Raw genomic sequence first — 57,671 nt, 5'->3', positions numbered from 1 at the left:
ATCGCGCCAGCTCCTCGGCGTCCCGACCGACGGCCGTCGTGCGCGCGCTCCGGTGCGGCCGGCCCAGCGCCAGCGTGGCCGCCACGTCCGCGGCCCGCTTCTCCGGGTGTCGCCGCAGGTGGTCGCGGACTCGTCCGGCGTACTCCGGCAGCGCCTCGGCGTCGCGGGCGGACACGGGGACCAGTACGGGAAAGCCGGATGCGGCGGCGAGCCCGGACACGGGCCTCGCGGCCTCCGCGTACTCCTCCAGCACGACGTGCGCGTTGGTGCCGCCGACACCGAGCGCGCTGACTCCGGCCCGGCGCGGCACGCCGTCCGGGACCGTCCACGGCCGCAGCTCCGTGGCGAGGGTGAGCGGACCGCCCGCCAGCTCCAGCGCGGGGTTGGGACGGCTCAGGTGCAGCGTGGGCACCAGGGTGCGGTGTCGCAGCATGAGCACCGTCTTGATCAGCCCGGCCATGCCGGCGCAGCTGTCGAGGTGCCCGATGGCCGGCTTCACCGAGCCGACCGCGCAGAATCCCGTACGCCGGGTGGACTCGCCGAGGGCGCGGCCGAGCGCCCGCAGCTCCACGGGATCGCCGAGCCGGGTACCGGTGCCGTGCGCCTCGACGTACGAGATCGTCTCCGCGGGCACGTCCGCCCTGCGCAGGGCCTGACGCACCACCTCCGCCTGGCCCGAGACGCCGGGTGCGCTGAAACCGACCTTGTCCGCACCGTCGTTGTTGACGGCCGAGCCCAGGATCACGGCGTGCACGGTGTCGCCGTCGGCGAGAGCTCGGTCGAGCCGCTTGAGCAGGACGGCGGCCACGCCGTTGCCGCCCACCGTGCCGTCGGCCGCCGCGTCGAACGCCCGCAGGCGCCCGGTGGGCGACAGGATCGACCCCGGCTCGCTGACGTAGCCCGACTCCTGCGGCAGGTGGACGGCCGCGGCCCCGGCCAACGCCAGGTCCGTCTCACCGCTCAGCAGCGCCTGCACCGCCAGGTGCACGGCGACCAGCGAGGTGGAACAGGCGGTCTGCACGCCGATGGCGGGACCCGTCAGCCCGAGGCGGTACGCGACACGCGTGGCGAGGAAGTCCGGCTGCCGGCCGACAGCCCGCTGGATGGCGACCCCCGGCTCCTCCCCACCGCTTGGCCCGCGAGCCGGGTGCCCCGGCCCGTCCGCCGACTCCTGCTGGTGGTCGTAGAGGTTCATGCCGGAGCCCGCGAACACGCCGACGCGCGTGCCGGGGGCGGCGGACTCGTATCCGGCGCTCTCCAACGCCTGGTGGCAGCACTCCAGGAAGAGGCGGTGCGCCGGGTGGGTGAGCCCGGCTTCCTTGGGACTGATGCCGAAGAACTCCGCGTCGAACCCGTCGACACCGTCGAGGACCCCGCCCACGGGTACGTGCCCATGGGCGGCCGGGTCCTGCCCGACCGCCGCGGGCTCCGTGTCGCCGAAGACCCGGATGCTGTCCACGCCGTCGCGGAGATTCGCCCAGAACGTCTTCGGCGAGTCGGCGCCGGGGAACCGCAGCGACATCCCGACGACGGCGATCCGCCGCTCGGCGTCGTCCGGGGAACCGTCGGCGGGATCGCGGTCCGGCAGTACGTCGGCTGCCGCGGCCCCCTCCACCGGAGGGCCGGACTCCGCGAGGTGCGCGGCGAGCGCGGCGGCCGTCGGGTGCTCGAACAGCGCCGTCTGGGCGATGCCGACACCGAGCCGCTCGGCCAGCCGGGCGCGCAGCTGTGCGAGCCGCACCGAGGTCAGGCCCAGCTCGTAGAACGGGACCTCCACGTCCACCGTCGAACCTTCGAGCGCCGAGCCTTCGACCAGGGCACCCACTTCCTCCCGCACCACACGTGCCACCGTGTCGGCGAAAGCGGCGGGGGGCGGGGAAGCCGTGGCCCCCGTCCGCAGCTCGGGAGCGGCCGCCGCGTCGAAGGCACCTACGTCGAAGGCACCCGCGACGAGCCGGTCGCGCAGCTCCGCGCGGCGGATCTTCCCGGCGGGAGTCCGGGGGAACTCCCCGACCGGCACGGGCAGGACGTGGGCCGCGGTCAGCCGGAGCCGGGTGAACAGCGCGGCACGCACCTCGGCCGCGATCCGCACGTCCGCCCGGGCGCCGCGACTGACGAAGAGGACGGCCAGTTCGTCGGTGCCCCGTACGCGGTCCGGCACGCCGCAGGCGGCCACCTCGCCCTGGCGCACGCCGTCGACGGCAGCGGCGACCTCCTCCACCTCGTGGCAGTGGACGTTGTGCCCGTTGATGATGATGAGGTCCTTGCGCCGCCCGGTGATCACGACCTGTCCCTCGGCAAGGAACGCCAGGTCACCCGTCTCGAGCCACTCCCGGCCCGCCGGATAGGCCGCCGCGTCCGCCTCCGGGTTGTCGACGTAACCGGGTGTCAGACGCGCGGCCGAGTGCACCTGGAGCCGGCCGATCCTGCCGTCCGGCACGACGATGCCGTGGTCGTCGACGACACGCAGCGTCACGCCGTGCGCGGGCGCCCCCGCCGCGACGAAGGTGACACAGTCCTCCTCCGGCGTCTGCGGACCCGCCGCCACCGGGTCACCGCCCAGGCTGCTCTTCAGCAGACGGTGCACCGTGCCCGGCCGGTCGAGCCGCCCGTACGTGACCCCCGTGACCGTCTCCGCCATGCCCCACGCCGGAACGATGTGCCCCCTGCGCATCCCGTACGGCGCCGTCGCGTCGAGGAAGCGCTCCATCACGGGCAGGACGATCTGCTCGCCTCCGCACACCACCGTCTTCAGACCGCTCAGGTCCCACCGCCGCGCCGCCGGTTCCTCCGGCCTGCGGGCGAGCGCGTCCACGACGAGCTGGTAGGCGAACGTCGGAGCCCAGCCGTGCCGCGCGCCGTGCTCGTCCATGAGATCGAGCCAGCGCAGCGGATCCGCCAGCACGTACTCGGTCGGCGCGTGCACATTGGTGCAGCCCGCGAAGACCGCGAGCAGGTGGTACAGCAGGAACGCGCCACTGTGATCGACCGGCAGCCAGTTCACCATGGTGTCGTCCGGACTCACGTCCAGGACACGACGGCTGCTCGCCGCGAAGTCCGCGAGTCCGGCGTGCGTCAGCCGCGCGGCCTTGGGTACTCCCGTGCTGCCGGAGGAGAGCATGAGCAGGGCGGTGTCGGCCCCGTCCGGCTCGACATGACCCTCGGCGGGCACCGCGGACAACCCCTCCCGCACGAGCATCGTGCGGAGCGAGGGCGCGGCCTGCGCGAGTGCGCCGGCGCCGGCCTCGTCGGTGAGCACCAAGGGCCCGCGCAGCAGCCGGTGGGTTTGGAGGAGACGTTCCAGGGCCGGCGTGCCGCCCAGGGGCGGCTCCGCGAGGGCTGTGGGGAGCATGCCGCCGAGTTGGCACGCCCAGAACGCGGGGAAGAACTCGGCCAGCGGTAGCCCGCTCAGCAGGACGGTGTCGCCGCGACGTACCCCGTGCGCCCGCAGCGCGTTGAGCAACCGCCTTGCCCTGTGCAGGAGTTCGGCATAGGACTGGCCGGATGCCCGACCGTCGGGATCGAGCGTGACCACGGTCCCCGGGGCGTTCCGTGCGGCGCGGAGCAGCGCCTGCACGGCATCACGCGGATCGTCCTTCGTCCAGTCGAGCTCAGGTCCTCGACAGAGTGCTTGTCCCGGCAGGCGTTTCATGTGTTCCTCGATTGGCTTCGGGAGCGTGCTTGCGGCGTTCGTCGGTACGGGAAGTGCGACGCCGACGGTTCGAGACGTACAGCGACGTGAGCAGGGCCGAAGCACCGCACACCGCGACCCCGTGGAAGGCGCTCACGACGACGGCGGCAGGCAGCGTCTCCAGCGCCGCGGCGGCAGCGACGGTGCCCAGGGCGAATCCGGACTGCTCGACCGAGGCGGACAGGCCGAAGAGCCGGCTCCGCAACGGCTCGGCGGCGGCTTGCAGGCGTGAGGCGTAGACGATCTCGGTCCAGCCGTCCGCGAACCCCGCCGACGCGGCCGCCACCACCACGACGGCCGCTGGCAGCCCCCAGAACACCGCCGCGAACGACACCGCCATCGCACAGGTGCCCAGGGCGAACGCGCGCTCCCCCCAAGCCGCCTCGGTCTTCCTACGGCGCAGCACCAGGTGGGCGAGGAACGTCCCCACGGCCCAAGTGGCCCAGAAGCGCGTCATGAACAGCGCGGACTCCCCGGGATGCGCGTCGTGCGCGACCACCGGCAGAGCGACGTTGTGCGAGGAGGACGCGAAGGCGTCGATCCCTCTGAGCGCGATCATCATGACGAGCAGGCCGGACAGCGGGACACCCGCTCGGCGCCACCGGAAGCGCGGTTGACGCTTCGGGCTCTGCGGAGGTGTCGCGGCCACGGAATCCGCAACGTGCTCCTGCGCGTCCGCGCCCACGTCCTCGCCTTCAGGCACCCGCCGGAGTGCCAGGAGCGTGACCGCGGACAGGGCGAAGCCGACCGCATTGCAGGCGAAGGCGAGAGGGAAGCCGCCGAAGGCGATGACAGGGGCCGCCGAGGCGAAGCCCACCACCGTGGCCAGGGAACGCCCCATGACCAAGGAACCGTTGGCACGCGTACGGGCCTCCCCGCCGACCAGGGCGGGGATCCAGCTGCGCAGCGCGACCGTGGAGAACGTGTTGCCCGCGCCGAGGACGGCGACAGTCGAGACCAGCACCCACACCGGGGTACGCCCACCACCGAGAGCCAGCACGACCATCGCGACGCCCCGGGCGACATCCGCACCGATCATCACGGTCCGATGCGCGACCCGGCTCAGCACCCTGCTCGCGACGAAGCCGGCCATGAACCCGCACAAGAGCCGCAGCGCCATGACGGCGCCCACCCCGAAGGCCGTACCCGTCACGGAGTAGGAGAACAGTCCCATCGCAATCAGGCTCAGGTAGTTGCCGCACGCCGAGACGGCGTACGCACCGGCAAGGAGGCGGAACCGGAGGCCCAAGCCCGCCGGCCGCCGGGCGGGGGGCCCGTCTGCCGGGCGCGCGCGATGCGCACGTCCTGTGCCGTGCATGGCGGCTGCTCCGATCTGGTTTTGCCCTCGGGTTGCCACGCAGGCGGCGTGGACGTGGTGCCGGTTCTCTACGACGCTCCTCACCCCGCACCGTTCGTCCGGGCAGTCCCAGTCGCAGGGAGGCGAGCCGCACAGTGGACGACCGTCTTGTTCGCAAGAGCGAACGCCGGAGCCGCTGCCGGTTGATCATCTGATCGTTTGCTGACGTGTGTCAATGCATGATCACCGACAGATGATCTACACGCTGGTGTCCAAGTGCCAAACGGCGAAACGCAGATGGGTCTATTCGCCCGGTTCGCCTCAGGGACGGGGCATCCGCGACCTGCTACGGCATACGGGCGGCCTGGAGTGGATCTGCGAGCCCCTGCGGTCGGATCGAGCTCGACGTGGGTTCCGGCTTCTCAGCCTGCTCGTCGGAGCATGGCGAGGCGGCTGGCCGTGCGGTCCAGGTCGCGGGTGAGGGCCTGGCCCTCGGGGACGCCGACGAGCGGGTCGGATCCGATCAGGACGAGTCGGGTGTCGCGATCGCATGCGACGTCGACGAGGTTCGCGAACCGCTGTCGTCCGTCCGCGGCGGCATCCGGCAGCGGGGGGACGTTGTCCAGGACCAGAGTGGTGAACCGTTCGGCGAGGGCGAGGTGGTCAGGCACTCCGGTCGCCGTCTCGCACAGCGCCTCGAAGCCGAACCAGGCGAGGTCACCGGGCACCGCGCGGGCGGCAGTTCGCGCAGGCGGGCCGGGACAGTGGTGGCTTCCGCGGCCGTCGGCGCGGTGAGACCGAGCGCCTCCGGAGCGGCGCTGTCCCCCGGGCTCAGGCGCAGCCCGGTCGCGAACCGTCGCCCGCCGTCCGCGGCCGACGGCGCTGCGAGCCGGCGGAAGTCCACCGGCCCTGTGACGTCCAGGACGTCCCTCCGCTGCTCGATGAGCTTGATGGTCGGCTCGAACAGGTGATGGTGGAGCGGGTCGGGCATCAGTCCGGCGGGCGGGTGGTTGGAGGTGGTGGCCAGGGTGATCCGCCGGTCCAGCAGAGTACGGAAGAGGCGCGCGATCAGCATCGCGTCACCCGCGTCGTGCGCATGGAACTCGTCGAAGACCAGGACGCGGCTGTCCCCGAGCAGCTCGTCGAGAGCGCTGTCGACGGCGCTCCGCCCGTCATGGCGGGCCCGGCTCGGTCACCCCGTCGTGGAGCCGACGGAAGGAGTCATGGAAATGCAGGCGGCGTTTCCGCCGATCCGGCAGCCCTTCGTAGAAGGTGTCCACCAGCCGGCTCTTCCCCCGCCCCACCGGTCGGTCCCCAGACGTACAGGTCGCGGGGCGGCTTGGGAAACGTCCAGCCCGGCCGGGCGAGTTCGCCCGCCAGGCGGGCCAGTCGCTCGACGGCGGCCTCCCGGGCCGGCGCGAGGGAGAATCCACGCTGCGCCGCCGTCTCGTGGAAGTGGCGACGCATGGCCTGTTCGTGCTTGTCCGCCGGAGCGTCCATCCATCCATTCGTATGCTCGATTCCGTCAAGCAGTCGCCCGCCAGAAGGATCGGCCGACCTCGGGCCCCGCGGTCGCGGCCCCGTAGAACGGTGACGGCCCCCGGGGCCGTCACCCAGTTCTGCGTACGCCTTCGAGACGGCCTGCTCGAAGGCGAGAGCCGGAGTCCCCTCCTCGAAGAACACCCGTATCCGGACTGCCGTCCGCCACGGACATGTCCCTGAGCTCTGCATGAATGAGGCCGGCAGCCAAACACGCCACACCGGACCCGGTAACGCACTCCTGGTGCGCAGCGGTCGTGGCGTAAAGCCTGCGCGGAACCGGCAGCCCCCAGCGCGCGAGCCCGGACGGAGCCGCTCCCTTGACAGTCTCCGACGTCGCGGCAGCAGCCTCCGGCGACAACGCAAAGCCCACGCTCTGATCCCCCCACTCGACGCGCGAGAAAGGATCATGGTCGCATCGGGTGCCGCTGAGCGAACAGCCCTGTCCGCTGACGACGAACGGCAGGACATAGGCGGAACCGGGCTCATCGTGCCGACGACTTCCCCCCTGCTTGGTACGACGAGGGGCACCCGGAGTCGGCGACTGCCCCCAAGCGGGATGACCCGCCGCTGCATCATCTGGCGAAACGGGCACGCCACCTACAGGCAGAGTCTGACCTGCTCAGACGCTTCAGGCGTGTCACCCGACCGATGGGGGTTGAAGAAGCTCAGTTACTGCGTACCGCCGCCGTCGAGTCCAGCGATGACTCTGACGTCTGCTTCGGACGTGCCCAGAACCTGGGCGATCTCCTGAGTGAGAAGCGGCTCCGGGTTAAGAGGGCATCTGATCTGGGTAGTTGGTGTTTTGGGCTGGTCTTGTGACTGTAGGTTGTAGCGCTCGTTGGCCGGGGTGCGACTCCTCGACGCGCGTATCGCAGTGATGTCTCATATGCCCGCTGGGCGTTGATCGAGCCGGTGTTTGTCGCCTGGCGGGCCGCCCGGTCGGGGCCCGGGACCGCTGCACGGGTTCATGATCTGAGAGAGATCGTGAACGCGATCCTCTACGTCAACCACACCGGGATCCCATGGGAGTGCCTGCCGCACGACTTCCCGCCGTTCAAGACCGTCTACGGCTACTACGCCAAGTGGGAGACGGACGGAACCACCGAGCAGGTCCACGATCTGCTGCGGGACCAGACCCGCCGGGCGAACGCCCGAAGGGTGGAACCGTCCGCGGCCGTGGTGGACGCGCAGCGCGTGAAGACCTCCAGCGATGTCGCCGAAGACAGCCAGGGGATCGACGCCGGCAAGAAGATCAAAGGGCGCAAGCGCCACCTGGTCACCGACACCCTCGACCTCGTCCTGACCGCCCTGGTCGCGGCCGCCTCGGTCCACGACTCCGCCGGCGGCAAGCAAGCCCTGACCGAGCTGGCTGCAGCCCACCCGAGCGTCACCAAGGTCTGGGCCGACGGCGGCTACCAGACCAGCGTCATCCAGCACGGCGCCGGCCTCGGGATCGATGTGGAGGTGGTGCAGCGACCGAAAGAAGAAGGGCTTCCAGCCACTGCCCAATCGGTGGGTGATCGAGCGGACCTTCGGCTGACTGATGCAGCACCGCCGCCTGGCACGCGACTACGAAGCCCTGCCGCAGAGATCCCGAACGATGATCCACTGGGCGATGGCTAACAAAATGAGCCGTGAACTCACCGGAGAATCAGCACCAACCTGGCGAATTGAAACGGACATGCCACCCACACCGGCGTGAACGTTGATCAGATGCCCTCTTGGTGGGGCCAGGTCAGTCGGACCTGTTCCAGGCGCCTGCGGTGCTCGGCGATCCAGTCTTCCTGGGGTCGGGTTCCCAGGGCTGCCGTAAGGCGGTCCGGGTCGCTGACGTGGATCGACAGCCAGCCGTCTTCGTGCACGTGGATGCCGAGGCTCAGGCCGCGGTCTCCGCCGATGCTGACCGTCTGGCCTGGTACCAGGTTGGACAGCTCCTGCTCCCAGGAGTCCAGGTCACGCCGGAAGAGGTACAGGTCGAGCCGGGCGTCGACGAAACTCGCGGAGACGAGCACGTCCGCGTGCAGAATGTCGTGGTCGGTCAGCACACCCGGCTGGGACCATCCTGTGACGCGCACGATACAGCGGTTCCCATCCTGATCGGCGAGGTGGATCAGATCCATCGGAGCGGGTTCCGTCATGGAGTTACTCGCTTTCGTGCGCTGGCGTGGGCTACATCGTCTCCTATCGTCGGACGAGCGAAACGGTCAGGCCCAGGCCTGGGGAGTCACGTACCCAGGGGCCAAGCCGGTGCCGGCGAGACAGCCGTCAATCACGTCTGGCCGGCACCGGAGCTTCTTGAGCCGATGCTTGACCGCGCGGGTGACTTCACGAAGGCCGGCGGCGGCAAGGTTGCCGATGTCGCGCTTGACCAGGGAGCACACGCCCTCGGTTGGGTTGAGGTCGGGCGCGTGGCTGGGCAGCTGAACGACCGTGAGCCACTCGGCGTTCGCGTCGATGAACTCGCGCAGCGGCTTCGTCAGATGCAGTCGGACGCTGTCCCAGACCAGCACGATCGGCCCGCCCATCTGGATGCGGGCCCCAACGATCGGATCACGGAAATCGCGCCGGCCGAAGCCCTTCGGCTGGTCCTTGCGCCCGGTGTACTCCCGGACCGCATAGAACAGCCGGGACCGCTCACCACGCTTGTAGCAGGCCATGCCCACCGTCGACACTCGTCCGGAACCACGGCTGCGCACCCGCACCGCCGGCATGCAGCCCCGGCGGCCCCAGGTCCTGGCATGCGGCGGTGTCATCGACTGCCCGGCCTCGTCCTCAAAGAGGATCCAGGCTCCCCGCTCCGCCGCGATGCTTTACCCGCGGCCATGTCTCCTTCTTTCAGACTTCGACCGAGGTGTCGTGGATCAGCGGGCCGCGCTCCAACTCCCTTTCGAACCGGGCGATCTGCGTATCACTGAGCCTCGGTCGGACCGGGGATCCCTTCGACAGGGCGCCGGCCTTCCCACGCTCGCGCCACTGGCGACGCCACCGCTCCACGGATCGCTCGCTGACCCGCAGCACGGCAGCGATCTCCCGATTCCTCTGCTCGCCCTCGAAGCGTTCTACGGCCTGCAGTCGAAGCCGCGACCGGCAAGGTCATCGGCTCACTCCACCGCCGCCACCGCGCGGTGGAGTTCGAGAAGTTCCTGATCGAACTCGACAAGGAAGTCCCGCGGACCTCGACGTTCGCCGGCCGACGGAACCTCGGCCATCTCACATGTACTCGAAGTACCGGTCGTGCCAGTCCGACTCGCCCAACTCTTCGTCGGTGTCATCGGACTCGGCCAGGCCTGCGGCCACGAGTGCCGCCGCCAGCTCGAGGTCCCCTGCCGACAGCAGGACCGAAGGGCCGTCGTACGGCTCACGAAGCAGCTCGTCCGGGACGAAAGTGCAGCCCATCGCCGTACAGACGCCGTCGAGCCACGTCACGAACTCTTCGGGCGGGCGTGCCTCCCCTGCGGGGACACCCTCACCGACTCTCATGGATGCGGTGACGAAGTAGGTGCCGAAGTTGCTCATCGCGACGCCCAAGGGGAGGCCGAAGCCCGTCGCGTCCGCTGGGACATCGATGACACCGCAGAAACTGGCGTCCTGGCCCAGGCCACTTGAGCAGGACGGTCCGAAGCGTTCCTCAAGAGCGCTCACCAAGCGGGTGTAACAGTCCAGCGCAGTCTCCTTGTCGAAGTCCGCAGGGCGTTCCAGGTGGTCGGGGTCGTCGTGCTCCCTCAGGAGCGCCCGGATCTGGCCTGTCGGGAGCATGTGGCGTCCTTCTGTCAGTTCTGTGCTGGGACGAGTGGTGGGCCTGAGATCCGAGCCCACCAGCCTGATGAGGTCAGGAGCATGCACTCGTTCGTGGTGGACCGTGCTCTTGCAGGCGGGGCCGGCGTGGAGACGGGTGCGGCCACCGTTGGTCATCGTGAGTCGTGTGGACAAACGACGAGACGGTGGCCGCGGGCCGCAGCATAGATCCCGCACGTTGGTGAGGCGTTCGAAGCGCCAATGGCCGGATCGCGGGCCGATTCGCCCCGGGTCGAAACACCGTCCTGTCGGCGAGGAGGCGCTCGTCGGGCTGTGCCGCGTAGAACGGGGGAGGTGGTGGTACGAAGGAACTACCGTCCTGGGCGCGGGTGCTGACCCGTTGCAGGCGCCCTGGTCCGTTGCCTCCGTGCGCCGCCGCGGAGAGGATGGAGCGCATGCGGAGTACCGTGATCATCGACGCCCCCTCCAACCTCGGCCTGCGCCCGCCCGCCCCCGGCACCGTGCCCGGTTGCTACAAACTCGCCGGAGCGCTGCGCGAGAACGGCATCATGAGACGACTCGGGGCGCTGGAGGGCGGGGTGGTCGTGCCGCCCAGGTACGACCGGGGTGACTGGCAAGAGGGCGACGGTGTGTTCAACGCGGCCGCCCTCGCCGCGTACACGATCCGCCTCGCGGACCGGATCGAACGCCACGTGTCGGCCGGGGACTTCACGCTCGTCCTCGGCGGCGACTGCTCCATCCAGCTGGGTGCCGCGCTCGCTCTGCGCCGCCTCGGCCGCTACGGCCTCGCCTCCGTCGACGCCTCCCCGGACTTCCGCAACCTGGGCAACTCGGACCGCATCGGTGCGGCCGGCGGCGAGGAGCTGGCCCTGGCGACCGGCCGCGGCCAGAGCGATCTGACCGACCTGGAGGGTCTGAGCCCCTACCTGAGGGACGAGGACGTCCGTGTTCTCGGCACCCGGGACGCGTACGCGGACGACCCCGAGATCACCCAGCTGCGGGAGTTGAGGATCCCCGTCGTGACCGTCTCCGAACTACGCGCATGGGGCCCGGGCGAGCTGGGATCCGCGACTGCCATCAGCCTGGAGACCTCGGCCCTGGACGGCTTCTGGGTCCACCTGGACGCCGATGTCCTGGACCCCACGGTGATGCCGGCGGTCGACAGCCCAGACCCGGACGGACTGCTACCGCACGAGCTCACCGCACTGCTCCGCCCGCTCGTCCGCTCACCGCGCTGCATCGGCCTCAACGTCACCATCTACGACCCCGACCTCGACCCCGAGGGCACGGCCGGCGCCCTGCTCACCGACCTCGTCGTGGCGGCCCTCGCCGACGGCTGACGGGACCCCTCGCGCGACCGTCCGCAGCTCCCGAGGCTCCGTACTACGCGTGGTGGGAAGCCGACGAGCCCGGTCCGTCGCCGCCGACTGTGCCGTCGGGCTGCTGTGCCACCGAGACGGGCCCCTGCGGTGCGCCCCTGGTGGTCTCCGAGGTGCCTGCGCAGGCGATGCCCGCTACGGGACGGTGAGCAACGAGCGCGGGCGGGCAATGGCTCGTGTCGCAAGGCCCGCGAGGCGACATCGTCATCAACCCGGGCGACGTCCGCAACCTGGAGCTGCAGCACGCGTCCTCTGCTCCTGCTCCCGTATGCGTGGGGCTCGGCCCTCGGGGTGATGCGCAGTCAGGCAGGTTTGCGCGTGCATGGTGGCGTCCGCCCACGGCCTGGTGCCGAGGGCTGGTGTTTCGGGCTCGTGGGGGCCCGGTGTGGGTGAACTATCTTGGGTGGTAGCGAGAGGGGAAGGAGATGCTCCGTTGACATCCGGGCAGCAGGCGCGTGCACAGTCAGCCGCGATCACGCCGGGCAGGCGCTCGTCCGAGGTCGAGGCCGGGGCCGGGGTGGGCTCTCCCGCGGAGCGGGTGCGGGCGTTGTTCGGCGGGCATCGGCTGTCTCCCGGGCAGCGGCGAATCGCGCAGTTCCTGACCGATCACCTCACCGAGGCCGCGTTCCTGTCCATCACGGAGCTCGCGGAGCGCGTGGGGGTCAGCCAGCCGTCGGTGACCAGGTTCGCCTCCTCGCTGGGTTTCAGCGGTTACCCCGCGCTCCGGGAGGCGCTCCAGCCCATCGCGCTCAGCGCGGTCGCCGGTGCGGCGGCCGAGGGGGAGGAGCGGCATCGTAACGAGCTGCAGTCGGCGATCGACGCCGAGATCGAGAACCTGATGTCCCTGCGGCGCGCCCTCGCCGATCCCGACCGGATCGTCGGCATCGGCCGCGAGCTGGCCGGGTCCGTCCCCCTGACGGTCGTGGGCCTGCGCATCTCGGTCTCCCTCGCCGAGTACTTCGCGTACGCCGCGCGGCGCATCCACCCCGATGTCCGGGTGGTGACGCGGGGTGGCAGCGTCGCCTACGACGTGCTGCTCCAGGCACGCGAGGCGGGCGGTACGTGGGTACTGGCCTTCGCGATGCCGCGGCACGCCAAGGAGACCCTCTCCGTCGTGCGTGCCGCCCGCGGTGTCGGGCTGCGCGTCGCGCTGATCACGGACCTCGCGCTCGGGTCGCTGGTCGACGAGGTCGACGAGGTGTTCACCGCGGGCACGGGCTCGCGGCTCGTCTTCGACTCGTACGCGGCGCCGGGCGTGCTCTCGGCGGGCATCCTCCAGGCCATGGCGGACGCCGACCCGGAGCGTACGCAGGCGCGGCTCGAGAAGTACGAGCACGCGGCGGAGCAGCACGATTTCTTCCTGGGCGACTGACAGTCGACCGAGACCGACTGATACCGACCGAAGTCGACCGAGGCGGATGGGTCGGCTCCTGGTCCGCCACATGATCGTTCAGCATGAAAATTTTCATACCCTTGCGTACTCGACGGTATATATATTTACTACTAGAGCCCCCATCGGCCCGAACGGAACATCGATGGCCGCCCCCTCCTCCTCGGACGGCGCCGATGCTTCGACGGTCCGCGCCGCGTGATCGCGGATGCTCTGTGGCGGCTCCGATCAACCCCTGGGTCGTAGCCGCCACAGAGCCACACCCGGACGGTCAGCCCGTTCCCCGTCCGGTCGGGCGGAGTGGTCGGCGGCTCTCCGACGATGTCAGCATCTCTCCATCGATGAAGGAGAGCGATGACTGCCACAGGTACGGGCGTAGACCTCGGAGGCCGAGCCCCGGGTGACGTGGTGGAGTTCGCCGCCCACTCGCTCGAGGAGTACCGGCGCATCTGTCAGTCGTTGAGGAACCGGGACGACGGCAAGCAGGTCTTCTTCCGCGGCCAGGTTCACGGCTATGACCCCCAGTCCTCGGAGGAGCGGGAGCCGGCGGACGACGACGACCGGATTCGCCGGGACCACCTGAGGCACGCATGGGAAGTGACGGCGATCGCAGCCCTCGCCGGCTACGGTCACGGATCCCTGAGCGAGGCCGGAGTCATGGGCGTGCTGCAGCACTACGGATTCCGGAGTTGGTTCATCGACATCACCGATGACGAGATGATCGGACTCTGGTTCGCGCGCCACAGGTACGCGCCATCGACGGGGCTGGCGCCCCGTCCACTGGCTGAGGCCGACGAAGCGGCCCCTGGGCACGAACACGTTCATGTCGACCTCTCCGAACTGCTGATGTTCGACACGGTGCGCCACGAGCCTGTCGCGGTCGACGGCGACGGCAAGGTCGAACCCGGACTCGTGTTCGTCTTCGCCGTCGACCGCGACTCGCCGCACTTGCTGGACCTCAGGTCCAACGTTCCGGAAGTGGCGCTGAGAGTGCACAGGCAGAGAGGATCGGGCCTGCTTCCTGACAACGGGAGCTACGCGCCCTTCCTCGTGGCACGCATCGAGGTGGCGTTCCCGGCCCCGGCGGAGCTGGCCAGCGGATCCACCCTGCTCAGCACTGCCGAACTGTTCCCCGGTCCTGACGAGGACGAGTTCTACAAGCTGCTGCTGCGGACACCTCGATTCCCGTTCGACGTGGTGCAGCAGGCGGCGCCTGACCGGTCACCGGGAGAGGTCTCGGTCTCTGCCACGACGAAGCGGTACTTTGTCGACCCTCTCGACATCCCGCTGTACGAGTCGCCCGGGATGACGCGGCACATCCCACTGCTCTGGGGTCGCGCGGTGGAGGACTACACGACGGTGTGCCTGTCGTGTCTCGGTATGACGGAGGCGACCGTCGATCTGCCTTTCACTGCGCCCGGCGGCGCGCGAGGCAGTCGATTCACGCCTGAGATGATTCTCGGCAATGGGCAGACCGAAGCGGCAGACGAGCACGTCAGGCCCGACGAGTCCGCCGACTCCGGCGACGTGCCGCGTCCGACCTTGCCGCCCTTCGCACACTGGCCCGCTGAGTCCCGCCTGTTCCTGCGCCTTCCGGTGATGGGGAACCTCGCCGAGTTCGTACACAGCGAGAACCCCTTCCCGGTCCTGCGAGGCTTCATCATCCAAGGACATTCCGAGCACATCGAAGTCTGGTCGGTCTCGGAACTCGCTGACGGGGCTCATACGTCATGGCCGGCTCTCGCGGAGCCCGGACTGTCCTACGCGTGGCCGCTCGATCCGCGAGTCCTTACGGCCGACATGGGTGCGAAGGCCGGTCATGACCTGGACTTTGCCATATGCGGCGTCCGTATGGCCGGCTACTTCAACGCGCTTGAGCGCGGCGAGGCCGAGCTGTTTCGGACCCGCCCCCATCAGTTCGGCTTCTACTGGGTGAACCCGGGTGGGGTGGTGCCGATCGGTAGCCGGTGGGTGCCGGACAGCACCTGATGCCATAGGGCAGGCGCCCGCCGGGCCCTGCCATCGTCGGCCGGTCTGGAGGACCCTCCGTCGTGCCGGTTGCGGTGCGGCGGGTGATCCTGGGGGCATGGCCGGCACGTCCTTGCCACGGCCGTCGCCCGCCTACAGAGCGGCGGCGCGGAGGGCCCTGCGCGTCACGATCGCCGCCACGGCCGGGTTCTACGTGCTGCTCTACGGCTTCGACTCGGCGGTCGGGGCGACGTACGCGCTGTTCGGCGCGATCGCCATGGCCGGGCTGTCCCGTCTTCCAGGGTCCGGACGCCAGCGGGCCGGACTGCTGGCGGGCGTGGTGCCGGTGTGCTGGGTGCTGATCACGCTCGGCACCTACCTTTCCGTGCGGACGTGGAGTGCCGTCGTCGGCATGCTGGTCGTCGGTTTCGCGCTGGCTTTCATGGCCGTCGGAGGGCCACGGTTCGCCGGCGCGGCCACGGGGCTGCAGCTCATGTACATCCTGCCGTCGTTCCCGCCCTACGACCCCGGTTCGCTGGGCGAACGGCTGGTGGGCGCGACCGTCGGCCTCGTCCTGCTGATCATCGCGGAGGCGACGGTACTGCCCGAGCCGGCGGCCCTGCCCTACCGCGAGCGGGTCGCCCGGGCCGCCGACGGCGCGGCCCGCTGCGCGGACGGGCTGAGTTCCGCCCCGTACACGCTGCCGCAGGCCACGCTGCGCACCACCCGTGACCTGAGTACGGGTCTTCGTTCCTCCCAGGTCCCGGAGGCGGAACGGCCGGCCGGAGCGGGTGTACGGCCCAGGGCGCTGGCCCACGCGGGCCTGGCGACGCGCACCCTGATCGGCCGGCTGACGGTGCTGCCGCCACCTCGCCCGGGTGCTGCCCGGCCCCAGGAGGTCGGAGCCGGGGGCGGGGCGTCAGGGGGAGCGGAAGCCGGCGCGGCAGCGCCGGGCGTGGTCCGGGAAGACCGTACGGGAGCAGCCGACGCAGCGGAGGCCGGGAACCCGGAGCCGCTGCGGGCGGTTGCGGATGCGGCGCGGGACACCGCCGCCCGACTGCGGGGCCGAAGCGCCGACGGTCGGGCGCACGAGCGCCTGCGGCAGGTCCGCCAAGCCCTGACGGCTGCCGATGACGGCTCCCCTGCTGTACTGCGCCGCAACGCGGCGCTCCTGGAGGTGGCGGATGCCGCGCTCGCGATGTCCACCGCGGCCGACATCGCCGTACGGGGTCGAGCGGCCGGCGAACCGCCGCCGGGCCCGTTCTGGTACGCGCGGATGCGGGCGCCACGGCTGTGGTGGCGGCGCCTGTCGGGCCATGTCGGCGGCCGTTCGGTGTTCTTCCAGAACGCCGTACGGATCAGCCTGGCCCTGGCGGCGGCCCGGCTGATCGCGGGCATCGACACGCTCCCGCACGGCTTCTGGGTACTGCTGGCCACCCTGACACTGACACGCACGACGGTACGGGAGACCCGGACGACGGAGCGCAGGGCCCTGACCGGCACCCTCGTCGGCGCGCTGGTCGCGGCGGCGCTACTGTCCCTGGCCGGTACCGACATCGAGGTCTACGCGGTGGCCCTGCCGCCGCTGATGCTCGTCACCTTCACCCTGGGGCCCGTGAAGGGCGTCGGATGGGCGCAGGCTCTGTTCACGGTGGTGGTCTCCCTGGTCTTCGCGCAGCTGGCGCCGGCCACCTGGCAGCTCGCCGAGTTCCGGCTGCTCGACGTGCTGACCGGCAGCGCGATCGGCGCCGTGTTCGGGCTGCTGGCCTGGCCGCGCGGTGCCCATGACGAGTTGCGCCGGTCGGTCGCGATGCTGCTGCGGACCGCTGCGGAGATCGTCGTGGCCACGACGGCGCAGGTCGCGGCGGGCGGTCGACGCGTGCCGTCGGTCACCGCGCCGGGCCACCGTTCGCTGCAGCACGCGCTGGTCATGGCGGAGTCGGCGTACGCGCAGTACCAGAGCGAACCCGCGGGGCCCACCCCACCGCCGACCGGCCAGGACTGGCAGGCCGCACTGATCGCCGGGCACCACACACTGTGGGGCGCCGACCGGCTCCTCGTCCCTCCCGAGCCGGTCGTGGCCGCGCCGCTGGGGAGAGAGGCAGCGGAGTTCGTCATCCGCCTGGGTGACCGGGTCGCGGCGGGGATGCTACTGACCTCGGCCCGGATGGATCCCACAGGTGACGCTGCGGAAGCGGCGGCGCCGCACCATCCCCTGATGACCCCCGACACCGCCCCCGCCCCCGTCGCCTACGAACCGCCAGGCGCACCGCGCGTGTACTACGCGACCACGTCCTGGCTCGCCTCGCTGACGACGGATCTGGCACGGCTTGTAGGCGAGGGCGAGGGCGAGGGCGAGGGCGAGGGCGAGGGCGAGGGCGAGGGCGAGGGCGAGGGCGAGGGCGAGGGCGAGGGCGAGGGCGAGGGCGATACGAGTGCCGACTCACCTGGCCGCGGCGACGGGGCCGGGCCAGGCGGCACGCACGTGAAGCCGGGGGCCTGACCGGCGTGTGCGGAGGCGTGACTGTGCCGGCCGACGGCGCCGGTACCAACCCCCGGGTTCGTTCCGGCGGCCGGCAGCAGCCCGCCGAGGTCCACGCGAGCGCCCGGCGTCAGCGGGTTCCGACCCTGTCGGCTGATGCTGTGGGAGCGGCATCGGCCGTTGTCAGACGCTCGGCGATCTCCTCGGCGGTCAGCACCAGCGCGAAACCTTTCCGCAGAACGGCGAGCTCCGGCTCCTGCCGGGACTCGTCGTCGGTGGCCGTGACGTCTGCCCCGAACACGACCTTGTAGCCGCGCTCGTATGCCTGCCGGGCCGTGGTGCCGCAGCAGTAGTTGGTGAGCGTTCCCGTGACGATGACCGTGTCGCGACCGAGGTTGCGGAGCATGGTGTCGAGCGGGGTGTCGTAGAACGCGCCGTAGGAGGGCTTACGGACCAGGGCTTCGTCGGGGCGGCGGCCCATCGGGGCCCACACCTCGGCCGGGCCCGGCCGCCGCCAGTCGGTGTCGGCGTGCGGAAGGTAACGCAGGGCGTTGGGGCGGTCCAGCCCGAGATGCGTGTCGTCGAAGATGGTCCAGATCACCGGGACCGAGACGGTCCGGCACGCCTCGACGAGCCTGCGCAGTCTGGGCGCCGTCCGCGTCGCCGCCGGTACCCAGTACGGGCTCCAGCCGGGCCGGACGAACTCGTCCTGCATGTCGATGACGAGTAACGCCGTCCGCTCCGGCCGCACATCGAAGGACGCCCGGCCGCGCTCGTAGGCGTCCCGCGCCCGAGCGGTCACCCATTCCTCGGTATACGACATCTCCACCCCACTACCTCGATCCGATATACCTCGATCCGATGTGCGAGAGTAGCAGCATGCTCGAACTCGCGATCCTGGGATTCCTTGCCGACGGTCCACTCCACGGCTACCAACTACGCAGCCGGATAGGCCACTTGTCCGGCCACACCCGTCCGGTCAGCGACGGGAGCCTCTATCCGGGCATCACCCGACTCGTCAACTCCGGACTCCTGGACCGCAGAACAGAGCCCGGCGCCTCTGCCGCCCAGCGCCACACCCTCACCCTGACCACCGCCGGCCACACCGAACTCCTGCGCCGCCTCCGCGACGCGGACGGCCCGGACATCACCGACAGCACCCGCTACTTCACCATCCTGGCCTTCCTGTCCCACCTCCCGGACACGGCCGACCAGCACGCGGTACTGCGCCGCCGCCTCGCGTTCCTCCGACAACCCGCAAGCTTCTTCCACGACGGCGAACACCCCCTGCGCGCCGAGGACACCGCCGACCCCTACCGCCGCGGCATGCTCACCATCGCCCGCGCCACCAGCCACGCAGAACAGTCCTGGCTTCGCGAGACCCTGAACTGACGGATGTGCACTGCACCGCTCTCCCCGCCCGGCCGGCCCCGCCGAATCCTGTGGCAACACCCGTGCTCAGTCTCTACAGTCACCGCATGGCCACCGATGACGAGCCCTCCTGGCGTCCCGACGTCACCGCGATGCTCACCGACCGGACGAGCGCGTGCAAGCCGGCACGCGAGGCCATCGCCGCCGGCGCCGAGGTACGGGTCATCGACAGGACGGCGCCCCATTGGATGGTCTTCGGCATCACCGCAACGAGGTGGAAGCGGTCGGTGGCCCGCGGCCGGCCGGAGACCCTCGGCCTCGACGAGAGCGTCGAGATCCTTGCACGTCACCGCGGCGAGCAACTGTGTACCGGGACCATCGCCTCGGCAGACCGTCTCCGGTTCTTCAACCTGTACTTCGACGCCACCGGCTCCGAGCTCCTGGCCTGCAGCGCTGTCAAAAGATCTCAGCGGCCCAGCGCGAAGGACTCGCAAGAGCCCTGAGCTTCACCGGTGGGGCTTGAAGGGCCACATCGGGCCGTACCGCTGCATGCAGTCGTCGGATGCTTCGTGCGGGTCGGGGTCGTCGGTGTCCAGCGCCCGGCTCATGCGGTGGGCGCTGAACCGAGTGAGGGGAGGGCGTGGCCGTGAGCCACGCCCTCCCCACGGTGCGGGCGGCTGCCGAACCGCTGCCGGCAACCGCCGTCAGCATCCGTTACCGGCGGCTGCTGCGATTCGCCCGAAGGCCTGCGTCAGGTCACTTCCCCGACAGGCGCGGCGTGCGCGGCGGGAGCGTGCGCCGGGTGCCGGTCTTCTCGAAGGCCGCCGCGAGGGACAGCAGGGCGTTGTCGTCGTAGGCGCGGCCGGCGAAGGTCAGGCCGACGGGCATGCCGGTGTCGGTCATGGTGCCCATGGGGACGGTCACGGTCGGGATGCCGAGGTGGCGGGGGACCAGGTTGCCGTTGGCGACCCAGACGCCGTTGCGCCAGCCGAGGTCGGCGGAGGGCACGCTGACGTCCATGTCCGAGGGGGCCACGTCGGCCACCGCGGGGAAGACCACCGCGTCCAGGCCCAGGTCGTCCATCCACAGCTCCAGGTCGACGCGGCGGGTTTCCTCCAGACCGCGCAGGCCCTGTTCGAGGTGCGGCATGTCGGCGAGGGAGGCGTGCGGGCGCTCGCGTACGAAGCGGGGGTAGTCGCCGATCGTGTCGTCGAAGCCCTCGTACCGGTCGGGGAGCTCGCCCTGCTGCTTGGGCCAGATGCGGGTGCCGTCGACGTCGGCCAGCGTGGAGAGCGCCGGGTCGCCGTTGGCGCGCAGGAAGTCGTCCCAGGCCCAGGCGGACAGGTCCTCGATCTCGAAGGCGAGGTACTCGCGGCTGACCAGGCCGCGGGTGAGCAGCGAGGGTGCTCCGGGACGGTCGGACTCGTAGTTGGTCACCACGGGGAAGTCGACCTCGACCACCTCGGCGCCGGCGGCCTCCAGGTCGCGGCGGGCGGCTTCCCACAGGGTGATCACCGAGGGGCGGGTGTCGATGGGCTGCCCGGTCTGGCCGCCTATGCCTCCGTCGGGGTTCGTTCCGGCGGCGGGGTCGGCGTTGACGTACATGCGGGGGACGCCGACGCGCTTGCCGGCGAGCGTGCCGGACGCGGCCTCGGCGTCGGCGGGTGCGAGGGCCGGGTAGGAGGCGGGGCGTACCTGCGACGGCGAGGGCAGCTCCACCCACGGCTGGGCGCGCCACAGGTCGCCGCGCGTGTGCGGGTCGTCGGCGACGATGACGTCGAGGAGTTCGAGCAGGTCGGCCATGGTGCGGGTGTGCGGGACCACGACGTCCATGGTCGGTACGAGCGGCCAGTTGCCGCGGACCGAGATCACGCCGCGACTGGGGGTGTAGGCGCACAGCGCGTTGTTCGAGGCGGGGGCGCGGCCCGAGGACCAGGTCTCCTCGCCGAGGCCGAACGCGCCGAAGGACGCCGCCGTCGCCGTGCCGGAGCCGTTGGAGGAGCCGGAGCCGTAGGCGCTGGTGAGCCAGTCGGCGCTGTACGGGCTCTCCGCGCGGCCGTACAGGCCGCGCTGCATGCCGCCGTTCGCCATCGGCGGCATGTTGGTCAGGCCGATGAGGACCGCGCCGCCCGCGCGCAGCCGCTCGATGGCGAAGGCGTCACGCTGGGCGACGAGGTGCTCGAACGCCGGGGAGCCGGACGCGGCCGTGAGGCCCTCGGCGAGGTAGCTGTCCTTGGCGGTGTACGGGATGCCGTCCAGCGGGCCCAGCGTCTCGCCGCGGGCGCGGCGGGCGTCGGAGGCCTCGGCGTCCGCCCGGGCGTGCGGGTTCATCACGACCATCGCGTTCAGAGCGGTGGCCGTACCGGGCCGGTCGTACGCGTCGATCCGCGCGAGGTAGGCGTCGAGCAGCCCGACCGCGGTCGTCTCGCCCTTCTCCAGCGCTGCGCGCAGGTCGGCGATACAGGTCTCCACGACATCGAATCCGTACGTCATGTGGGTTTGTCTCCCGGGTGGTGAGTAGGGCAGGCGGGCGGCGGCCTCTGGCCGTCGGGGCGACCGCGCACAGCCGGCCGGCACACACCCATCGCTCTAACTAGATTTTCAGTCTAGACTAAAGGTCTAGAAATTCGGAACCTAGACTTTGAGACCTGGATCTCCGGAACCGAAAGTGAGCTCATGCCGATGCCAGAGACCGGGCCCGCACAGCCGGACCGCCTCCCTCCGACCGACGGCGTGATCGATCCGGCGGGCACCGGGAGCGGCGCGACCTCCCGGCCCGCTGCCCGCGTCCCGATCGACAGGAAGCGCCAGCCCAGCGGGGACGACGCGCGCGAGCGTGCCATGCGGGCCGCCATCAGCGTCATCGCCGAGAAGGGCACCGCGGCCCTCCGCATGTCGGACATCGCCGCCCGCGCCGGCATGAGCACCGGGCACATCCTCTACCACTTCGGCAAGAAGGACCGGCTCCTCCTCGAAGTCCTCGCGTGGAGCCAAGAGGACCTCTGGGCCCAGTACCAGCAGGCCGCCGACCGGGCCGCGTCCCCCGCCGAGAAGCTGGACCTGTTCGTCCGCTTCTACCTGCCCCGCGACCAGAGCGACGAACGCTACGCCCTGTGGACCCAGGTACTCGCCCAGCGCCACGACGAAGCAGGCCGAAAAGTCCTCACCGAACTACTGGACGGCTGGGACGAACGCCTGGAAGCCATCCTCCGCGAGGGCCGGGACCTCGGGCACTTCGCCGCCGTGGGCCTCCCCGAGTTCACCATCCGGGCCGTCGCCATGCTGAGCGGGCTCTCCGAAGACGTGATGTTCGGCCGCTCCCGCTGGCGGCACACCTCCCCGCACGCGTTCGCCCTCGCCGCCCTCCAACGGGAACTGCGTCCTACCGGTCAGGGCTGACGTCGCGCGCTCGAGGCGGCATCCTTGTCGATTCCGTTTCGTTCGGGTTCAAGGTGCCGTCGGGCGGCCGAACACGACCCCCGTCAGAGTCTGGTTGACGTGTCCGAGCCAGCTCTCGCCGTACGTGTGGAAGCCGGCCGCGGGGATGCCGTCCAGTGCGGACGGAAAGGCAGCCGAGAGGTTTCTGGCATCCATCTCCAGACGACGGAAGCCACAGTCGAACAGGACCGCGCCGGACGAGCCGCCGAGGTCCAGGCGCGCTCGGCGGAGGGCGCCGCGGGTGTCCGCCGTCAGCTTGCCGGAGCGCATCACGTCCACCTCCATGCCGGGCGGGATCTGCGCCCAGAAACGCAGGTCGCCGTCGGGTGCGGCCGCCTGCGGATTGCGCAGGTCCGCGCCGGTACGCAGAGCCCCCCGCGTGCAGATCGCGGCCAGGGCGCGCTCGTCGCCGGGGAAGTGGCGGGCGCGGAGCTCGGCGAACACGTCGCCGAGCGAGCTCACGGGCCCGGCCCTCGTGGACGTCTCACCTGTTCCGGATCGCGGCGGCTCGTGGTGACCGCCGCCTGATCGGGCCCGTGCCGAGCCCGAGACCAGGCTCGCGCTCAACCAGGTGTAGTAGGCGATCCCGTGGGAGCTGAGCAGCGAGCCCCAGTCGCCCTTGTGGATTTCGTGAGCGGCGTCCAGCAGCGCCCGCCCGGAGGATCGGTACCAGGCCTCCGGAAACCCCTGGCGCTGGTGCGCGGCGCCGATCCGGCGCAGGGTCGACCCGACGAACTCCGGGGAGTCCTGGGTCGGTGCCGCCCACGGCACCGAGCGCACCAGCCCGTCGCACAGCGGTCGGCCCTGGAAGGCGGTGCCCGAGGGGCATCGCCGCAGTTGGTCCAGGGACGGCGCACGACATGGCGGGGCCCCTGGAACCGGTGCTGCACCGGCGGTCAGTGACGATCTCCGGCCGAGTGGAATCCGCGCGACAGCCCTGAGCGGCCTTTCACGACCATGGCAAGCAGCGGTCCCTCCGGTCGTCCACCCCACCTCGCCGACCGGCGACCACGCCAACCGGATGGCTACGCTTCGGAAATTCCGCCGCCTCGGGCAGCCCCTTCCGGATCAGCACCGTCTTCCGCAGGAACAGCCCCTGTCGGAGGAGAACCTGTGCCAGCCACCGCGGACCCCGCGCCGCGTTCCCGCGTCCTGCTCGTCGACGACGAACGCCTGATCCGCTCCGGTCTCGCGCTCATCCTGCGCAGCGCCGGCGACATCGAGGTGGTCGGTACGTGCGAGGGCGGGGAGGCGATGGAGGCGGTCGGGCTTCTCCGCCCGGACGTCGTACTGCTCGACATCCGCATGCCCGACATCGGCGGACTGACCCTGCTGCCCCGCATCCTCGAACTTCCCGACCCACCCCACGTCGCCATGCTCACCACCTTCGACCACGACGACTACCTGAGCCGCGCCCTCGCCCTCGGCGCCGGCGGGTTCCTTCTCAAGGACACCGAACCCGACACGCTGATCCGCTCCGTACGCGCCCTGGCGACCGGCGCCGGATGTCTCTCGCCGTCCGTGGTCCGCCGGCTGCACGGCGGGCTCACTCCTGGTCCGCGGGCGCAGGAGGCTGTTGAGGCGGTGGCCCGTCTGACGTCACGGGAGCGAGAAGTACTCGGATACATCGGACAAGGCCTGTCGAACGGCGAGATCGCCGCCCGGATGCACTTCTCCGTGGCCACGGCCGAGGACGACGTCAGCGCCATCCTCGGCAAGATCGGCGTGGCCAACCGGGTGCAGGCCGCGGTGATCGCGGAACGCGCGGGCCTTCTGGACGCCGGCACTGACGCCGAGCGGCTCTGCAAGAGCCGTGCCAGCACATCTGCACCAGAACCCAGAGCTCGGTGATGTCCCGGCGAAGTCGCACCCGGTGACGCTCCGTCGTATGCGGCCTGCTGATCCGTTTGTCTGGACGGACGGACGGACGGACAGACGGACGGACAGACGGATGGGCGGATGGGCGGAAGGATGGGCGGAAGGATGGGCGGACGGATGGGCGGACGGACGGGCGGACGGGCGGACGGTTTCGAGGCAGGAGGACTGGAACAGGCCCTTGCCTCACACGTCATGGTTCGTCGGTGCCGGGATGCCACTCGGCCAGCACGATGGTGGCGTCGTCCCGGAGGCGGTGGTCTTGATGGTTGAGGAGTTTCTGTAGCAGGCGGCGCAACGCTTCCGGGGCGGGATCGCCCGCGGCCATGGCGCGGATCACGATGTCGGCGAGCCGTTCCTCGCCGAAGAGGTCTCCTCGGGTGGAGCGGGCCTCGGTGACGCCGTCGCTGTAGAGCAGGACCCGGTCGCCGGGCTGCAGACGCGTCCGGTGCACTGTCGGCGGGGAGGTGCTGTGGAAGGCCCATCCGAGGGGGAGGTCGGGCTCCCGTTCGAGCATGCGGGGGAGTACCTGGCCGCCGCGGATCAGTAGCGGTGGCGGGTGGGCGCAGTTGACCCAGGCGAACGTGCCGTCGAGGACGTTAAGGTTGGCGATGACCGCGGTCATGAGCCGGTCGGTGAACCACTCGTTCAGGATGGTGTCGATCGCGGGGATGATGTCGGCCAGGGTGCCGCCTGCGCGGCGTGTGGCGCGGCAGGCGGCGAGGCCTGCGGCACTCGCTCCGCCGGACGCGAGGTCGTGCCCCATGGAATCGAGCAGTGTCAGGTGCAACGCGTCGTGGGTGAGGTTGTGGTCGAAGGCGTCGCCGCCGATGTCGTACGCGGGCTCGAGCACGGCGGACGACGTCACGCGCGCGGTTCCGATGGTGCGTGGGGGTAGGAACGCCCACACCAGTTCGCCCTGCACGGTCATCTTCCGGCGCCGTTCCGCTTCGGTCAGCAGGTCGTTGTGCGACGACTTCGACACCAGCAGCAGGGCCGCCACGCCCGCCAGCGCCTCGCACCACTTGGTCAGGTCCTCGTCGAGATCCGGTGCGGTGGCCTTCAGCACGCCGAGGCGTTCGATTCCGTCGATCATCGGTACCCAGACGGTGCTGCCGTCCCGCGAGCGTTGTGTCCGCTCCGTGCGGTAGGCCAGGCCTGCCAGCGAGCCGTCGATGTCCAGCGTCCGCGCCTCGGCCGCCACGGGCTGCGGCAGCGCGACCAGGCGGGTCTGCTGCAGGTCGGTCACGTACATGCAGGTGCCGTCCAGGCCCATGCGCCGGCCTGTCCGGGACACGAGCCCGGCGAGCTCCTGGCCCGCCACCATGTGTGAGTCGGCAACCAGGTCCGACAGCACCGTCTCGCGCGACTCCATGGAAAAGCCCTTCCGCCGGCGCACAGGGCACCTTCCCACCTGATATCGAGCGTAACTGCCCGGACGAGATCCGACCGGGCGGCGTGCCCGGCCGCGCAGCGGCCGGATACCGCAACAAGCGGCCGGGAGCCCTCCCCACCAGCGGGGCATCCGACGAGGCGAACGCCCCATGGCGAACGGTCGTCCGTTCCGCCGTCTCGTACTCCCGATCCGAAGGCGTGGGGCCCTTGTGTCAGGGCCGGAGTCCGACACGGTGGAGGGCGATCGTGCTGAGGTCGGTGATGGCTTGTGGGTCCTTCTGGCGCCAGGCGTCGGCCCATCCCCCTGGCGGGGCCGGGAGTTCGGTGAGTGCGCCTGGAGGTCCGGTGAGGGTGCGCAGGGCGAGCAGGTCGGTGCCTCCGGGGGCTTGTGCGAGGCGGCGCAGGGTGTTGCTGCGGTGGATCCAGAGCAGGCGGGGTGGGAGCCACAGCAGCAGGATGAGGAGGACGGGGATGAGGATGAGGGCCGTGGTGATGACGTCGGCGACCTGGCTGACGGTCTCCTGGAGTGAGACTCCCGCGTCGGCGAAGCCGGAGCCGGCGTCGGCCGCGGCCTGGAGCGGTTTCTTGAGGATGTCGCCGATGAGCGGTACGTCCGATGCCGCGTCTCCCGCGTTGTCGAGTTCTTCGGCGAGGTTGTCGCCGGCGCTTTCCACTTTGCGTCCTGGTTCGGCGAGCAGCAGGATCGCGTCGCGGACGGTGAAGGCCACCCACACGGCGGCGCCGATCAGGGCCACGGCGATCAGGTCCACCAGTACCTGGCGGTTTCGGCGTGCGGGTGTCTGGGCGTAGAAGCGCAATGAAGAGCTCCTGTTCGAGTCCGGGCGTCGAGGAGGTCCGGCCGCGGCCCGGCCGACCGGCCGCCGGATCCCACTGTGCCACCGCGCCTCACGGGCAAACCCGCAAGACACGAGGCACCTGGGAAGTCGAGTTCCTGCGCCGTACGGGACTGCCGGATGCCGGGAGGGTGCTCGACGATCCGCAGTGGGGGAGTGGCGCGGCGGCAGGGCACACGTGTACGAAGCGGCGTGAGCGCGAGCGTCCCCGTCCTGGCTACTCCCCGGGCTTGACTTCGGTACGTGGGTATCGCGTTGACCAGAATTGCCCGCGCCGCATGAACGCCCCCGCACCCCCCCCGCACCCACCCGGGTCCACCCGAGTCCCTTCACCCCCGCCCAGCGGGCGGTTCGCCATCCGCCGCAGCAGGACGGTCAGCGGCCGGATGCCGGGGCCGTGCTGGCGCGCACGATGAGGTGTGGTTCGACGCAGCGTGGTTCGGGCAGTGCGCCCGGTGCCTCGATCTGGCGGAGCAGGTGGGTCACCGCGAGGGCGCCCATGTGCTGGAACGGCTGGGCGATGGTGGTGAGGGAGGGGGAGCAGTACTCGGCGAGTTCGATGTCGTCGAATCCGACCACGGAGATGTCGTCCGGGACGCGGCGTCCGGCCTCGTGCAGGGCTCGGATCACGCCGAACGCCATTTCGTCGCTGGCGACGAAGATGGCGGTGACGTCGGGGATCCGGGCGAGGACGAGTCCGTTGCGGTACCCGGAGGCCGGTGACCAGTCGCCCTCCAGCGGAGGTGGCACCGGGCGGTCCGCGGCTTCGAGGGCCGCCTGCCAGCCGTCGCGGCGCTGTGCCGATTCGAGCCATTCGGCGGGGCCGGCGATGTGCCAGACCGTCTCGTGGCCGAGGTCGAGGAGGTGCTGGGTGGCGATGCGGGCGGCCTCGGCCTGGTCGAGGGCGAGGACCTCTGTGGTGTCGGTGCGCGATCCGTCGATGGTGACGGTGGGGGTGGATCGGGTGAGCTGCTCGATTCGGCTGCTGGTGTGGATCAGGGGCACCGACAGGATGACCCCTTCCACGTCCTGGTCGGCGAGCCGGGACAGCGCGTTCTCGATGGCGGAGGTGTCCAGCGAGGTGGTGGTGGCGGTGCTGACCGCGTAGCCCGCCTCACGGGCCGCGTTCTCTATGCCCGAGGTGACGGCGGCCCGGGAGTAGAAGCTCGTCTGGAGGGTCACGACGCCGATGGTGCGGCTGCGGCCGGAGGAGAGCATCCGGGCGGCGTTGTTGCGCCGGTAGCCGAGTTGGTCCACTGCGGCCAGCACCTTCGCGCGGGTCTTCTCCTGCACGTTGGGGTGCCCCGCCAGCGCCCGCGAGACGGTCTGCGCGGACACGCCGGCGACTCGCGCGACGTCCGCCATGCCCGGCGGACGCGTACCGGTGGTGGTGTCACCGCGCTTCCCCATGAGATCCCTTCCTCGTGATCAACCCCTACCGATGATATCGCCCACATCGCCGCCCACGTGCGGTTTCGCGAGCCAGGACGCCGGTCGATCACAGGTATTGGCATCGATAACATTCTCTGTCATAGTTTCGGCCACCGGCGCCCGTCGGGCGCATCGTGCGATCGGTGCCGGGTCGCCGGGCCGGCGACCCCGTGCAGGACGTCCCCGTTGCCTGCCGCGGCATTCAGGAGGAGCTGTGAAGCCTAGATTCATCCGTTTTGCTGGAGTGGCGGGTGCTCTCACCCTTGCCCTCGCGGTCACCGGCTGCTCGGGATCGGGTTCGGCCTCGGGCTCGGGTGCGGCCGGTAAGGCATCGATAACATTCTGGGGATGGGCCCCTGGTTACGAGGAGGCCGTGAAGGCGTTCAACGCCGGCCACCCGGACATCGAGGTCACCTACCAGACGGTGCAGCCCGGCGCGAAGGGCGGCTACCAGAAGATGCTGAACGCCGTGAAGGCCGGCAATGCCCCGTGCCTGGCGCAGGTGGGGTACGAGACCATGCCCAGCTTCGCCGCCCAGGGCGCCCTGGAGGACGTGGCAGAGCACGCCGCCCCGTCCAAGAGCGACTACCAGTCCGCCGCCTGGAACGCCGTGAGCCTCGGCAGCGCCGTCTACGGAGCACCGGTCGACACCGGTCCGATGGCCCTCTTCTACAACAAGAAGCTCTTCGACTCCCTCGGCCTCGAGCCGCCCGCCACCTGGGCCGAGTACCGCGAGGCCGGCAAGAAGATCCACGCCTCCGACCCCAAGCGGTTCCTCTCCTCGCCCTACCTCGACTACGACTACGCCGGCCTCGCCTGGCAGGCCGGCGCAGACTGGTTCGGCGTCGACAACGACGCGTGGAAGGTCAGCATGGCCTCCGCGGAGAACAAGAAGGTCGCCGACTACTGGCAGGGTCTCGTCGAGGACGGTGTGATCAGCAGCGCCCCCATGTACGACCAGGCCTGGTACACCGGCCTGGGCAACGGCAACATCGCCACGGTCGTCGGAGCGGTCTGGCAGGCGGGCGTCATCAAGGGCGGCGCCAAGCAGGGAGCCGGGCAGTGGGCCGTCGCACCCATGCCGCAGTGGGAGAAGGGCGACAAGAAGGTCGGCAACGCCGGAGGATCTGCCACCGCCGTCCTCAAGGGCTGCAAGAACACGGCGGCGGCCTGGGAGTTCGCCCACTGGCTGAGCACCGACAAGGACGCTTTCGGCAAGCTGATCGAGAAGGCGTCGCTCTACCCGGCCGCCGGCGACCTCCTCTACCTGCCGCAGCTGAAGGCCGACCCCTACTTCGGCGGGCAGCAGATCTACGACGTGTTCGCCACCGCCTCGCCCGACGTCGACCCCGAGTGGACCTGGGGCCCGCTGATGCCCAGCACGGTCGCGGACCTGAACGACGGCCTGGGCAAGGCATGGACCGGCAAGGGCACCATCGCCCAGGCCCTGGACCACGCGCAGGACACCACCCTGACCGAGATGCGCAAGCAGGGCCTGGCCACCGCCCCTTAGAGCAGGCCCGCCGGGCGGGTGCCCCCACCCCGCCCGGCGGTCGCCGCCCCCGCCCGCCCCATCGTCACCGGAATCCCGCCACCGCTCCGGCGACGCCCCAGTGAGGAACGCCCGTGACCCATGCCTCCGCCGCGCACCGCGCCCCCGCACGGCGCCCGGCAGCCACCGCAGCGCCCCGCCGGACGCGTGAGACGACGCCCCTCGGACGCCCCCGGCGACTCGGCCCGCTGCTCTTCTGCGCCCCCTTCGTCGTCCTGTTCGTCGCCATGTACATCGCGCCGATCCTGTACGCGGCCCACAGCAGCCTCTTCACCATCCGTCGCTCCGGCCTGGGCCTGACCGCGCCCACGGAGGTCTTCGCCCCCCTGGACAACTACACGCGGGCCCTGCAGGACGGCTCGTTCACGGCCTCGCTCGGCCGCGTCGCCCTCTTCGGATGCGTACAGGTGCCGCTCATGCTGGGCCTCGCCCTGGTACTGGCTCTGCTCATCGACTCCAAGTCCGCGCGAGGCAGGGGTTTCTTCCGTCTGACGAGCTTCGTCCCCTACGCGATCCCCGGTGTCAGCGCCGCACTCGTGTGGTCGTTCATGTACTCCTCGACGTCCAGCCCGCTCAACCGGCTGCTCGAACCGCTCGCCGTCACCGTGCCCTTCTTCGACGAAGACGTCGTGCTGTGGTCCGTGGCCAACATCGTCACCTGGAGCTGGGCCGGCTACAACATGATCATCATCTACGCGGCCCTCCAGTCCATCCCCGCCGAAGTCCTGGAAGCCGCCCGGATGGACGGGGCCTCCGCCCTGCGGATCGCCTGGAGCGTCAAGATCCCCGCCGTGCGTGGTGCGCTGGTGCTGACCACGGTGTTCTCGATCATCGGGTCGGCCCAGCTGTACAACGAACCGGCCGTCCTGCAGCCGGTCTCGGGCGGATCGATCTCCTCCGCGTTCACCCCGCTGATGTCGGCACAGAGCGCGGTCGCGGCCGGCAACTACCCCTACGCCGCCGCCCAGTCGGTCCTGCTGGCCATCGCCGTGGGCGCGGTGTCGCTCACCTTCTTCAAGCTGACCCGCCGAGGAGACCAGGCATGACCACGGTGATCCCCACCCCCAGCGCTCGGATCCGACCGCGGCGCGAGACGAGTCCCGCCGGCCGGGTCACCGTGCTCGCCCTGCTGGGCCTGTCAGCCCTCTACTTCCTCTTCCCGCTGTGGTGGCTCCTCGTCTCGGCGACCAAACCCTTCGGAGAGCAGTTCGGCGGCAGCGGCCTGTGGTTCGACGGCTTCGGCCTGCTCGACAACATCGCCCGGCTCAGCAGCCAGGACGACGGCATCTTCTGGCGCTGGATGCTCAACAGCGTCGTGTACTGCGGTGCGGGAGCGCTGATCGGCACGGCCCTGTCCGCCCTCACCGGATACGCGCTCGCCAAGTACGACTTCCCCGGCCGCGGCCTGCTGTTCTCACTGGTCCTGGCCGCCGTACTGCTGCCCAAGGTGCTGTTCACCCTGCCGCTGTATCTGATGTTCTCGGGCGTTCACCTGATCGACAACCCCCTCGCGGTCCTGCTGCCGAGCGTCGTCAGCCCCTTCGGCGTGTACCTCGCCAGGGTCTTCGCCGAACAGAGCGTGCCCGACGAGGTCCTGGAGGCCGGGCGCCTCGACGGCGCGGGGGAGTTCCGCGTCTTCCGCACGATCGCGGTGCGGATGATGCTGCCCGCCCTGGTCACGATCTTCCTCTTCCAGTTCGTGGAGATCTGGAACAACTACCTCCTGCCCGCCATGGTCCTGGGCGACGACCGGCTGCAGCCCGTCACGGTCGGCCTCGTCGGCTGGAACGCCAGCCACGTCGCCGTGCCCCCGCCGCTCGTGGTCATCGGCTCGCTGGTGTCCATCGCGCCCCTCCTGATCGCCTTCCTCGCGCTCCAGCGGTTCTGGCGCGCCGGCATGACCGCCGGAGCGGTCAAATGACGACCCTGTTCAACCCACTGCCCCGCCGGCGGCAGCGCGCGGCACCTCCGCCCAGGAAAACGGAACTTCCCCCCTGCAAGAGGGAACGCCCCACCGTCCCTCTCTCCGTGGCCGCACCGCAGCACGCAGTCGTCCACACACGAGCACACGCCTGGCCGTGTGTCCCCAGACGCTCCCCCGGTACCGGACGCGCCCCACGCGCTACGCCGTGACCCGGCCGGGAGAGCACCGCACTCGGAGCGCGTCGAGCCGCTCCGAGTGCCACCGCCGTCCCGAAAGGACGCCGGACCACCCAAGGAGCCGTCTCCCCACGGCTCCTGAGACCAAGGAGTACTCGTGACCACTCCTCGAACCAGACTGGCAGGGGCGCTCGCCTCGGCCGCACTGGTCATCACAGGCAGCAGCGCGCTGACGATGCCCACGGCATCCGCCGACGCGTCCGCCGCCTCCTACACCGTCACCGTCGGCGCCAAGGGCTCCTGGACCACCCCGGACGACACGCCAGCCGGCACCTACATCGACAAGGACGGCACCTTCTACTTCCAGCAGGCCCACGCGCTGTACGGCGCAAGCGACGAGCGCGAGTGGAACTTCTTCACCGGAACGAACCTCGACACCGCCACCCGCTCCAGCGCCCTCAGCGATGCGGTCAACCCGGCCAACTCCAACGACCGCAACAACGACACGACCTGGCGGTGCAACAACAGCCCGACCGGCGTGGAAGCCACCCAGGCCCCCTCCACGGGCACCTACGCGCACCGCAACTACTGCGACCTGGCCGGCGTGTGGGTCGACCCGGACACCGGTGACTGGTACGGACTGGTGCACAACGAGTTCACCCCGGAACCCTTCGGAGACGGTTCCCACTACGACGGCATCGACTACGCCGTCTCCAAGGACCAGGGCAAGACGTGGACCATCAAGGACCACGTCATCACCTCCCACTACAGCACCAAGCGCGGCGACACCACCGCCTTCCCCCAGCAGACCTACCACTACGGCACCGGTGACCAGCGGTTGTACGTCGACACCGCCTCCGGCTACTTCTACGCGTTCTACGGCTCCCGCATCGTGAACAAGGGCTACGGCGGCGGCTGGGCCGCGTTCTACGGCCACGTCGCCCGTGCGCCGATCGCCGGCAAGATGGCTCCCGGCACGTGGCAGAAGTGGTACGACGGTGCCTGGTCCGAGCCCGGCGTCGGCGGCCGCGAGAGCACCATGGTCCCGGTCGGAGGCACCAACACCACCGGATACGTCGCGCCGGCCAAGGAGTACGACCCGGCGAACGGCGGCAGCGTCAGCCAGCAGGTCGCCAACGGACTGACGCCGGCCACCTCCCCGCTCTTCGTCATGGACATCACCTACAACGCCCACCTCGGCCTGTACATCGGCCAGCCCCAGGCCGTCGACCAGAGCGGCAACGCCTCCCAGGAGATCTACGCCACCGACAACCTGGCCACCCAGAAGTGGTTCCGACTCGGCGACACGGGCTCGTACAAGAACGCCTCCTGGTACCGGTGGTTCCTCGACAGCGCCAACAAGACCAGCTCCACGATCGTCGGCAAGGACTTCCGCACGTACTGCTCGTTCGGCTGCTCCAACGGGTCGAGCAGTGAGTACGTCAACCTGACGATCAACACCACCGAGCCCGCCGCCCCCGTGGACACCACGAAGGCCTATCGCATCGCCGGCGGCGGACGGATCCTGGCTCAGGTCCCCGGGAGCTCGGCCACCACCTCGCTCGCCTCCTCCTCCGGCTCCGCCCTGGAGTCGTGGACCTTCACCTCCAACGCCGACGGTTCGTACCGCATCGCCAACATGAGCACCGGACAGCTGCTCGGCGTCGGCACCGGCTCCACGGCGACCCGGGCATGGGGCACCAAGCCCACGGTCACCGCGGCCCAGACCGGCAGCGCCGCCGTGGGACAGCAGTGGTTCGTCCTCCGCGGCACCTCGCACACCGACGGAGCGGCCACCGGCACGTACAAGATCGTCAACCGCTACAGCGGCCTCGTCATCGGCCTCTCCTCCGACACCAACCGACTCGCCGAGACCACCCCCACCCGCAGCTGGACCAACACCACCGGCAACGCGGTCGGCGGCACCCGTACCGCCGGCGAGCAGACCCTGACCCTCACCCCGACCGCCCAAGCCCCCGAAACGGTGACGGTCAGCAACCCGGGCAACCAGAACACCCTCCTGAACACCGCCGTCTCACTCCAGATCACCGCCATCGACTCGGCCGCCAAGCCCCTCACCTTCACCGCCACCGGGCTCCCCGCCGGACTGAGCATCAGCCCCACCGGCCTCATCACCGGCACCCCCACCACCGCGGGAAGCTCCACCGTCACCGTCACCGCCTCCTCCGGCAGCGCGAGCGGCACGACGAGCTTCACCTGGGCAGCCACTCCCTCTCTCAACGGAGTCCACACCCTCACCGCCGCGGGCAAGGCCCTCGACAACCCCAACCACAGCACCACCGCCGGCACCCAGCTCATCACCTGGACCCCGAGCGGCGGCGCCAACCAGAACTGGACCTTCACCCGCCGGACCGACGGCACCTACGAACTCAAGAACACCGAGTCCGGCCTCTGCGCCGACGTCGAAAGCGGCTCCACCACCGCCGGAGCAAAGATCATCCAGTGGACCTGCACCGGCGGCCCCAACCAGCGCTGGATCCTCACCCGGCAGGCCAACGGCACCTACACCGTCGCGTCCGCCGCGAGCGCCCTGCTCCTGACCACCGCCTCATCCACCAACGGAGCCCTGGTCACCCAGCAGCCCGACACCGCCGGCACCCTCCAGCAGTGGACCATCAACTGACCCTCCGGCCTTGACCGACCATGTCGGGGTCCCGAACGGCGAACGGGACCCCGGCATGGTTTCGCCATGCACCGACGGACAACAGTGACGGCCCGGGCCCGTGCCGTGCCGAACACGGCGGGTTGAAGGGGCGACCAGAGGGCAGGCGCGCGGGTACGGGGCCGCAGGGACGGGCCGTGCGGCCGTACGCATCCTGCCCGGCGTCGCATCGCGACGCCGTGTGGACGGAGGAGGCACGATGAAAGCCGTGACCTGGCAGGGCCGCCGCAAGATCGAGGTGGCAACCGTTCCGGATCCGCAGATCGTCGAACCCACGGACGCCGTGATCAAGGTGACGACGACCGGGCTGTGCGGGTCCGATCTGCACCTCTACGAGGTGCTCGGACCGTTCCTCGACGCGGGCGACGTCCTGGGCCACGAGCCGATGGGGGTCGTCGTCGAGGTGGGGCCCGAGGCGCGGGAACTGAAGCCCGGCGACCGGGTGGTCGTGCCGTTCAACCTGTCCTGCGGCACCTGCTTCATGTGCGAGCAGGGACTGCACTCGCAGTGCGAGACCACGCAGGTCCACGAGCACGGCACCGGCGCGAGCCTCTTCGGGTACACCAAGTTGTACGGGCAGGTGCCCGGCGGACAGGCCGAGTACCTGCGCGTCCCCTTCGCCGACACCCTCCCCGTCCGGGTCCCCGAGGGGCCGCCGGACGACCGCTTCGTGTACCTGTCGGACGTCCTGCCGACCGCCTGGCAGGCCGTCGCCTACGCCGACGTCCCGTCCGGCGGCAGCGTCGCCGTCCTGGGGCTCGGGCCCATCGGCGACATGTGCACCCGCATCGCCGCCCATCGCGGGGCCGGCCAGGTGATCGGCGTCGACCTGGTGCCCGAACGGCTCGCCCGCGCCGCCGCCCACGGCGTACAGGTCTACGACCTCGCCCAGTACGGCGACGAACTCGTGGACGCGATCCGCGACGCGACCGGCGGCCGGGGCCCGGACGCCGTGATCGACGCCGTCGGCATGGAAGCCCACGGCGGCAGCGTCGTCAAGGCCGCGCAGACCGCGACCGGCCTCCTCCCCGACGCCATGGCCGCCGCACTGATCAAGAAGGCGGGCGTGGACAGCCTGGGCGCCCTGCACCTGGCCATCGACCTCGTACGCCGAGGCGGCACCATCTCCCTCTCCGGCGTCTACGGCGGGGCCGCCGACCCACTGCCGCTGCTGACCATGTTCGACAAGCAGATCCAGCTGCGCATGGGGCAGGCCAACGTCCGCCGCTGGGTCGACGACCTGCTCCCGCTGCTGACCGACGGAGACCCGCTCGGCGTCGAGGGCTTCGCCACCCACCACCTCCCCCTGGACGAGGCGCCCCGGGCGTACGCGGACTTCCAGAAGAAGCGCGACAGCATGGTGAAGGTCCTCTTCCAACCTTGACGACCGGGCCGGTGTCCGCGTCAGGCCCGCCGTTTCCGCGGCGCTCCCACCACGGTGAGATCCTCGAAGCCGCCCTCGCAGGCCGCTACGCCGACCTGGTCGAGCCGATCACACCTGACGAGGAGGCCCTCTTCGTCGTCAAGGCACGACACCCCGTCTTCCACGAAACGCCCCTGGCCTACCTGCTCGGCCGGCTCGACGTCCGGCGGGTGGTGCTGTGCGGGCAGGTGACCGAGCAGTGCGTGCTCTACTCGGCCCTCGACGCCCACATCCGGCACTTCGACGTCATCGTGGCCCTCGACGCGGTCGCCCACATCGATGCCGACCTCGCGGAGGCGGCCCTGCGGATGATGGAACGGAACATGGCGGCCGAACTCCGCCCCGGCGGCGAGATCACCTTCGAGGACGTCGTTCGGGAAGGTAGGGGGCGGCCCTGACGAGCGCCCTCCCGTCCGGGTTCGGCGACCGGTACCACTCCTCGCCCAGCGGTTCGCCGGCGACCAGGTCCTTGCCGTACGTCTCGCACAGGTCCGGATGGGCCCAGGCCACGCCGTCGTCGTGGAGGCGGTCCGTGCCGTCGGGGGTCGGCCACATGCTCTTCGTCCTGCCGGTTCCGGAAGCCCGGCAGATCCCCGTCGGCTCCGCACTCGCGGGTGTTCTCCGCGGTGGGCCGCCCGTTCATCTCGCCCCCGGTTGACGCGGTCCCCGGCCCTGCCGCAGACCCCGATGATCCGCCCTGCCCGGCGCGATGACGGTCGGCACAGGACCCCCAGGGCTGCTGGAGTCGCCGGTCGGCTCAGTGCGGTCACCCCGCCACGGCCGGCTGGACCGGGAAGAGACCGGTCGTGCCCGTCAGGTCGAGCAGGCGCAGCATCTGGTGGCTGGGAGCAGCGAGCCTGAGGGTGCAGCTGGAGCGCAGGGCGGCCTCACGCGCCCGGATCAGGACGTTGAGTCCGCTGGAGTCGCAGAACGACGAGTTGCTCAGGTCGACGATGATCGCCGATGAGGACTTCGCGTCGGCGAGGGCCGCCGCGAGCAGGTCTTCCAGTTCCCCCGCGTGCTGAATGTCGATCTCACCGCTTACGCGGACGACCGGAGCTTGCGCGTCACTGTCCGCCACACGACTCGTCCTTGCATCGAATTCGCTGGTCATGCGACGCCTCCTCGCCCCCTGCACGGCTGCCGCCGGTCCAGAAACTGCTCCGGCACCCCGTCGGCCCTCGCCGTACGGCTTCTGCCCACGCGACCCGGGTCCATACCTGCCGGCCGCCACGGCTCCGGGGCCGGCGGCAGCAGCACGCGGGGGCCGTCCGACCGGACCGGCACTTCGCTTCGGGGGCGGTCGGTGGTGGGAGGTTCGTCTCCCGGGCTGCGGTCGACCGGCGTCCGGGTCCAGCGTTGAAGGAGGGCCGTAGCACACGGCCCCTTGCTGACGGGAAGCACCCATGACGACCCATGCGGCCCTGAGCGCGGCGTGCCGTCCGGTGCCGCCGGGAACACTCGTCATCGCGCTGGACGGGGAAGCGGACATGGACACGGCCTCCGTGCTGGCGCACGTGCTACGCGAGGCCCTTGACGCTCCGCTGCCCGAGACCGTCGTGGTCGACTGCTCCCGCCTGACCTTCTGCGCCTCGGCGGGATTGAACGAGCTCCTTCGCACCCGTCGCACGGCCACCGAGGCCGGCACCGCCTTCGGCCTCGCCGCCCCGAGCCGTCAGCTGACCCGTCTGCTGGAGATCACCGGCGCCGACAGCGTTTTCGAAGTCCTGCCCTCCGCTCCCCTCGCGTACGAGGAAACTCCCCTCGTGTACGAGGAAACTCCCCTCGCGTACGAGGAAAGCGGAGAAGGCCCGGGCAGGACACCTGTTGCGGGGGGACGAGCTGCAGAGGCCGTCCGACGTCGGTATGCGCCTACGGGTCGAAGCCCTCACCGCGCACGTCAACGACCAGGCCCAAGACGGTCTGTGGGAACTGTCCGCAGAGGAGTCGGCTCTTGCCGGTGCGACTGCCGACCGCCTCGCGGAGGCGGTCGGCCCCGCCGCCGGACAGCAGGAGCTGACGGGGATCGAGCGTCTGGAGCGGTTGCGCGCGGCCATAGCGGAAGTCGCGATCTCCTTGTCCCGTACCCAGGCCGGCCGGCCTGGTTCCTCGCCCGGGCCGCCACCGCGCTCACCCCTGTGCTGGATTGACGGGCTCTGGTAGCCGAGAAAGGACATTCCTTCGGCACGCGAGTTCCCGAGACGGACGAGCTCACTGACGCAGAGAACGCCGTTCGCTGCCTGCAGGGCGCCCTCGCCTTGAGCCAGGTCACCGAGGCCTCGCCCGGGGGCCCCGTCTCCAGTCGGCCTCGGTGAAGCGGGAGGCGTGGCAGGCCGGTGTCACCAGCGCGCCTCCGCGGTTTGCCGTCAGCGGCCCGTGACGCCCGCCTCGTGCGCCGGGCCTCGTGCGCCGGTGGGGTCACGGCCGACGGCGCAGGGTGGTGCTGGGCGCGACCTGGTACGAGGCCCGGTGGTGCTGGGCGAAGTGGTGGCCGAAGCCCCAGCGGACGGCGATCGCCGTCACCGTCGTGGCGTTCGGGTCGGCGGCCAGCAGGTCCTGGTGCGCGTATTCGAGCCTGACCTGGCGCAGGTAGGGGAGTGGGGTGGTGTCCAGGTGCCCGCGGAAGGCGTACTGCACGGCCCGCGGGGTGACGCATGCCGCCGCGATGTGCGCCAGGCCGATGTCCTGGTCGGCGTCGTCCTCGATGAACGCCACCGCCCGCCGCACCGTGTCGGGTGTGGCGTCCGATCCGTCGGCGAGGGTGGGCCCGGAGGTCAGGGTGGTGCGGAAGACGGTGAGGACGGTGGCCGCCATGAGCCGGGAGGCGCTGCCGATCAGCAGGGGGCTGCGGGCGGTGTGCGGGTCGGCCAGGACGGTGGCGACGTAGGCGCTGGTGCTCTTCCACAGCTCGGCTGCGGCCTCGTCGACGGGTGCGCGGGTGAGGAGGCGCAAGGGCTTGTGCCGGCTCTGCGCGGGCAGGGGGGCCACCTCGGCGAGGAGACGGGCGGGCAGGGTGGCGGCCTGGGCGATCTCGGACGTGCCGATCGGCCCCGCACCGGCCTGGGCGAACGAGACGATCGGCTTGCCGGCCGCCGCTCCGGCCAACCGCATGTGCGGTGCGTTGCTGAAGGCCTGGAGCAGGAACTCCCGGGCGAGCTCCGGATCCGATGTCTGGAAGTGCGTCGGCACGGTGCCGGCCATGGGGTGGATCCTTCATGTCCAGCGCCTGCTCGCGCACCAGCGGCTCCTCCAGGGGGCTGTCCTCGGCGGCGAACTGGGCGCGCACGTAGGCCACGGTGGTGTCCCACAGCCGGTACCGGGCGGCGGACACCGGCGCCCAGCCGATGAATCGGACGGGACCCTCGCCGTCCCGGGCGGCTGCGGAGCGCGCCAGGACGTCGACGGGGAGCGAGACCACCTGGTCTTCGATCGAGTCGATCCCGAAGTCGATGGGCGCCCCGGAGGGGTACGCGCCCCAGCTGCCCGGCACCCACCGGTACTCGCCGTCGCGTGTCGCCGCCCGGACCCGGCCCCCGCGCAGGTACAGGAACGTCTCCCGCCGAAAGGAATCGGTCCGCACCCGCAGGCGGACCGGGTAGAACACGTCGCCCACGCCCGTACGGGCTGGTGCAGGTGGCCGGCCGCGGGTTGGGCCGGCGCCCCGGGCATGGGCTTGCCCGGGGCGCCGGTGTGCTTCGTCAGCCGAGGTGGGAGAAGTAGCCCCAGCCGCCGGTGCCCACCGTCACGGAGCCGGTTTCCGTGAAGGTGGCGCCTCCTGGGTGGAAGGCGAGGTCGAACGTCGACGTCGTGTACCAGAGGTCGGAGAGGCCGTCGGCGTTGCCGTCGCCCGCGGAGAGCCCGAGTACGCGGGTACTCGTCGGCAGGTTGCCGATGACCTTGGAGTCGGTGAGGGTCTTCGTGACGCTGTCGTAGCCGTACTGCTTGATGTCCCCGGCGTCGTCACGGGCCCAGATCTCCGCTTTCGTGTCCCCGGTCGTTTCACCGGGAACGAGGATCTCCCGGTTCTGCCAGTCCTCGAAGCTGATCCGGACAGCGCCGTACGAGAGCCATCCGCCGTCTGCCGCCACCCGGCCGCGGTGGAGCCACAGGCCCGTGCTGCTCTTGGCCACGAGGTCGGGGCTTTCGTCGCCGTCGACGTCGCCGACCGCGACCGGCGTGGTGTGGGCCCAGCCGGTCTCGGACACCTTCATCACCACACCGGCTTCGAGGTCGCCGTTGCCCGCGTTCTTGTGCAGGATCAGCTCGTTGCCCTTGCGGGCGACGACGTCCTCGTCGCCGTCACCGTCCCAGTCCCCGCGGTGGCTGACCACCGCACCGTTCCACTCGGGTCCGCTGCCGATCACGCGCGGGGAGCCGAACGCGCCCCGGCCCACCCCGGGGTACAGCCGCAGGGTGTCGTCCTTGCGCACCGCGAGCATGTCGGGGCAGAGGTCGCCGTTGAGGTCGCCCGGCACATGCGCGGTGGCCCGCTCCAGCGGCTGGGCCTCGGCCCACAGCAGCTTGTGGTCCTCAACGGGCGTCAGGTCGATGTCGGCCGTCTTCGCCTTGAAGCCCGTGAAGTCCCTGCTGCCGAAGAAGGCGTGGTCGTACTTGATCCGGTACTTGACGGGGTCCGCACTCGCCCAGGTGGTCGGACGGTTCGTGGTCGCGTCCGCCTCGACGAAGGGGCCCGTGCCACACAGCCCGGTCCGCATCGGCTTCAGCGCCGAGTGGGTCGGTATCGCGTTGAAGTCGCCGAGCACCAGCGCGGGCGCGCCCGCCGCCCATCGCTCCATGTTGTCGAGCACCACCGGCGTACCGTTCGACGGGATGGTCGTCGCCAGGTGCGTCCCGCACGCCAGCGTGGTCCGGCCGCCGATCGGGCCCTTGACGCACGCCACCCACCGCTGCTCCGACACCAGGGGCTCAGCGGGGTTCACCAGTGTCTGGTGCGTGGAGAAGTCCGCCGCCGCGCCCTTGACGAACACCGCGTTTCCGAACTTCGTGGAAGTCCCTCCCCAGCGCGCACACCCAGGGGGCTCCTGCTCGCCGACCCGTACCGACGTGTAGCCGACCAGCAGCTCCGCCAGCGCCTCGTACTGGCCCGCGCACAGCTCCTGCAGCGCGATCACGTCGGCGGTCCCGCCCTCGGAGACCATCCGCGACTGGAACTTCGCCGCCCACTCCTGGGCGGTGTCGACGGTGTTCTGGCATTTGGACGCACCGCACGCGTTGTACGTGACCGTGCGCACCGCCTGTGGTGCGAGCGGGTCGGCCGCCACCGGCTGTGAACCTCCGGTCACGGCGCCGGCGAGCAGGGCCAATCCGATGGCCAACCGGCTCGCGGTGCTGCCGAGTGCTCTGCGTATGCCCTTCAACGGGTCCCCACCCTCGAAATTGAAGATCACTAATCCGGATCATCGTAGGGGCAGCCGCCGTGGGGACCTGCACTGAGCGGTGTGCAGTTCTCGGTCATGTTCAGGGCCTGCGGCTACTGGCCTCTACACCCCCGGGGAGCCGTGAGGGCGGGTCGTGGCCCCGCCCTCACGGGGGGACGTAGGGCGGGGCCAGTGCGGTGCCGCATCGGAGGATGTGCTGTCCGCTGCATTCACCCTGCCATCGGGCCCTGCAGCGACACCAGAGGTGTGCACGAACAAGCCAAAGGCATATGCCGAACCGGGCTCATGTCGGAGGACCCGCCGTCCCGTCGCGCAGTGGGGTGATCGCCCTCGCGCCCCCGTTACGGCAGCTCCTCTGCCGGGTTGGCCGGTCATGCGAATGAAGATCCTGAGCGTGCTGCTCCTGGTCGCGGCGACTGCGGCGGCCGTCCCGACCGGACTCGCGGCAGAAGGCGACGGGCTGGCAGGACGACGGCCCGGGCTACCTCGTACGCGGGTGCGCGGCGAACGCCGGCGACCGGCTCAAGGCCTGCACCGGCTGGCACTGACCGTGTGGCGCGGCCCTCGACGGCACACCGTCATGCGACCACAGGGTCGGGCCCTCACGCGACGCTCCTGACCGCCGGCTTCCGCCCACCTGCACCGGTGGCAGCATCGCCTTCTCGACCAAGGCGCGGGGCGGCAGCGACTGGCAGCGCGCCGGAGGTGAGCACCACAGCCCTGTCGGAGACCTCGCCCACAGGCGTGCAAGACGTACTGAATGTCCGCTTCTCTTATGATGGCCAGAGGGTGAGGCCAGAAACGGACTGATGCCGATGAGCGGACCCGTGAATGCCGAAGGGGCCAGTGCGGGAGAGGAAGGCCCGCCGTCGGAGCCCTGTCCCGCCACTGCCTGGGTGGACCGGGTGGGCACCGTCCAGCTGTGGAGTGGAGAGGCGCAAGCCCTCCTGGGATACCCGGCGAAGGAAGTCTGCGGCACACCGGCGGTGGAGCTGCTGACCACGCGTGGGGACCGCGAAGCGGCGTTGGCCGGGCGCGACCGGCCTGAGGTCGGTCAGAGCTGGGACGGCGTACTCGCCTTGCGACACCGTGACGGGCACGAGGTGAGGGTCGCGCTGCGCGTGCGCCCACTCAGGGACCGGGAGGGCCGGGCGGGATGGTCGGTCTCCGCAGGAGACGCTCGGCGGATTGAGCGGGAAGACATCGACCGGGCGATGATGCGGGCCCTGTTCGAGCAGTATCCCGCCCCCATCGCCCTCCTGGACGACGAGTTGCGGTACCGGTTGCTGAACGAAGCGGCGGAGCGAGTCCTCACCCACCCCGGAAACCAGCTCGTCGGCCGGCATGTCGGCGCGGAAACCTCCCACGTCGACTCCGCAACGATCGACAGGGTTCTGCGGCAGGTGCGGGAGACCGGTGAGTCCGTCCTCGGCCTTCCGGTGCGCGGGAGCCCTCTGTCCGGTCCGGACGACGACCGGATGTGGTCGCTGTCCACCTTCCGACTGACCGACCCGACCGACCGTCCTCTCGGCATGTGCCAGACGTACGTCGACATCACGGACGGGCACCGGGCCGAGCGGCGTCTGGAGCTGCTGACCAAGGCCGGAGCGGGCATCGGTGCCACGCTGGACGTGGCACGCACCGCCCAGGAGCTGGCGGACGTCGTCGTGCCGGCCCTCGGTGACGTGGCCTGGGTAGCCCTGTCCGAGGCCGTGCTGGAGGGGGAGGAGCCCCCGAAGACGTCCGGCCCGGGGCAGTGGAATCTGCGCCGGATCGGCGTGGCCCCGCCGGGTGACGACTGGCCCACCGGTCTCCCGGCCGTGGGCGCGGTTTCGTCCGCGCTGCCGAACCACCCGCTTCTACGGAGAATCGGACAGGGGGAAACCGTCCTTCTGCCTGACCGGGACAGCGTGATCGCCGCAGCTGAGGGGCACTCGGAGCTGGCTCATCTGTTCGTCCCCGAGCACGGCCACTCGGCGATCGCGGCTCCGTTGTTCGCCCGCGGCCTCGTCCTCGGCACCGTGGTCGTCTGGCGCACCCGTCGACCCGGCCCCTTCGGCCAGGAGGACGCCGACCTGCTGACGGAGATAGCGTCCCGGGCCGCACTCGGCGTGGACAACGCCCGCCGCTACACGCGCGAGCACCAGGCGGCCGTCGCCCTGCAGCAGGGCCTGCTCCCCGCGGCCACCACCGACACTCCCGCGGCGGAGACCGTGGGGTTCTACGTGCCTGCGGGGGACGGGGCGGAGATCGGCGGCGACTGGTACGACGTCATAGCCCTCCCGTCCTTCCGCGTCGCCCTCGTCGCGGGTGACGTCACGGGACACGGTCTGCCCGCCACCGCCACCATGGGCCGACTGCGCACGGCCGTCGACACTCTGGCCGACATGGAACTGGACCCGGACGAACTTCTCACCCACCTCGACGACCTCGTCCACCAACTCCAGACCGAGGCGCCGCACCAAGGGGACACCGTCGGCGCCAGTTGCCTGTACGCCGTCTACGACCCCGTCACCTGCCAGTGCACCCTGGCCAGCGCCGGACACCCACCACCCGTCGTGATCCGGCCTGACGGCACCACCGGATCCGTCGAAATCTCGCCCGGGCCGTTGCTCGGTGTGGGCGGGATGCCGTTCGAGGCGACTACGTTCGAGCTCGAGCCCGGCAGCATCGTCGCGGTGTACACCAAGGGCGTCATCTACCGCGACGACCACGATCCCGACGCCGGTCTGCGGCGGCTGGCCGACCGTCTCGCGCGGTTCGCCGGCCCCGGCCGTGATCTGGACGATGTGGGACACGAGCTTCTCCGGAGCCTGGGCGGCGCTCCGGCCCGCGACGACATGGCCCTGCTTCTGGCGCGCACGCGTGCCATCGCTCCGGCGAACACCGCCACCTGGGAATTCCCCGCAGACGCTTCCGTCGTCGCCGCCGCCCGCAAGGCGGCGGCCGGGCAGCTGGCCGCGTGGGGACTGGACGAGGTGTCCTTCACCACCGAGCTGGTCGTCAGCGAACTCGTCACCAACGCCGTCCGGTACGCGGGCGGTCCCATCGGCCTGCGCCTCATCCGGGAGAACGTGCTGGTCTGCGAGGTCAACGACCCCAGCAACACCCAGCCACGGCTGCGCCGGGCCCGTTGGTCCGACGAAGGGGGCCGAGGTCTGTTCCTCATCGCCCAACTCACCACCCGCTGGGGCAGCCGCTACACCTGGAGCGGAAAGACCATCTGGACCGAACAGCCCCTCACTGCTGATCTCGGCCTGCTCAACTTGCCGCCCTGATCGCAGCCGGTACACCGGCGGGTGGAAGGACCTGCCGGCGTAGAAGAACCCTGCGCAGGAAATTCACCCGTCGCGGTGTGCTGCTCGCAGAGTTGGAAGGGGCCGACCGGTCTGCTCGCGTTCATAACTGATGGCTTCGTCAGTTCCGGTCTCCCATGCAATCGGCCCATGGACGCATCCCGAACGACGCCGCTCCCCAGGCCGGACCGCTTCGAGCGGCGCCGTGCGCAGACGCGGCAGGCGTTGATCGGTGCGGCACGGTGGATCCTGGCGGAGCGGGGCAGCGACACGGCGAGCATCCAGCAGATTGCAGACCGGGCCGATGTCGGCTTCGGCGCTTTCTACAACCACTTCGAGTCCAAGGACGCGCTCTTCGACGCGGCGGCCTTGACCCCGAATCCTGGACACGGGTTATGCGGCTGGTACCAGCGTAGTTGGTGTGGGGTGGAAGGCGTTCTCGAAGGCGATCGGTGATCGTTGTCCGAGGCGGGAGTGTCGGCGTCGGGTGTTGTAGCGGTGGAGCCATCGGAAGGCGTCGAGTCGGGCCTCGCGTTCGGTTGGCCAGCTCTTTCGTCCTTGCAGGGTCTCGCGTTTGAAGGTTGCGTTGAAGGACTTGGCGAGTGCGTTGTCCGCGCTGGACCCGATCGCGCTCATGCTTTGCCGCACCCCTGCTGACCTGCAGGCTTCGGCGAAGGCCCGGCCGCCTGCCTGGCGGCCCGGTCCGTGGCCGTCCGGCGCCAGTAGTAGAAGCTCGAGCGGGCGATGCCGAGGACGGTGCACAGCCGCTTCACGCCGTGGCGGCGCTGGTGGTCGGCGACGAACTGGAAGCGGTTCACCAGCGCGTCTCCCCGGCGGAATACTTCGCCGCCTTCCGCAGGATCTCGCGTTCCTCCTCCAGCTCGCGGACCTTCTTGCGCAGAGCGGCGTTCTCGGCCTCCAGCGGAGTGGGCGGCTCGGTCGGCGCCTCCGCCCGGCGGCCCCGGGGCCGGCTCGCGTCGGCTGCCCGGACCCAGTTCCGCAACGTCTCCGGGTTGACCCCCAGATCAGCGGCGACCGACCTGATCGTCGCGCCGGGCCGCGACTCGTACAACGCGACCGCGTCCGCCTTGAACTGCGGCGGGTAGTGCTTCATGACCACGAGATGTCCGTTCTCAGATCCTCAGGATCCAGTGTCTCGTGTGTCCAACATCAGGGGTCAAGGCCCCATCACGAATTGGAAGTTGTGGTCGTGGTCGAGATGGTTGCGGTGATAGTTCTTTGATCCGGCCGGCGCGGCCGGCCTGTCACACCCCGGAGCGACCATGCGTATGCCTGCCCTGTCTGCGGCCACCCTCGTCATTGCCCTTGGCGCTCTGACAGCGTGCGGGTCGGGCAGTGACCAGAAGAACGCCGGTCCGGAAAGCAGCGAGCCGAAGAGCACCGCGGCCGCGTCCGCGAGTGCGGCGGTCGACGGCGGGACGAAGCCCGCCGGGAAGCCGCTCACTGCCGGTGATGCCTTCACCCAGCTGTCGGCCAGGGTCTCGACTGCCAAACTCTCCGGTGTCGTCACGGAGGACAACGACCCGAACCATCTCCTCGGTCGTCCGAACCAGTACACCAGCAAGATCACCTTCACGGACTCCCGTATCAAGGCCGGCGACGTCACGGGTGCGGACCTCGGCAGCGTCGAACGCGGCGGCGCGATCGAGGTCTTCGCGACGACCGCCGACGCTCAGGCCCGCGCCGACTACATCGGGAAAGTCACCAAGGGCATGCCCATGCTCGTCGAGTACGACTACGTCAGCGGCCCCGTGCTCATCCGCGTCAGCCACTACCTGACTCCGACCCAGGCCGCCGACTACAAGGCCGGTGCCGCCTCCCTCGGGTAGAGAGCACCACACCGCCCGGGACACGCGGACATACCGAGTACTCGACCCGACGCCTGCTCCCCGCACCCGCGGGGACGTTCCCTTTCCCCGTCCTGGGTTCCGATGAGCGCGGGGACGTTGTCAGTGGGCGGGGGCACACTGACTTGCATGGTCATCTCTTCATCCACTGCAGACGATGCCTCCGACCCCTCCACTGTCTGGGTGGAGTCGATGGGCGGTCCTCTGATCGTCGTCCCCGTCTCCGCCCTGGCCTCCTGGGGCGGGTGCACGGAGAGTGGGCTTATGGCGGGAGACGCCACCGCCCCAGACGACTACGACCGGGCCTGCGCGGTGGACGATCTGGTCGGAGTGATCCCCATCGACGAGAACGGTGCGCAGGCACTGGTGCTGGCGGACGAGCCGGCGACCAGCTGCTACCTGCCCCAGCGCCGAGCGTTCCTGCGGTGGCTTGCCGCCGACTCCGAGGCAGGCCTGAGAGCCGCGGCGGACACTGTCCTCGCAGACCCGGCCACGGTGTGGGAGGAGTGCGGCACCTGGGCCTCGGACGGACCGGCGGTGCTCATGGACTCCGCCGAAGCGGGTTCCGACCTGGGCGTCGAGTACCCCGGCGGCGGGATGCCCGCCGAGGCGTCGGTCCCACTTCCCGCCGGCCGCTGGAGGGTTCGCGCCACCCAGACCAAGGTGGACGAGGAGAACTGGGTCGGTCTGGTCCAGCTCCTGCCCGCCGCATCCTGAACGGACAGTCCTTCGGGCCGGGTGCAGTCAGCCGCGGCGCCCGACGTTGTGCAGATGGGCGATGCCGAGCATCGCATGGTGCACGCCATCGCCCTTGAGGCGGCAGTCGCGCAGGATCTTCCAGGTCTTCATCCGGGCGAAGGCATGCTCGACCCGAGCGCGGATCGTGCGGTGAGAGGCGTTGTGCTCTTCCTTCCAGGCAGGCAGTTCGCTCTGTCCGGGGTCACGGCGGTGTGGGATGACGAGCCCGGTACCTCGATAGCCTCCGCCGGCTATCACTGCGGCGTTCCCGACGGCGGCCTTCGCCCCGGACAGCTCCCATGCCTTGCAGTCGTTGCGGTTGCCCGGCAACGGCCGGCCGACCACGACCACCAGTTGGGTGTCTGCGTCGATGACGACCTGGTGATTCGTCGAGTACCGGTAGTTCTTGGACCGCTCCGCCACCGCGTGGTCGCGGGTGGGAACCAGAGTGCCGTCCACGATGAGCACGGCGTCCTTGTGAAACCGCTTCTGGGGCCGGAACGCGAGAAGAGGCCCGACGTGCCTGACGATGCGGCCAGCCGCGGACTTCGAGACACCGGAGAGCGGGGCGAGCTGCCGCAGCGTCAGGTTGGTGCGCCAGTAGGCAGCCACCAGGAGCACCCGGCCCTCCAGCGAAATCCCCCACGGCCGGCCCCGCCGAGCGACGTCGGCGCCTTCCCTCCGCAGGGCACTCACCACCCTGTTGAACTGGCGCGGAGCCACACCGGTGAACGGTGCTGTCCAGGACGGCTCAGACGCTGTGATCACGTGTGACACGGTCGAGATCATCGCAGGGCAAGATCACTTACGGGACAGCCCTTACTGATCTTTTCGTTAGTTCGGTGGGCGTGGTGGGTGGAGGGTGAGGCCGGTGTGGGCGAGGAAGGGCCAGGGCAGTCGAGGGTTGTCGTTGATGCGGTGGATGCCCTGTTCGGTGGCGTCGGCGACATCGGCGAGGTGGTCGCCGGTGAGGTTGGTGAGCTCGCGTTTCTTGAGCGAGGACCACAGCAGTTCCACCGGGTTGAGCTCGGGTGTGTAGGCGGGTAATCGCTCCAGGGTGAGCCAGTCCTGCTCGGTGACCCCGGCCCGCATCGCCCGGCCCGCATCGCGCGGCTCCGGTGAGCGGACGGACCATCCCACACGAGGACCACCCGCTCCCCGCTGTAGAACGTCTTCATCTGCTCCAGGACCTCGATGAGTCCGGCGGTGTCGTAGCTGCCGGGCTTGAGGTGGAAACACAACCGTGGACCTCGGTCGGGGTCGGTGGAGACGACGCCGACCCGTTCCAGGGTCCACAGGTCGACCTCGAAGCCATGAGCCTGGGCGCCCTGCTCCAGCGCGGCCCGGACCCGCTCGACCTGGGCATCGTCCAGCTTGGGCGGCCGCCCGGTGGCCGGGCGCCGGCGCAGAGCGTCGGCGCCGTCCTTCTCCCAGACCCGTTTCCACCGCCGCACGCTCTCGTCACTGACCCCGAGCATCCGCGCGATCTCGGCACCCGAACGCCCCTGATCGAACAACTCGGCCGCCCGCACACGCCGGGCCTCGGCCAACTGCGGCCGCGTCAAAGGAGGAACAACAGCCCCGGAGGCAACGGGCGAAGGCTTGAAGGACACCCCATCAGGATCCCCCACGACATCACTGCACCCACAGAACTAACGAAAAGATCAGTAGGCGCGGCGCAGGATGTAGAACTCGCCCGCGTCGGGGTCGCCGACGGTTGCGTAGAGCTTCGGGGCCTCGCGGGTGCCGTGGACGTCGAAGCCGTCGATGTCGACGGGGCAGGCGTCGACGGAGACGTCGACCTGCCGGACGTAGGGGCTGTCGGCGGGCCCCGGGTTCCAGACGCCGATGCCGGAGCACTCGCGGACCAGGGGCTCGCCCGGGCTGGAGAAGTCGAAGGTGTGGAGGCGGGAGGCCGTGACCCTGCCGTCGGCGGTGAGGGTGAGGGTGCCGCCCCGGCCGTCCGAGTAGGTGCCGGCGGCCTGTTCCGCGTTCAGCAGCGGCGGCTCGTAGCCGATTCCGGCGGACAGCGCGATGCCGGCGAGGGTGAAGGCGCTGACGGAGGCGAGCGTGCCGAACATCGCCGCCCGCCAGAACATCGCCCGGCCGGAGAGTCGCGGCCGGTTCGGGAGCAGCAGACGCCGGGCGACGAGTGCGGGGGCGGTGAGCGCGGCTGTCGCCGCGAGCCATCCGGCGAGGCCCGCGAGGGGGCCGGTGTCCGTGAGGATCGCCCCGGCTAGGACCGGAGGGGCGGTCGCGGCGGCGGTCGCCGCCGGGACCCACCACCACGCCTCGCGTCCCGAGAAGCGGCGGCCGAGCCAGGCCGCCGTCCTCAGCAGCGGCGTCACCGCGGTCACGGTCAGGATGGCACCAAAGACGTATGCGGCGGCTACCAGGAAAGGCGCGGCGATCACCAGCAGGAACAGCGACATCGGGTTGATCGGCGTGAGCGGGCCTTCCTGGGTCTGCCCCCACACGAAGGCGGCGATCAGCCCGATCACGGCCTCGGCGAACAGCACTGTGGCACAGGCCGTCACGACGGCGCCGAACCGTTCGTTCGGGTGCGCCTGTCTCTGCCCCGCCACCCTACTCTGCATTTCTGAACGCATTCAAATCCCCTCCTGTGGTCATCATGCACCATCACGGAGGGATGATCGACCTGTGAGTGAGATCGTTTTGACGTCCGATCCGAGGATCGCCGCCGTACCCGTCGTGGGACGTGGAGAACGCCTCATGGACGTCCGCGGCAGCACGCTGCTGGTCGACCCGCGCAAACAGGGCTTGGAGAACGCCTACGCCCACCTCCGGGAAGGCGCCCTCGAACGGCTGCTCAAGGCACAGGAACTCCTCCCGGGCGACCTGCGCCTCCTGTCCGTCGAGGGCTGCCGACCGCCCTCGCTCCAGCGCGAGTACCTCAGGAGTACGCCCACCAGCTCCGCGCCGCCCACCCCGACTGGACCCCCGACTGACTGCACGTCGCCACCAGCCGCTACGTCTCCCCGTCCGACATCGCCCCCCACCGCGCCGGCGCCGCCGTCGACCTCACTCGCCGACACCGACGGCCGCGAACTGGACCTCGGCACCCGGGTGAACGCCGACCCGGAGGAGAGCGGCGGCGCCCGCTACACCCACGCGCCCGGCATCTCCCCGTGCGCCCGCGCCCACCACGAGTTGCTCGGCAGCGTCCTCACCGCCGTCGGTCTCGTCGACTACCCCGCCGAGTGGTGGCACTGGCCCTACGGCGACCGCTACTGGGCCCTCGCCACCGCCACCCCACCACCCCCTACGGCCCCGTCCCCCATCGCGGCCCCGCACCCCGTCTAGGTCCACCACGTGACCACCGCCCTCGCGGCCTGGTTGCGCGAGCACGTCGAGCGCGCGGCACAAACCGCCCGGCACCACGACCTCGACCTCACCGAACCGCACCCGGGCGGCTCCTCACTGGGATTCTCGACAGCGCTGAAAGAGGAGGCCGCCGAAGCCGAAGCCGAAGCCGAAGCCGTGGCCGCAGCCCGGCCTGCTGCTCCTGCACGACCTGCGCGATATCCATCTGAGGGCTACGGAGAACTCCCTGTACTGGGAGACGCTTCCCCAAGTCGCCCAAGTCGCCCAGGCGGCTCGCGACGACCGCCCCTCAACTTCGCATCGGCCTGTCACCCCCGGACCCTGCGGCAGACCCGCTGGACCAACACCATGATCAAGACTCTCTCCCCGCAAGCGCTCTCGAGCCTGTGAGCAGCCGAGGATCCTGCCGGCCTGGAAGGGCTCCTGGCGCTCCCGGAACCGCGCGTCGGAGCAGTCCATCGGCGCGGTACCTCTGAACCCGTCCCCCTATGCGGTGGTTCCCCGGCTCAGGTATGCCGTCCGCCTCGCGGGCGCGCAGACGTCAGGTTGAAGAACACCTCGACGCAGGTAGTGGGTCCCAGAGGCCGGCCTGCGGCCGCAGGGGAACGCCATTGGTGCGCAGCACCTCGCGGACGTCCAGGATCACCGGGAAGACCTCGTGGTTGCGGTCCTCACCCTGCTCGTCCCACGCTCTCTGTTCCGCTTCGACGGCCATCCGGTCCTCTGCGAAGACCCGCTCGGCGAACCGACGGATGAACGGCCATGCCACATGAAGGGCGGCAGGAACCCCGGGCTTCTCGATCATGAGCAGGCCGTAGGTACGGCACGTGCGCTGCTCGGCGTCTTCGGGTACGTACGCCGCCCAGAGCCTGAGGGACGGGTGGTCGGCGTCCTGCGGAACCAGGTCGAGCATCTGGTACGGGTACTGCGTGCTGATAGTCATGACATCGGCGGAGGCGGAACCGCCGATGCCCTCACCGGCCAGCAGCCCGGCGCTGCGGTTCCGCTTCCCCCCGGTGTGCGTGAACAGGTACCTGGCTTCCACCGTCTGCCCGTCGACCCGGTGGCTCAGGAGCTCCGGGTGCAGCCTGCCCACGACGCCACGGTGGAGGAACTGGTGGTTCATGTCGAGGAGGTTCTCGTGCATGAAGGAGTAGTGGCAGCGGACGGTCCGGGAGAAGGTCATGGTCCGGTACTTGGGCGAACCGTGGGCCGGCAGCTCCGGCAGCGCGGTCTCCGCTGCCTTCTTCGGGTCGCCGGGGAAGACGAAGACCAGGCCGTACGCCTCGCGGACGGGGTAGCCGCGCACTCCGCGCGGCGGCCGGCCGTCCCCTTTGGAGAGGTAGGGGATCTGGGAGATACGGCCGTCACCGCGGTAGGCCCAGGCGTGGTAGCAGCAGCGGAGCGTCTCGCCTTCCACCACGCCCATGCTCAGGGGGACCTGCCGGTGCGCGCACCGGTCCTCCAAGGCGTGTACGGCCCCGCTCTCACCGCGGTAGAGCGCGATGCGCTCACCGGCGAACGCGGTCGCGTATACCCGCCCTTGGCGTACTTTCCTCGACAGCGCGATCGGGTACCAGTAGTCCGGGTTCGCGCCCACGCGCCGTAGGTCGGGAAGGCCCGCGGACTCCGGCATCGTGTGTCGGAAGCGCTGGACGCCGTCGCTGCTGGGGACGGGCGGCGTGGTGCCGCTGCCAGGCGGTGTTCCGGCCATACGCACTCCCTCTGTTCCGTCGGGTGGGACATCGGGCACGCGGGGTTTCAGCGCGCATGATCCGGTCGAGCCCGCCTGCACCGGGCCGCCGAGCGACGGCTGGGGCCTTGGCTTTCTCCATCCTGACCTTTCGCCCCTCCTGCCGCATCAAGGGCAGGTCCGCGTGGGTGACCTCGTTTGGTTCCCTGCTGCCGCCGCTGGTCCGGTCGAGCGCAGCCTCCGGCTGAAGCACTACTAGTGCCGTGACCGGGAAGGTTCGCCGGGTTGCTCGCCGTGCTGGTTGGAAAAGGCTTCTCCAGCCAGCGTGGGGAGGCGGCATGGCGCAACCGGTCCCGGTTCGCAGGCTGACCGAGCAGGAGGGTCAGGGACTTCAGCACGTCGTCCGGCGAGGCAGTGGCAGCTCAGTGCGGTTCCGGCGGGTGATGATGCTGCTCGCCTTGGCCGGCGGCAGCACGGTCCCGGTCATAGCCCGTCTGGTCCAGGTGGACGAGGACACCGTCCGCGACCTGATCCACAAGTTCAACGCGATCGGGCGCGAATGCCTCAACCCTCGATGGGCGGGAAGCTGTTCCCGCCTTCTCGATCGTGACGACGAGGGCTTCGTCGTCCAGGTGGCCACCCCCCGCCCGACCGCTGGCTCGTCCTGGGCAGAACAGGGACGGCCCGACCGACTGCCTGCAACGTTCCGCCGAACCCGCGGGGTCACCTACTTCCACAGCTGCTCCTCAGTCGGCGACGACCAGATGTGGGGGATCAACCGGCGCCGCAAGGGCATCGACCACACCTGGGCGACCCTGCGAACCGTCCGGGCGGGCCGCCGGACGGCGCCCCGATCTACGTGATCCTCGACAACCTCTCCGCCCACACGAACGGGCGGATGAAGAGATGGGCGGCCAAGAGCAAGGTCGAGCTGTGATCTACCTCGACCTGCGCCTCTTGGGCCAACCCCATCGAAGCCCACTTTGGACCGCTGCGGCAGTTCACCCTGGCCAACTCGAACCATCCCAACCACACGGTCCAAACCCGGGCCATCGGCGAGGTGCGACCCCTGCTCGCCGAGCGGGGGTGCACCGTCAGCCCCGACGTGCGGCTGCGGACCCTGGCCGAGGTCGTCGACCATCTCGGTGTCAGCGGGAAGACCGGCATCATCGACGGCGCCGAGGTCCGGGTCCGGCGGCCGGCCGCCGGAGGTAAGGACCGGGACAGTTTCATCTCCGGCAAGAACAAGCAGAATGCCGTGAAGTCCATGATGGTCACGGATGGCGAGGGGCGCGTGCTGTGGTGCAGCCGGCCATGCCCGGAAGCTGCGCGGACATCACCCACGCCCGGCAGTTAGGGCTGGTCAAGCTGCCGACTGATGGGCCCGCGGTCGAAATTCTCGCCGACGCCGGCTACTAGGGCCTCGGCGCCCAGACCGGCGGATGCGTGGTGACACCGCCGCACCGCAAGTTCAAGAAGAACGCCCCCGGCTGGTACGAGGAGATGTACGAGCGACGGCGCAAGGCGCACTCCTCGCGACGCATCCGGGTCGAGCACGGCATTGCCCATCTGAAGAACTGGCGGTCCCTGACCCGCCACCTCGGCCGCCGCGAGCACATGAGTGACATCGTCCGGGCCACCGCCGGCCTGCTGTCCCATCAGCAGACCGCGGACCTGATCCCCGTACAGCAGAGGTGAGCACCGGGCCCCGCCGTAGTCCTCGACGCCTCACCGCCTACCATGGGCGAGCTCGTCAGGTCTGTTTGACGATCCCCGGCCACCGGCTGCGGAGGCTGTTCCCCACGTGCAGCAGGGGCACCACCCGGAAGGGTGGCTTCCGCCTTCTGCGTACGATGCCGGTTGTCAGCTTTCATATGTATGTATGGATGGAAGGGCTCCGCGCCACCATGTCAGGCCCCCAGAGCCACGACTCCTCGCCTCCCCCTTCTTCCGCAACCGGCCCCTGGTGGCAGACGGGCGCGGCACGCGGGGGAGCCATCGCCGCCGTCCCCCTGCTGGGACTGGTGAACGACCGGCTCGGCGGGGTGATGCTCCTTGTCACTCTGTTCCTCTTGTGGTGGCGCAACCCCTGGCCCATGCCGGGCAGGCTCGTCGCCTCGGTCGCGGCGATGGCCCTCTTCGGGGCGGTGCTCCCCGAGCAGCCGGCCGGCACTCCGGCCCGGGCGGCGAACGCCGAGACCGCGAAGCCGCCCGCGCGCCCGAGTCGCTTCCCCACCCCCTCGCGGGCGACGCCTGAGGCCACGATGCCCACGGTGCCCGACTTCACGGGCGACTCGCTTGACGTGGCTTTCCCGAAGTCGCGGAGGAGGGGCTTCACGGTCATCTATCACGACGCCTCGGACCAGAACCGGAAGGTGACGGCGCGTTCACTGTGGAAGGTCTGTTTCCAGGTGACTGGTGGATCGTCCGAGGAACCGGTCGTGGACTTCGGTGTCGTACGCCGAGAGGAACCGTGCCCTGCGGCCGAGGGCAAGACGGTGCCGTGGCAGAAGATGCCCGACGTCCTGGGGCTGACCTGGCGCGCCGCTGTCCCGAAGGTGACGGCCGCGGGCGTATCCGAGGAAGACGTGCGCGCCAAGGCCGCGTACCTCAACGACACGCTCCCTCGTGAGGGCGAGTACGACGACTGGCGCGTGTGCCGGCAGGACCCGGCGAGCGACAGTCCCCTCACCGACGAGGTCTACATCGTGAGCCTCGCGCTCTCCTCGCCCGACCACGGCTGCCCCGCCCCGGACCGGGGCAGGGACGCCTACCTGCCGGACCGTGACGACGACGGCGACCCTGACTACCTCGACCCCTATCCCCGCGACCGGAACCGCACGAGGCTGTACCCGAACGGAATCCCGGGCGATTCGGGCGGCTCCGGAGGTTCAGGCAGCTCCGGCGACGGCTCGCGCATCTGCCGCCACACACGCTGGTGCTGACGGTGCGTCGACGTGGCGGAGAAAGGTCCGGTCTGCGCTGATTCTCGCGCTCCAACCTCCAGAGCGTCGCATCAGGGCCACCGCCAACCAGCCGGTGGCCCGCACCCTCGACCCAGCGATTCACCGCGACCGTTGCAGTTGGTGCGCGATTCCCGGGGCCGAGGCGCGACGTACCTGGCGGAGCAGGGGGGCGCCGCCGGCGGACCAGAGCGCAGCGAAGCGCACGGCAACAGCTGCGGGCGTGCTCCTGGCCGCCGTCCTCGCCCCGGCTGCGCACGCCTACGGGCCCGGCGGCGCATCTGCGAGGGCGCCAGCATGGACATCCAGGTCCGAGCCGAGGGCGGGACACTCTCCGGCGGCTCCCCGGCCGCCACGGTTCCGGCCGGCACTGAAGGAATCGCAAGCCGTGTCATCACCCTGAGCACACTCTTCGTCCGGCAGATGGGGGAAGGTTCACGGGTATGTGAGGATCCGCCCGTGAAGTGCGACGTGTGCGGACGAGCGATGTGGCAGTGGCCTGTGCCGCCGACTGCTCGGGAAGAGCAAATCTGTTCCTGCTCCTGGTGTTATGCCTCGACCCATGTGGGCGGCGAGTGGTTCGAGATCTCGCGGCCCCCGTACCGGCCCATGGGCATGCGCTGGCAGCCAGCCGTCACTGACCGCCTTTCCCCTGACGTCTCTCATGCCTTCGGTGCCTACGACGCAACGTTGTGCGGGATCCAGCGAGTCGGCATGGCGCCCTCCGACTACTGGTGGCTGCCAGAGAGGGAGGGCGCCTGCGATGACTGTCGATCCGCGGCGAGCGTCATCGCCGGTCGCTGGCCTCAGGCCATGCGCGGCGAGGACGCGCGCATCAGCGTCCCCCGGTCGGAAACCTCCGGATAGCTCGCAACGGGACAGCAGCCTTCCCGGGGGCTCACACTGTGCTGCCGTAAGGCAACTGCATTGGTCTTCGCCAGCCCTCAGGCCCTTGCTTCGGTCACTGTCACCCGGTGCGAATCGGCATCGTCGTGGCCGGCCCCGGCACACGCCGGGCGACAGCGCCCCTCCGGCAACAGAGGTACGTCCTACGGGACAGCGGATCCGACCCGGCAGCCCGTCAACAAGGTTCAGGATCGGTACGCGGGAGGAAGGACCGCCGTCCCGCTAACGGCGTATCGCGCTGCTCCGTCTGGGGGATGCCTTGTCGGACGAGGTCCCTACTGTCCGCCAACGGGTTGAGCCCAGCCCAACACGGACTCGGCGAGGGAGAGAGCCCGATGGTGTTCGTCGGGGTGCACGGAGAGTGGGGGCGGATCGACGCCACTGAAGCCGACCTCGGGTGCAGACAGGACCGGGAGAGCATCTACAAGGCCTTGTGCTCACGAAGCCACGGCGAAGTGATAAGACGTCATATCAATTGGTGAGGTGCCGTCGGGTGAACGGTGCCGTTCCCAGGACGAGTGCGGCGAAGGCGGTGAGTCGTTGAAGGCCGGGCTGAGCGGCGAGGTTGCTGTGCTGGATGCCATACACCGCGTACCAGTTGGCGGCGAGGTCGGTCGCCATGATGGCGCAGGCGAGGTCGGTCCCTCGGCGTTTGCCACGGATTAGGAGCACGGCGGCGAGCGTGTCGAACAGTGCCAGCGACGACCAGTAGAGGTTGAGCCACCCTGGTGCCCAGTCGTGCGGGCGCAGACCATGGCGGAGCAGGTCGGTGACGTGCGCGGAAGCGCCGCCGATGAGCAGGACGGCTGCGGTGCCGCAGGCCGATATGACCGCCCGACGCGGGGTGTGGTGCATCCATCCGATCACGCTGTGGATCGTCCCACCTACGGGTGTCGCCCGTCAGGCTGCCGGTCTGCGGTAGCAGATGAGGGTGCAGGCGATGGCGGTGAAGGCCAGGAAGTGGTCGGCCTTGCGTTCGTAGCGGCGGTGCAGGCGGCGGCAGCCGCCCAGCCAGGACATCGTGCGCTCGATCGTCCAGCGATGTCGGCCCAGCCGTGTGGAGGATTCGACGCTCCTGCGGGCGATGCGGTGCCGGATGCCGCGCGAGCGGAGCCAGCGGCGCAGGTGGTCGTAGTCGTACCCCTTGTCCGCGTGGAGCTTGGCGGGCCGCCGCCGGCGTGGGCCGCGTCGGGAGCGGATCGGAGGGATGCCGCGTGCCAGCGGCTCAAGCGCCTGGCTGTCGTGGAGGTTCGCGCCGGAGATCCCGACGGAGATGGGCAGACCGGTCCGCTCGGTGATCAAGTGGATCTTCGATCCTTTCTTGCCCCGGTCGACAGGATTCGGACCTGTCAGTTCCCCCCTTCAGGGCCCGCATGTTCACCGAGTCGATCGCGCAGCGCGATCAGTCGGGGCCGCCGCGCGAGCCCAGCTCGTCGAGGACGACGCGGTGCAACTTGGCCCAGACCCGGGCGGTACTCCACTCGGTGGAGCGCCGGTGTGCGGTCGGCCCCGACGGACCGAAGGCCGGCGGCAGCTGCCGCCAGGTGCAGCCTGTCGTGGCCACGAAGACGATCGCGGCCAGCACTTCGCGGTCCCCGTACCGGCGTCGGCCGCCGCCCTGCCGTCGTACCGGAGCGGGCGGGACCACCCGCTGGAACAGCTCCCACAGCTTATCCGGCACCAAACGCTCGACCATCGCCACACAGGGCAGGCTACTCAACCCACCAAATGAGACGACGTCTTAGAGGTCCTAACAAAGGCGTTGGACGTGTCGGTAGGTGATCAGGCAGGTCGCGAGGCCGAGGAAGGCTTCGTGGATGTCGTCGCGTCGTTCCC

The 57,671-nt window shown here is 70.3% G+C and carries 43 protein-coding genes and 9 pseudogenes (1 of these 52 running past the window's edge); 25 read left to right on the top strand and 27 right to left on the bottom strand.

Going from position 1 to position 57,671, the window contains the following annotated elements; translation table 11 throughout:
* From ACIQFX_RS30765 to zapE (ACIQFX_RS30745), 5 genes and pseudogenes are all read right to left on the bottom strand, one after another.
* A protein-coding gene (locus ACIQFX_RS30765) for an amino acid adenylation domain-containing protein (protein WP_402470061.1) crosses the window boundary here: on the bottom strand, positions 1–3,652 show its 5' end (the start). 7,670 nt of this gene lie to the left of the window's left edge; 3,652 of the gene's 11,322 nt are visible here — the first part of the coding sequence; its start codon is at positions 3,650–3,652; its stop codon lies beyond the left edge, outside the window.
* A complete protein-coding gene (locus ACIQFX_RS30760; RefSeq protein WP_402470059.1) occupies positions 3,612–5,009 on the bottom strand; it encodes an MFS transporter in 1,398 nt (465 codons plus the stop codon). The genes ACIQFX_RS30765 and ACIQFX_RS30760 overlap by 41 nt, the downstream gene beginning before the upstream one ends.
* 401 nt (positions 5,010–5,410) lie before the next feature.
* Entirely contained in the window at positions 5,411–5,716 is a 306-nt protein-coding gene (gene zapE, locus ACIQFX_RS30755; protein ID WP_402470057.1) for an AFG1/ZapE family ATPase, read from the bottom strand.
* A 203-nt stretch (positions 5,717–5,919) separates the two neighbouring features.
* A pseudogene (zapE, locus tag ACIQFX_RS30750) lies at positions 5,920–6,126 on the bottom strand (AFG1/ZapE family ATPase); the annotation flags it as partial.
* 34 nt (positions 6,127–6,160) lie between these two features.
* Entirely contained in the window at positions 6,161–6,496 is a 336-nt protein-coding gene (gene zapE / locus ACIQFX_RS30745) for an AFG1/ZapE family ATPase (protein WP_402470055.1), read from the bottom strand.
* Positions 6,497–7,430: 934 nt separating this feature from the next.
* Here zapE (ACIQFX_RS30745) and ACIQFX_RS30740 point away from each other — a divergent pair.
* Positions 7,431–8,232 (top strand): annotated as a pseudogene (locus ACIQFX_RS30740) (IS5 family transposase).
* Positions 8,233–8,239: 7 nt separating this feature from the next.
* Here ACIQFX_RS30740 and ACIQFX_RS30735 read toward each other — a convergent pair.
* The 4 genes from ACIQFX_RS30735 to ACIQFX_RS30720 all read right to left on the bottom strand — a co-directional run bounded on the left by ACIQFX_RS30735 (position 8,240) and on the right by ACIQFX_RS30720 (position 10,286).
* Complete coding sequence (locus tag ACIQFX_RS30735) at positions 8,240–8,650, bottom strand: DUF5959 family protein (protein WP_402470053.1); 411 nt, start codon at positions 8,648–8,650, stop codon at positions 8,240–8,242.
* 84 nt (positions 8,651–8,734) lie between these two features.
* Positions 8,735–9,283, bottom strand: a complete 549-nt coding sequence (locus tag ACIQFX_RS30730) for a transposase (RefSeq protein WP_402470052.1) — start codon at positions 9,281–9,283, stop codon at positions 8,735–8,737.
* Positions 9,284–9,365: 82 nt separating this feature from the next.
* Positions 9,366–9,557, bottom strand: coding sequence for a hypothetical protein (locus ACIQFX_RS30725; RefSeq protein WP_402470322.1), 192 nt, complete (start codon positions 9,555–9,557; stop codon positions 9,366–9,368).
* Between the two features lie 183 nt (positions 9,558–9,740).
* A complete protein-coding gene (locus ACIQFX_RS30720; RefSeq protein ID WP_402470050.1) occupies positions 9,741–10,286 on the bottom strand; it encodes a hypothetical protein in 546 nt (181 codons plus the stop codon).
* 434 nt (positions 10,287–10,720) lie between these two features.
* On the opposite strand from ACIQFX_RS30720, the gene ACIQFX_RS30715 reads away from it, so the two are divergent.
* From ACIQFX_RS30715 to ACIQFX_RS30700, 4 genes are all read left to right on the top strand, one after another.
* Positions 10,721–11,626: an arginase family protein gene (locus ACIQFX_RS30715; protein WP_402470049.1), complete on the top strand. Its 906-nt coding sequence runs from the start codon at positions 10,721–10,723 to the stop codon at positions 11,624–11,626.
* A 472-nt stretch (positions 11,627–12,098) separates the two neighbouring features.
* Complete coding sequence (locus ACIQFX_RS30710) at positions 12,099–13,037, top strand: MurR/RpiR family transcriptional regulator (protein WP_402470047.1); 939 nt, start codon at positions 12,099–12,101, stop codon at positions 13,035–13,037.
* Positions 13,038–13,460: 423 nt separating this feature from the next.
* Entirely contained in the window at positions 13,461–15,044 is a 1,584-nt protein-coding gene (locus ACIQFX_RS30705; protein WP_402470045.1) for a hypothetical protein, read from the top strand.
* Between the two features lie 97 nt (positions 15,045–15,141).
* Positions 15,142–17,526 (top strand): FUSC family protein, encoded by a 2,385-nt coding sequence (locus ACIQFX_RS30700; RefSeq protein WP_402470043.1) that lies wholly within the window; start codon positions 15,142–15,144, stop codon positions 17,524–17,526.
* A gap of 109 nt (positions 17,527–17,635) precedes the next feature.
* On the opposite strand, the gene ACIQFX_RS30695 is transcribed toward ACIQFX_RS30700, so the two are convergent.
* The gene (locus ACIQFX_RS30695; protein WP_402470321.1) at positions 17,636–18,328 is read right to left on the bottom strand and encodes a cysteine hydrolase family protein; all 693 of its coding nucleotides are present in this window, start codon (positions 18,326–18,328) and stop codon (positions 17,636–17,638) included.
* A 56-nt stretch (positions 18,329–18,384) separates the two neighbouring features.
* On the opposite strand from ACIQFX_RS30695, the gene ACIQFX_RS30690 reads away from it, so the two are divergent.
* Together ACIQFX_RS30690 and ACIQFX_RS30685 are read left to right on the top strand one after the other, a co-directional pair.
* Positions 18,385–18,897: a PadR family transcriptional regulator gene (locus ACIQFX_RS30690; RefSeq protein ID WP_402470041.1), complete on the top strand. Its 513-nt coding sequence runs from the start codon at positions 18,385–18,387 to the stop codon at positions 18,895–18,897.
* A gap of 86 nt (positions 18,898–18,983) precedes the next feature.
* Positions 18,984–19,379 carry a hypothetical protein gene (locus tag ACIQFX_RS30685; RefSeq protein ID WP_402470040.1) on the top strand — a complete coding sequence of 132 codons (396 nt, stop codon included), beginning with the start codon at positions 18,984–18,986 and terminating at the stop codon, positions 19,377–19,379.
* A 253-nt stretch (positions 19,380–19,632) separates the two neighbouring features.
* Here ACIQFX_RS30685 and ACIQFX_RS30680 read toward each other — a convergent pair whose 3' ends face one another.
* Entirely contained in the window at positions 19,633–21,369 is a 1,737-nt protein-coding gene (locus ACIQFX_RS30680; protein WP_402470038.1) for an amidase, read from the bottom strand.
* A gap of 183 nt (positions 21,370–21,552) precedes the next feature.
* Between ACIQFX_RS30680 and ACIQFX_RS30675 the strand changes: the two genes are divergently transcribed.
* Positions 21,553–22,275: a TetR/AcrR family transcriptional regulator gene (locus ACIQFX_RS30675; protein ID WP_402470036.1), complete on the top strand. Its 723-nt coding sequence runs from the start codon at positions 21,553–21,555 to the stop codon at positions 22,273–22,275.
* A 48-nt stretch (positions 22,276–22,323) separates the two neighbouring features.
* Here ACIQFX_RS30675 and ACIQFX_RS30670 read toward each other — a convergent pair whose 3' ends face one another.
* Positions 22,324–23,085: an FIST C-terminal domain-containing protein gene (locus ACIQFX_RS30670; RefSeq protein WP_402470034.1), complete on the bottom strand. Its 762-nt coding sequence runs from the start codon at positions 23,083–23,085 to the stop codon at positions 22,324–22,326.
* A gap of 342 nt (positions 23,086–23,427) precedes the next feature.
* Between ACIQFX_RS30670 and ACIQFX_RS30665 the strand changes: the two genes are divergently transcribed.
* A complete protein-coding gene (locus ACIQFX_RS30665) occupies positions 23,428–24,165 on the top strand; it encodes a response regulator (protein ID WP_402470032.1) in 738 nt (245 codons plus the stop codon).
* 217 nt (positions 24,166–24,382) lie between these two features.
* Here the strand turns inward: ACIQFX_RS30665 and ACIQFX_RS30660 are convergent, their stop codons facing one another.
* The 3 genes from ACIQFX_RS30660 to ACIQFX_RS30650 form a co-directional block, all read right to left on the bottom strand.
* Positions 24,383–25,588: a PP2C family protein-serine/threonine phosphatase gene (locus tag ACIQFX_RS30660; RefSeq protein ID WP_402470030.1), complete on the bottom strand. Its 1,206-nt coding sequence runs from the start codon at positions 25,586–25,588 to the stop codon at positions 24,383–24,385.
* 208 nt (positions 25,589–25,796) lie between these two features.
* Entirely contained in the window at positions 25,797–26,402 is a 606-nt protein-coding gene (locus tag ACIQFX_RS30655; protein ID WP_402470028.1) for a hypothetical protein, read from the bottom strand.
* 411 nt (positions 26,403–26,813) lie between these two features.
* Complete coding sequence (locus ACIQFX_RS30650) at positions 26,814–27,848, bottom strand: LacI family DNA-binding transcriptional regulator (protein WP_402470027.1); 1,035 nt, start codon at positions 27,846–27,848, stop codon at positions 26,814–26,816.
* Positions 27,849–28,083: 235 nt separating this feature from the next.
* Here ACIQFX_RS30650 and ACIQFX_RS30645 point away from each other — a divergent pair, with 235 nt between their 5' ends.
* The 6 genes and pseudogenes from ACIQFX_RS30645 to ACIQFX_RS30620 all read left to right on the top strand — a co-directional run.
* Entirely contained in the window at positions 28,084–29,382 is a 1,299-nt protein-coding gene (locus ACIQFX_RS30645; protein WP_402470026.1) for an ABC transporter substrate-binding protein, read from the top strand.
* Between the two features lie 113 nt (positions 29,383–29,495).
* Positions 29,496–30,467: a carbohydrate ABC transporter permease gene (locus ACIQFX_RS30640; RefSeq protein WP_402470025.1), complete on the top strand. Its 972-nt coding sequence runs from the start codon at positions 29,496–29,498 to the stop codon at positions 30,465–30,467.
* Positions 30,464–31,342, top strand: a complete 879-nt coding sequence (locus ACIQFX_RS30635; protein WP_402470023.1) for a carbohydrate ABC transporter permease — start codon at positions 30,464–30,466, stop codon at positions 31,340–31,342. Before ACIQFX_RS30640 ends, ACIQFX_RS30635 begins: the two co-directional genes overlap by 4 nt.
* Before the next feature lie 336 nt (positions 31,343–31,678).
* Positions 31,679–34,165: an RICIN domain-containing protein gene (locus tag ACIQFX_RS30630; protein ID WP_402470021.1), complete on the top strand. Its 2,487-nt coding sequence runs from the start codon at positions 31,679–31,681 to the stop codon at positions 34,163–34,165.
* Between the two features lie 238 nt (positions 34,166–34,403).
* Positions 34,404–35,588: an alcohol dehydrogenase catalytic domain-containing protein gene (locus ACIQFX_RS30625; protein ID WP_402470019.1), complete on the top strand. Its 1,185-nt coding sequence runs from the start codon at positions 34,404–34,406 to the stop codon at positions 35,586–35,588.
* Positions 35,589–35,629: 41 nt separating this feature from the next.
* A pseudogene (locus ACIQFX_RS30620) lies at positions 35,630–36,025 on the top strand (cysteine hydrolase family protein); the annotation flags it as partial.
* Here ACIQFX_RS30620 and ACIQFX_RS30615 read toward each other — a convergent pair.
* Positions 35,982–36,182: a hypothetical protein gene (locus tag ACIQFX_RS30615; RefSeq protein ID WP_402470017.1), complete on the bottom strand. Its 201-nt coding sequence runs from the start codon at positions 36,180–36,182 to the stop codon at positions 35,982–35,984. The pseudogene ACIQFX_RS30620 and the gene ACIQFX_RS30615 overlap by 44 nt on opposite strands.
* A gap of 211 nt (positions 36,183–36,393) precedes the next feature.
* Positions 36,394–36,741 (bottom strand): STAS domain-containing protein, encoded by a 348-nt coding sequence (locus ACIQFX_RS30610; RefSeq protein WP_402470015.1) that lies wholly within the window; start codon positions 36,739–36,741, stop codon positions 36,394–36,396.
* 292 nt (positions 36,742–37,033) lie between these two features.
* Here ACIQFX_RS30610 and ACIQFX_RS30605 point away from each other — a divergent pair, with 292 nt between their 5' ends.
* Entirely contained in the window at positions 37,034–37,777 is a 744-nt protein-coding gene (locus tag ACIQFX_RS30605; RefSeq protein ID WP_402470013.1) for an STAS domain-containing protein, read from the top strand.
* A 268-nt stretch (positions 37,778–38,045) separates the two neighbouring features.
* On the opposite strand, the gene ACIQFX_RS30600 is transcribed toward ACIQFX_RS30605, so the two are convergent.
* Both ACIQFX_RS30600 and ACIQFX_RS30595 read right to left on the bottom strand, forming a co-directional pair.
* Positions 38,046–38,828 carry a helix-turn-helix domain-containing protein gene (locus ACIQFX_RS30600; protein ID WP_402470011.1) on the bottom strand — a complete coding sequence of 261 codons (783 nt, stop codon included), beginning with the start codon at positions 38,826–38,828 and terminating at the stop codon, positions 38,046–38,048.
* A gap of 497 nt (positions 38,829–39,325) precedes the next feature.
* Positions 39,326–40,963: an FG-GAP-like repeat-containing protein gene (locus ACIQFX_RS30595; RefSeq protein WP_402470009.1), complete on the bottom strand. Its 1,638-nt coding sequence runs from the start codon at positions 40,961–40,963 to the stop codon at positions 39,326–39,328.
* An 872-nt stretch (positions 40,964–41,835) separates the two neighbouring features.
* Between ACIQFX_RS30595 and ACIQFX_RS30590 the strand changes: the two genes are divergently transcribed.
* Together ACIQFX_RS30590 and ACIQFX_RS30585 are read left to right on the top strand one after the other, a co-directional pair.
* Positions 41,836–44,304 (top strand): SpoIIE family protein phosphatase, encoded by a 2,469-nt coding sequence (locus ACIQFX_RS30590; protein WP_402470007.1) that lies wholly within the window; start codon positions 41,836–41,838, stop codon positions 44,302–44,304.
* Positions 44,305–44,472: 168 nt separating this feature from the next.
* Positions 44,473–44,688 (top strand): annotated as a pseudogene (locus ACIQFX_RS30585) (TetR/AcrR family transcriptional regulator); the annotation flags it as partial.
* 27 nt (positions 44,689–44,715) lie between these two features.
* Here the strand turns inward: ACIQFX_RS30585 and ACIQFX_RS30580 are convergent.
* Positions 44,716–45,442 (bottom strand): annotated as a pseudogene (locus ACIQFX_RS30580) (transposase).
* Between the two features lie 169 nt (positions 45,443–45,611).
* On the opposite strand from ACIQFX_RS30580, the gene ACIQFX_RS30575 reads away from it, so the two are divergent.
* Positions 45,612–46,172, top strand: a complete 561-nt coding sequence (locus ACIQFX_RS30575) for a hypothetical protein (RefSeq protein ID WP_402470006.1) — start codon at positions 45,612–45,614, stop codon at positions 46,170–46,172.
* Between the two features lie 147 nt (positions 46,173–46,319).
* Positions 46,320–46,907, top strand: a complete 588-nt coding sequence (locus ACIQFX_RS30570; protein WP_402470004.1) for an Imm21 family immunity protein — start codon at positions 46,320–46,322, stop codon at positions 46,905–46,907.
* 27 nt (positions 46,908–46,934) lie between these two features.
* On the opposite strand, the gene ACIQFX_RS30565 is transcribed toward ACIQFX_RS30570, so the two are convergent.
* From ACIQFX_RS30565 to ACIQFX_RS30550, 4 genes and pseudogenes are all read right to left on the bottom strand, one after another.
* Complete coding sequence (locus ACIQFX_RS30565; RefSeq protein ID WP_402470319.1) at positions 46,935–47,705, bottom strand: transposase; 771 nt, start codon at positions 47,703–47,705, stop codon at positions 46,935–46,937.
* A gap of 57 nt (positions 47,706–47,762) precedes the next feature.
* The gene (locus tag ACIQFX_RS30560; RefSeq protein WP_402470003.1) at positions 47,763–48,068 is read right to left on the bottom strand and encodes a transposase; all 306 of its coding nucleotides are present in this window, start codon (positions 48,066–48,068) and stop codon (positions 47,763–47,765) included.
* 152 nt (positions 48,069–48,220) lie between these two features.
* Positions 48,221–48,460: pseudogene (locus ACIQFX_RS30555) on the bottom strand (helix-turn-helix domain-containing protein); the annotation flags it as partial.
* Positions 48,461–48,592: 132 nt separating this feature from the next.
* Positions 48,593–49,513: a hypothetical protein gene (locus ACIQFX_RS30550; protein WP_402470001.1), complete on the bottom strand. Its 921-nt coding sequence runs from the start codon at positions 49,511–49,513 to the stop codon at positions 48,593–48,595.
* Positions 49,514–49,589: 76 nt separating this feature from the next.
* Here ACIQFX_RS30550 and ACIQFX_RS30545 point away from each other — a divergent pair.
* A pseudogene (locus ACIQFX_RS30545) lies at positions 49,590–50,252 on the top strand (M15 family metallopeptidase).
* Between the two features lie 562 nt (positions 50,253–50,814).
* Here the strand turns inward: ACIQFX_RS30545 and ACIQFX_RS30540 are convergent.
* Positions 50,815–51,909, bottom strand: coding sequence for a Rieske 2Fe-2S domain-containing protein (locus ACIQFX_RS30540; RefSeq protein WP_402470318.1), 1,095 nt, complete (start codon positions 51,907–51,909; stop codon positions 50,815–50,817).
* 395 nt (positions 51,910–52,304) lie between these two features.
* On the opposite strand from ACIQFX_RS30540, the pseudogene ACIQFX_RS30535 reads away from it, so the two are divergent.
* From ACIQFX_RS30535 to ACIQFX_RS30520, 4 genes and pseudogenes are all read left to right on the top strand, one after another.
* A pseudogene (locus tag ACIQFX_RS30535) lies at positions 52,305–53,020 on the top strand (helix-turn-helix domain-containing protein); the annotation flags it as partial.
* Positions 53,021–53,071: 51 nt separating this feature from the next.
* Positions 53,072–53,323 carry a hypothetical protein gene (locus ACIQFX_RS30530; RefSeq protein WP_402470338.1) on the top strand — a complete coding sequence of 84 codons (252 nt, stop codon included), beginning with the start codon at positions 53,072–53,074 and terminating at the stop codon, positions 53,321–53,323.
* A 92-nt stretch (positions 53,324–53,415) separates the two neighbouring features.
* Positions 53,416–53,664, top strand: a complete 249-nt coding sequence (locus tag ACIQFX_RS30525) for a transposase (protein ID WP_402469999.1) — start codon at positions 53,416–53,418, stop codon at positions 53,662–53,664.
* Positions 53,665–54,239: 575 nt separating this feature from the next.
* On the top strand, positions 54,240–54,911 hold the full coding sequence (locus ACIQFX_RS30520; protein ID WP_402469997.1) for a PASTA domain-containing protein: 672 nt from the start codon (positions 54,240–54,242) through the stop codon (positions 54,909–54,911).
* Positions 54,912–56,306: 1,395 nt separating this feature from the next.
* On the opposite strand, the gene ACIQFX_RS30515 is transcribed toward ACIQFX_RS30520, so the two are convergent.
* Both ACIQFX_RS30515 and ACIQFX_RS30510 read right to left on the bottom strand, forming a co-directional pair.
* Entirely contained in the window at positions 56,307–56,702 is a 396-nt protein-coding gene (locus ACIQFX_RS30515; RefSeq protein WP_402469994.1) for a hypothetical protein, read from the bottom strand.
* A 33-nt stretch (positions 56,703–56,735) separates the two neighbouring features.
* Positions 56,736–57,531: pseudogene (locus tag ACIQFX_RS30510) on the bottom strand (IS5 family transposase).
* Positions 57,532–57,671: the final 140 nt, after the last annotated feature.

Source organism: Streptomyces sp. NPDC093089, assembly GCF_044754405.1.
Lineage (GTDB): Bacteria > Actinomycetota > Actinomycetes > Streptomycetales > Streptomycetaceae > Streptomyces.
The sequence above is the reverse complement of the archived record's forward strand: the minus strand, read 5'-3'. Positions and strand labels throughout refer to the sequence as shown.

What these genes read in the sequence shown, in the direction of transcription:
- ACIQFX_RS30610 (WP_402470015.1), bottom strand. Translation starts at nt 36,741, where the DNA reads ATGACCAGCGAATTCGATGCAAGGACGAGTCGTGTGGCGGACAGTGAC.
- ACIQFX_RS30735 (WP_402470053.1), bottom strand. Translation starts at nt 8,650, where the DNA reads ATGGATCTGATCCACCTCGCCGATCAGGATGGGAACCGCTGTATCGTG.
- ACIQFX_RS30540 (WP_402470318.1), bottom strand. Translation starts at nt 51,909, where the DNA reads ATGCCGGAGTCCGCGGGCCTTCCCGACCTACGGCGCGTGGGCGCGAAC.
- ACIQFX_RS30760 (WP_402470059.1), bottom strand. Translation starts at nt 5,009, where the DNA reads ATGCACGGCACAGGACGTGCGCATCGCGCGCGCCCGGCAGACGGGCCC.
- ACIQFX_RS30720 (WP_402470050.1), bottom strand. Translation starts at nt 10,286, where the DNA reads ATGCTCCCGACAGGCCAGATCCGGGCGCTCCTGAGGGAGCACGACGAC.
- ACIQFX_RS30625 (WP_402470019.1), top strand. Translation starts at nt 34,404, where the DNA reads ATGAAAGCCGTGACCTGGCAGGGCCGCCGCAAGATCGAGGTGGCAACC.
- ACIQFX_RS30600 (WP_402470011.1), bottom strand. Translation starts at nt 38,828, where the DNA reads ATGGCCGGCACCGTGCCGACGCACTTCCAGACATCGGATCCGGAGCTC.
- ACIQFX_RS30675 (WP_402470036.1), top strand. Translation starts at nt 21,553, where the DNA reads ATGCCGATGCCAGAGACCGGGCCCGCACAGCCGGACCGCCTCCCTCCG.
- ACIQFX_RS30715 (WP_402470049.1), top strand. Translation starts at nt 10,721, where the DNA reads ATGCGGAGTACCGTGATCATCGACGCCCCCTCCAACCTCGGCCTGCGC.
- ACIQFX_RS30605 (WP_402470013.1), top strand. Translation starts at nt 37,034, where the DNA reads ATGACGACCCATGCGGCCCTGAGCGCGGCGTGCCGTCCGGTGCCGCCG.
- ACIQFX_RS30575 (WP_402470006.1), top strand. Translation starts at nt 45,612, where the DNA reads ATGCCTGCCCTGTCTGCGGCCACCCTCGTCATTGCCCTTGGCGCTCTG.
- ACIQFX_RS30590 (WP_402470007.1), top strand. Translation starts at nt 41,836, where the DNA reads ATGCCGATGAGCGGACCCGTGAATGCCGAAGGGGCCAGTGCGGGAGAG.
- ACIQFX_RS30570 (WP_402470004.1), top strand. Translation starts at nt 46,320, where the DNA reads ATGGTCATCTCTTCATCCACTGCAGACGATGCCTCCGACCCCTCCACT.
- ACIQFX_RS30695 (WP_402470321.1), bottom strand. Translation starts at nt 18,328, where the DNA reads ATGTCGTATACCGAGGAATGGGTGACCGCTCGGGCGCGGGACGCCTAC.
- ACIQFX_RS30635 (WP_402470023.1), top strand. Translation starts at nt 30,464, where the DNA reads ATGACCACGGTGATCCCCACCCCCAGCGCTCGGATCCGACCGCGGCGC.
- ACIQFX_RS30730 (WP_402470052.1), bottom strand. Translation starts at nt 9,283, where the DNA reads ATGACACCGCCGCATGCCAGGACCTGGGGCCGCCGGGGCTGCATGCCG.
- ACIQFX_RS30680 (WP_402470038.1), bottom strand. Translation starts at nt 21,369, where the DNA reads ATGACGTACGGATTCGATGTCGTGGAGACCTGTATCGCCGACCTGCGC.
- ACIQFX_RS30690 (WP_402470041.1), top strand. Translation starts at nt 18,385, where the DNA reads ATGCTCGAACTCGCGATCCTGGGATTCCTTGCCGACGGTCCACTCCAC.
- ACIQFX_RS30615 (WP_402470017.1), bottom strand. Translation starts at nt 36,182, where the DNA reads ATGTGGCCGACCCCCGACGGCACGGACCGCCTCCACGACGACGGCGTG.
- ACIQFX_RS30650 (WP_402470027.1), bottom strand. Translation starts at nt 27,848, where the DNA reads ATGGGGAAGCGCGGTGACACCACCACCGGTACGCGTCCGCCGGGCATG.
- ACIQFX_RS30685 (WP_402470040.1), top strand. Translation starts at nt 18,984, where the DNA reads ATGGCCACCGATGACGAGCCCTCCTGGCGTCCCGACGTCACCGCGATG.
- zapE (WP_402470055.1), bottom strand. Translation starts at nt 6,496, where the DNA reads ATGGATGGATGGACGCTCCGGCGGACAAGCACGAACAGGCCATGCGTC.
- ACIQFX_RS30700 (WP_402470043.1), top strand. Translation starts at nt 15,142, where the DNA reads ATGGCCGGCACGTCCTTGCCACGGCCGTCGCCCGCCTACAGAGCGGCG.